Annotated in this window: 44 protein-coding genes, 1 tRNA gene and 10 pseudogenes (1 of these 55 running past the window's edge); 7 read left to right on the forward strand and 48 right to left on the reverse strand. The window is 40.6% G+C overall.

Annotated elements, in window-relative coordinates; all coding sequences use genetic code 11:
* Positions 1–194: 194 nt before the first annotated feature.
* From lysS to JCM19043_RS16415, 14 genes and pseudogenes are all read right to left on the reverse strand, one after another.
* Positions 195–1,679, reverse strand: a complete 1,485-nt coding sequence (gene lysS, locus JCM19043_RS08210) for a lysine--tRNA ligase (protein ID WP_062321602.1) — start codon at positions 1,677–1,679, stop codon at positions 195–197.
* A gap of 312 nt (positions 1,680–1,991) precedes the next feature.
* A pseudogene (locus JCM19043_RS18385) lies at positions 1,992–2,123 on the reverse strand (tRNA-dihydrouridine synthase); the annotation flags it as partial.
* 71 nt (positions 2,124–2,194) lie between these two features.
* Entirely contained in the window at positions 2,195–2,704 is a 510-nt protein-coding gene (gene folK / locus JCM19043_RS08220; protein WP_062321702.1) for a 2-amino-4-hydroxy-6-hydroxymethyldihydropteridine diphosphokinase, read from the reverse strand.
* Positions 2,697–3,065, reverse strand: a complete 369-nt coding sequence (gene folB / locus JCM19043_RS08225) for a dihydroneopterin aldolase (protein WP_062321607.1) — start codon at positions 3,063–3,065, stop codon at positions 2,697–2,699. Before folB ends, folK begins: the two co-directional genes overlap by 8 nt.
* Position 3,066: 1 nt before the next feature.
* Entirely contained in the window at positions 3,067–3,894 is an 828-nt protein-coding gene (gene folP, locus JCM19043_RS08230) for a dihydropteroate synthase (protein ID WP_062321609.1), read from the reverse strand.
* Positions 3,895–4,028: 134 nt separating this feature from the next.
* A pseudogene (gene cysK / locus JCM19043_RS08235) lies at positions 4,029–4,962 on the reverse strand (cysteine synthase A).
* A gap of 71 nt (positions 4,963–5,033) precedes the next feature.
* Positions 5,034–5,921 (reverse strand): peptidyl-prolyl cis-trans isomerase, encoded by an 888-nt coding sequence (locus JCM19043_RS08240; RefSeq protein ID WP_062321611.1) that lies wholly within the window; start codon positions 5,919–5,921, stop codon positions 5,034–5,036.
* Positions 5,922–5,944: 23 nt separating this feature from the next.
* Positions 5,945–6,829 (reverse strand): Hsp33 family molecular chaperone HslO, encoded by an 885-nt coding sequence (gene hslO, locus JCM19043_RS08245; protein WP_062321613.1) that lies wholly within the window; start codon positions 6,827–6,829, stop codon positions 5,945–5,947.
* A 34-nt stretch (positions 6,830–6,863) separates the two neighbouring features.
* Positions 6,864–7,637 (reverse strand): type III pantothenate kinase, encoded by a 774-nt coding sequence (locus tag JCM19043_RS08250; RefSeq protein WP_062321615.1) that lies wholly within the window; start codon positions 7,635–7,637, stop codon positions 6,864–6,866.
* A 156-nt stretch (positions 7,638–7,793) separates the two neighbouring features.
* Complete coding sequence (ftsH, locus tag JCM19043_RS08255; RefSeq protein ID WP_062321617.1) at positions 7,794–9,776, reverse strand: ATP-dependent zinc metalloprotease FtsH; 1,983 nt, start codon at positions 9,774–9,776, stop codon at positions 7,794–7,796.
* A 128-nt stretch (positions 9,777–9,904) separates the two neighbouring features.
* Positions 9,905–10,456: a hypoxanthine phosphoribosyltransferase gene (gene hpt / locus JCM19043_RS08260; RefSeq protein WP_062321619.1), complete on the reverse strand. Its 552-nt coding sequence runs from the start codon at positions 10,454–10,456 to the stop codon at positions 9,905–9,907.
* Positions 10,457–10,475: 19 nt separating this feature from the next.
* Positions 10,476–11,768, reverse strand: coding sequence for a tRNA lysidine(34) synthetase TilS (gene tilS, locus JCM19043_RS08265; protein WP_062321622.1), 1,293 nt, complete (start codon positions 11,766–11,768; stop codon positions 10,476–10,478).
* A gap of 358 nt (positions 11,769–12,126) precedes the next feature.
* Complete coding sequence (locus JCM19043_RS08270) at positions 12,127–14,337, reverse strand: SpoIIE family protein phosphatase (protein WP_197274788.1); 2,211 nt, start codon at positions 14,335–14,337, stop codon at positions 12,127–12,129.
* An 11-nt stretch (positions 14,338–14,348) separates the two neighbouring features.
* Positions 14,349–14,486, reverse strand: coding sequence for a hypothetical protein (locus JCM19043_RS16415; protein WP_156321372.1), 138 nt, complete (start codon positions 14,484–14,486; stop codon positions 14,349–14,351).
* A gap of 197 nt (positions 14,487–14,683) precedes the next feature.
* Here JCM19043_RS16415 and JCM19043_RS08275 point away from each other — a divergent pair.
* Positions 14,684–14,760 (forward strand) — tRNA-Met (locus tag JCM19043_RS08275).
* A 106-nt stretch (positions 14,761–14,866) separates the two neighbouring features.
* On the opposite strand, the pseudogene abc-f reads toward JCM19043_RS08275, so the two are convergent.
* The 9 genes and pseudogenes from abc-f to JCM19043_RS08320 form a co-directional block, all read right to left on the reverse strand.
* Positions 14,867–16,511: pseudogene (gene abc-f, locus JCM19043_RS08280) on the reverse strand (ribosomal protection-like ABC-F family protein).
* A gap of 281 nt (positions 16,512–16,792) precedes the next feature.
* Entirely contained in the window at positions 16,793–18,094 is a 1,302-nt protein-coding gene (locus JCM19043_RS08285; RefSeq protein ID WP_062321626.1) for an alkaline phosphatase family protein, read from the reverse strand.
* Positions 18,095–18,115: 21 nt separating this feature from the next.
* Positions 18,116–19,345, reverse strand: coding sequence for an MFS transporter (locus JCM19043_RS08290; RefSeq protein WP_062321628.1), 1,230 nt, complete (start codon positions 19,343–19,345; stop codon positions 18,116–18,118).
* 238 nt (positions 19,346–19,583) lie between these two features.
* Complete coding sequence (locus JCM19043_RS08295; protein WP_062321629.1) at positions 19,584–20,549, reverse strand: tRNA-dihydrouridine synthase; 966 nt, start codon at positions 20,547–20,549, stop codon at positions 19,584–19,586.
* A 180-nt stretch (positions 20,550–20,729) separates the two neighbouring features.
* Positions 20,730–21,530 (reverse strand): energy-coupling factor transporter transmembrane protein EcfT, encoded by an 801-nt coding sequence (locus JCM19043_RS08300; RefSeq protein ID WP_062321631.1) that lies wholly within the window; start codon positions 21,528–21,530, stop codon positions 20,730–20,732.
* Entirely contained in the window at positions 21,527–22,384 is an 858-nt protein-coding gene (locus JCM19043_RS08305) for an energy-coupling factor transporter ATPase (RefSeq protein WP_062321632.1), read from the reverse strand. Before JCM19043_RS08305 ends, JCM19043_RS08300 begins: the two co-directional genes overlap by 4 nt.
* Positions 22,375–23,187: an energy-coupling factor transporter ATPase gene (locus JCM19043_RS08310; RefSeq protein WP_062321634.1), complete on the reverse strand. Its 813-nt coding sequence runs from the start codon at positions 23,185–23,187 to the stop codon at positions 22,375–22,377. The genes JCM19043_RS08305 and JCM19043_RS08310 overlap by 10 nt, the downstream gene beginning before the upstream one ends.
* 91 nt (positions 23,188–23,278) lie before the next feature.
* A complete protein-coding gene (menA, locus tag JCM19043_RS08315) occupies positions 23,279–24,217 on the reverse strand; it encodes a 1,4-dihydroxy-2-naphthoate polyprenyltransferase (protein WP_062321636.1) in 939 nt (312 codons plus the stop codon).
* A 20-nt stretch (positions 24,218–24,237) separates the two neighbouring features.
* Complete coding sequence (locus JCM19043_RS08320; protein ID WP_062321704.1) at positions 24,238–25,275, reverse strand: FAD:protein FMN transferase; 1,038 nt, start codon at positions 25,273–25,275, stop codon at positions 24,238–24,240.
* Between the two features lie 556 nt (positions 25,276–25,831).
* Here JCM19043_RS08320 and JCM19043_RS08325 point away from each other — a divergent pair.
* The 4 genes from JCM19043_RS08325 to JCM19043_RS08340 all read left to right on the forward strand — a co-directional run bounded on the left by JCM19043_RS08325 (position 25,832) and on the right by JCM19043_RS08340 (position 29,826).
* The gene (locus tag JCM19043_RS08325) at positions 25,832–27,706 is read left to right on the forward strand and encodes an NAD(P)/FAD-dependent oxidoreductase (RefSeq protein WP_062321638.1); all 1,875 of its coding nucleotides are present in this window, start codon (positions 25,832–25,834) and stop codon (positions 27,704–27,706) included.
* A gap of 158 nt (positions 27,707–27,864) precedes the next feature.
* Positions 27,865–28,305: a NusG domain II-containing protein gene (locus JCM19043_RS08330; RefSeq protein ID WP_062321641.1), complete on the forward strand. Its 441-nt coding sequence runs from the start codon at positions 27,865–27,867 to the stop codon at positions 28,303–28,305.
* On the forward strand, positions 28,298–28,849 hold the full coding sequence (locus tag JCM19043_RS08335; RefSeq protein ID WP_062321643.1) for a Gx transporter family protein: 552 nt from the start codon (positions 28,298–28,300) through the stop codon (positions 28,847–28,849). Before JCM19043_RS08330 ends, JCM19043_RS08335 begins: the two co-directional genes overlap by 8 nt.
* Positions 28,846–29,826, forward strand: coding sequence for a polyprenyl synthetase family protein (locus JCM19043_RS08340; protein WP_062321645.1), 981 nt, complete (start codon positions 28,846–28,848; stop codon positions 29,824–29,826). The genes JCM19043_RS08335 and JCM19043_RS08340 overlap by 4 nt, the downstream gene beginning before the upstream one ends.
* 163 nt (positions 29,827–29,989) lie before the next feature.
* Here JCM19043_RS08340 and JCM19043_RS08345 read toward each other — a convergent pair whose 3' ends face one another.
* The 25 genes and pseudogenes from JCM19043_RS08345 to metG all read right to left on the reverse strand — a co-directional run bounded on the left by JCM19043_RS08345 (position 29,990) and on the right by metG (position 56,784).
* Entirely contained in the window at positions 29,990–30,523 is a 534-nt protein-coding gene (locus tag JCM19043_RS08345) for a polymer-forming cytoskeletal protein (protein ID WP_062321647.1), read from the reverse strand.
* Positions 30,524–30,744: 221 nt separating this feature from the next.
* Positions 30,745–31,155 carry a S1 domain-containing RNA-binding protein gene (locus tag JCM19043_RS08350; RefSeq protein WP_062321649.1) on the reverse strand — a complete coding sequence of 137 codons (411 nt, stop codon included), beginning with the start codon at positions 31,153–31,155 and terminating at the stop codon, positions 30,745–30,747.
* 77 nt (positions 31,156–31,232) lie between these two features.
* Positions 31,233–31,610, reverse strand: coding sequence for a septum formation initiator family protein (locus tag JCM19043_RS08355; protein WP_062321651.1), 378 nt, complete (start codon positions 31,608–31,610; stop codon positions 31,233–31,235).
* 136 nt (positions 31,611–31,746) lie between these two features.
* A complete protein-coding gene (gene yabQ / locus JCM19043_RS08360) occupies positions 31,747–32,214 on the reverse strand; it encodes a spore cortex biosynthesis protein YabQ (RefSeq protein ID WP_143103170.1) in 468 nt (155 codons plus the stop codon).
* Positions 32,214–32,501 carry a YabP/YqfC family sporulation protein gene (locus JCM19043_RS08365; protein ID WP_062321654.1) on the reverse strand — a complete coding sequence of 96 codons (288 nt, stop codon included), beginning with the start codon at positions 32,499–32,501 and terminating at the stop codon, positions 32,214–32,216. The genes yabQ and JCM19043_RS08365 overlap by 1 nt, the downstream gene beginning before the upstream one ends.
* Before the next feature lie 56 nt (positions 32,502–32,557).
* Entirely contained in the window at positions 32,558–32,830 is a 273-nt protein-coding gene (locus JCM19043_RS08370; RefSeq protein ID WP_062321656.1) for an RNA-binding S4 domain-containing protein, read from the reverse strand.
* 60 nt (positions 32,831–32,890) lie between these two features.
* Positions 32,891–34,207, reverse strand: a complete 1,317-nt coding sequence (locus tag JCM19043_RS08375; protein WP_082394494.1) for a MazG family protein — start codon at positions 34,205–34,207, stop codon at positions 32,891–32,893.
* Between the two features lie 40 nt (positions 34,208–34,247).
* The gene (locus JCM19043_RS08380) at positions 34,248–35,780 is read right to left on the reverse strand and encodes a polysaccharide biosynthesis protein (RefSeq protein ID WP_062321659.1); all 1,533 of its coding nucleotides are present in this window, start codon (positions 35,778–35,780) and stop codon (positions 34,248–34,250) included.
* A 140-nt stretch (positions 35,781–35,920) separates the two neighbouring features.
* Positions 35,921–37,929 (reverse strand): annotated as a pseudogene (gene ptsG, locus JCM19043_RS08385) (glucose-specific PTS transporter subunit IIBC).
* Positions 37,930–38,111: 182 nt separating this feature from the next.
* A complete protein-coding gene (glcT, locus tag JCM19043_RS08390) occupies positions 38,112–38,954 on the reverse strand; it encodes a glucose PTS transporter transcription antiterminator GlcT (protein ID WP_062321660.1) in 843 nt (280 codons plus the stop codon).
* Between the two features lie 284 nt (positions 38,955–39,238).
* A complete protein-coding gene (locus JCM19043_RS08395; RefSeq protein ID WP_062321662.1) occupies positions 39,239–39,772 on the reverse strand; it encodes a stage V sporulation T C-terminal domain-containing protein in 534 nt (177 codons plus the stop codon).
* A 67-nt stretch (positions 39,773–39,839) separates the two neighbouring features.
* Positions 39,840–43,361: pseudogene (mfd, locus tag JCM19043_RS08400) on the reverse strand (transcription-repair coupling factor).
* Positions 43,362–43,571: 210 nt separating this feature from the next.
* Positions 43,572–44,129, reverse strand: coding sequence for an aminoacyl-tRNA hydrolase (gene pth / locus JCM19043_RS08405; protein ID WP_062321663.1), 558 nt, complete (start codon positions 44,127–44,129; stop codon positions 43,572–43,574).
* 565 nt (positions 44,130–44,694) lie between these two features.
* Positions 44,695–45,333 (reverse strand): 50S ribosomal protein L25/general stress protein Ctc, encoded by a 639-nt coding sequence (locus JCM19043_RS08410; RefSeq protein ID WP_062321665.1) that lies wholly within the window; start codon positions 45,331–45,333, stop codon positions 44,695–44,697.
* Between the two features lie 146 nt (positions 45,334–45,479).
* Positions 45,480–46,433: a ribose-phosphate diphosphokinase gene (locus tag JCM19043_RS08415; RefSeq protein WP_062321667.1), complete on the reverse strand. Its 954-nt coding sequence runs from the start codon at positions 46,431–46,433 to the stop codon at positions 45,480–45,482.
* Positions 46,434–46,482: 49 nt separating this feature from the next.
* Positions 46,483–47,858, reverse strand: a pseudogene (glmU, locus tag JCM19043_RS08420) (bifunctional UDP-N-acetylglucosamine diphosphorylase/glucosamine-1-phosphate N-acetyltransferase GlmU).
* A 275-nt stretch (positions 47,859–48,133) separates the two neighbouring features.
* The gene (gene spoVG / locus JCM19043_RS08425; RefSeq protein ID WP_062321669.1) at positions 48,134–48,421 is read right to left on the reverse strand and encodes a septation regulator SpoVG; all 288 of its coding nucleotides are present in this window, start codon (positions 48,419–48,421) and stop codon (positions 48,134–48,136) included.
* 134 nt (positions 48,422–48,555) lie between these two features.
* Positions 48,556–49,376: pseudogene (gene purR, locus JCM19043_RS08430) on the reverse strand (pur operon repressor).
* Between the two features lie 124 nt (positions 49,377–49,500).
* Positions 49,501–49,763, reverse strand: a pseudogene (gene veg, locus JCM19043_RS08435) (biofilm formation stimulator Veg).
* Between the two features lie 211 nt (positions 49,764–49,974).
* Positions 49,975–50,829 (reverse strand): sporulation peptidase YabG, encoded by an 855-nt coding sequence (yabG, locus tag JCM19043_RS08440; RefSeq protein ID WP_062321671.1) that lies wholly within the window; start codon positions 50,827–50,829, stop codon positions 49,975–49,977.
* Between the two features lie 100 nt (positions 50,830–50,929).
* Positions 50,930–51,816: pseudogene (gene rsmA / locus JCM19043_RS08445) on the reverse strand (16S rRNA (adenine(1518)-N(6)/adenine(1519)-N(6))-dimethyltransferase RsmA).
* Positions 51,809–52,369: a ribonuclease M5 gene (gene rnmV / locus JCM19043_RS08450; protein WP_062321673.1), complete on the reverse strand. Its 561-nt coding sequence runs from the start codon at positions 52,367–52,369 to the stop codon at positions 51,809–51,811. The pseudogene rsmA and the gene rnmV overlap by 8 nt, the downstream one beginning before the upstream one ends.
* Before the next feature lie 174 nt (positions 52,370–52,543).
* On the reverse strand, positions 52,544–53,740 hold the full coding sequence (locus JCM19043_RS17575) for a ubiquitin-like domain-containing protein (RefSeq protein WP_062321675.1): 1,197 nt from the start codon (positions 53,738–53,740) through the stop codon (positions 52,544–52,546).
* Between the two features lie 215 nt (positions 53,741–53,955).
* The gene (locus JCM19043_RS08460) at positions 53,956–54,720 is read right to left on the reverse strand and encodes a TatD family hydrolase (protein ID WP_062321677.1); all 765 of its coding nucleotides are present in this window, start codon (positions 54,718–54,720) and stop codon (positions 53,956–53,958) included.
* Positions 54,721–54,835: 115 nt separating this feature from the next.
* A pseudogene (gene metG, locus JCM19043_RS08465) lies at positions 54,836–56,784 on the reverse strand (methionine--tRNA ligase).
* A gap of 448 nt (positions 56,785–57,232) precedes the next feature.
* On the opposite strand from metG, the gene JCM19043_RS08470 reads away from it, so the two are divergent.
* Both JCM19043_RS08470 and JCM19043_RS08475 read left to right on the forward strand, forming a co-directional pair.
* Positions 57,233–57,511: an AbrB/MazE/SpoVT family DNA-binding domain-containing protein gene (locus JCM19043_RS08470; RefSeq protein ID WP_062321679.1), complete on the forward strand. Its 279-nt coding sequence runs from the start codon at positions 57,233–57,235 to the stop codon at positions 57,509–57,511.
* A gap of 154 nt (positions 57,512–57,665) precedes the next feature.
* Positions 57,666–57,671 carry the 5' portion of an NINE protein gene (locus tag JCM19043_RS08475; RefSeq protein WP_062321681.1) on the forward strand. Its footprint extends 327 nt past the window's final position, so only the first 6 of its 333 coding nucleotides appear in the window; its start codon is at positions 57,666–57,668; its stop codon lies off the right edge, out of view.

Here is a 57,671-nt window from a genome sequence, read left to right on the forward strand (position 1 = left end):
ATCAATGTCAACAACTTTTTTAAAATTATTTTGTCGCGTTTGCGTTACTAATTTGGCGACTTGATTAATATAACATCTCAAGGCAAGATGGTCAAGGCTTTTCAATAAAAAAATCTCTTTAAGTGAAATAACCTCACTTCACTTAAACGAGCGATCTATTTATTATTAGCTTTCCTTAACTTTATACCTTACATTTAGTCACGATGACGCATTTGCGGGAAGAGTAAGACGTCACGAATAGACGGGGCATTTGTTAGTAGCATGACCAAACGGTCAATTCCAATACCGAGTCCGCCTGTTGGCGGCATACCGTATTCTAATGCTTCTAAGAAGTCTTCGTCCATTTCATGCGCTTCATCATTACCTGCTTCTTTTTCTTTCACTTGTGCTTCAAAGCGTTCACGCTGATCAATCGGATCATTCAACTCAGAGAAAGCATTCGCATGTTCACGACGCACGATAAAGAGTTCAAAGCGATCGGTAAAACGCCCGTCTTCTTTATTCTTTTTCGCTAGTGGCGAAATTTCTACTGGATGACCGTATACGAAAGTCGGTTGTACTAAATACTCTTCAACCTTTTGTTCAAAGAATTCATTTAAAACATGCCCAAATGTCATACTATCTTTAATCTCTACACCATGTTCTTTCGCAAGCTCACGCGCTTTGTCATCTGTCATTTGTTCAAAGAAGTCCACACCAGTATACTCTTTAACGATTTGAGCCATGTGGACGCGTTTCCAGCCAGGCGCTAAATCAATCGCGTCTTCACCATATTGAACGGTCGTTGAACCGGTCACTTCTTTGGCAATATGCGCGACCATATTTTCAACGAGATTCATGATGTCATGATAATCCGCATATGCTTCATATAATTCAAGCATCGTAAATTCAGGATTGTGTCGGGTAGATACCCCTTCATTTCTAAAGACGCGACCGATTTCATATACTTTTTCTAATCCACCAACAATCAGGCGTTTTAAATGTAATTCAATCGCAATTCGCATATAGAGCGTCATATCAAGTGCATTGTGATGCGTAATAAATGGACGTGCAGCTGCCCCACCGGCAATGCTGTGCATCATTGGTGTTTCTACTTCTAAAAAACCCGTTTGGTTTAAGTAACCACGCATTGATTGAATAATTTTACTCCGCATAATAAACGTTTCTTTACTATCTGGATTAGTAATTAAGTCTAAGTAACGTTGACGGTAGCGTTGTTCAACGTCTTTTAACCCGTGGAATTTTTCTGGTAGCGGACGTAGTGACTTAGTTAATAGAAGAAACTCATCTACTTTAACTGAAAGTTCACCTACATTTGTTTTGAATACCGTCCCACTAACACCGACTATATCTCCAAGGTCACTCGTATTAAATAAGTGATAGTTCTCTTCGCCAATCGCATCTTTACGCACATAGAGTTGAATTTGGTCTGTTTGGTCCTGAATATGAGAAAAACCAGCCTTACCCTTTCCGCGCTTGGTCATAATACGACCCGCAATCGTCACGCGAATACCTTTTTCCTCTAAGGCTTCTTTTGTTTCTTCGCTATAAGCAGCTTTAATGTCACTTGCTGTATGCGTTCGTTCAAATTTATCACCAAAAGGATCAATGCCTTGGTCCATGAGTTGGTTAAGTTTATCTAAACGCACCCGCATATGTTCATTTAATTCTTCTGACATGTTGATCACTCCCATTATATATATTTTCTGATGTTTCACCTTGCCTACTATAGCACATTTTCTCACAATTATCTTAAAAAATCTTGGTTAAATATATTTTTGCCTATATTGAGCCTGCTGCTTTAGTTCTTTCGCAAAACCAAACAACAATGCTGCTAACTCCGCTCTTGTTTCTATTGCATTAATGGCTATTCTTATTCTACCACTAACCGGTAAATCTTTTAAGTATCTAGCGGTATGCTTTCACATCTCCATCATCGCCACACGTTCAGTCTTTAGTTCTGCTAATCTATCAGCATGCAACAGGCAGATTGTCACCATCTCAGCACAGACAAGGCCCTCACCAAACTCTTTCACTTTTAAACGAAAGGCCCAGTTACTGACACCTGCCATCGGCGCTAACACCACACGATTAGGAATCGTCACATCACCAATTTGAAACATATGTCCTCCACTTTCCTTATCAGACCAATCACTTACTAGCACACGCCTTCTTATTTAAATACGCAAATTTCTTAAACTTGTTTATCGTTCAACTGATACAAGCGCACGTCGTTTAGCTCAGCTCTACTTAGCTTCGCCATTGCCTGTTGTACCGTTAGATTTGTCCCAGGAATCTTTATTTCTGTTGCTATATCACTTAACGGCACAAGGACAAACGCTCGCTCAGCCATACGTGGGTGTGGTATGACTAAGTCTTCCGATACAATGTGATCATTGTGATAGAGTAGAATATCAAGATCAATCGTACGCGGCCCCCATCTGATCTCGCGCTTTCGACCAAGTTGTTGTTCAATAGCTTGAATCGCCTGTAGTAAGGCGTGTGCCGACAAAGTCGTTTCAACGGCCACCACCTGATTTAAAAAGGCATCTTGGTCGGTATAACCGACAGGTTCTGTCAGATATAGCCTTGAAGTGTCAACGACATCAATCTCGTCACTATCGTTCAACAACTGCCGTGCTTTCGTTAAGTAATCTACTGTCGGTTCTATATTAGACCCTAACGCAATATAAGCTTTAATCAGACTCACGCCCTCTCGTCATTTCTACTGCCACCGAGTCGTAATGACCTGGAATAGGTGGGTTCGGCTTAATCACTTTGACCGTTAATTGATGAATGAGAGGAAACGCCTGTAACACTTTTTTACTCACCCGTTCAGCAACTGATTCAATCAACTTTAACGGTTCACCTTCAACAACCGCCTTCACTGTTTCATAAACATGACCATAGTGCACCGTTGCCTCTAAGTCATCATTTGTCCCAGCTTCTTTTAAGTCTACCTCTAAGATGAGGTCCACTATAAACGTCTGACCTAATATGTTTTCTTCTTTCATTGCACCGTGATAACCGTAAAAATTTAAACCATTCAAATATACTTTATCCATCTCATCCCTCACCTTTTCCAACAAGTACATCCATCATCTCAATCACACGTTTATTCATCTCAACATTGTGGACCCGAACAATATTAGCCCCATGCATCACACCAAAACATGTGGTCGCGGCTGTTGCTTCATCACGTTCGTCAACCGGACGATGCGTCGCATAATAGATCACTGACTTTCGTGATGTCCCGAGTAATACCGGATAATTTAATGTTTGTAAAAATGCCATCTCTTTTAATACGGCTAAGTTTTCTGGCTTTGTTTTTTGAAAGCCAATGCCTGGATCTAAAATAATCAGCTCATCATCCAAACCACGGCTCTTTGCGATCTCAATACTTTCGATTAAATCACGTTTCACATCCGCAATCAACTCTTTATACTCCGCTTGTTTACGATTATGCATAATAACGACAGGGACGTCGTGTTTTTTACAGACGTCAGCGATACGCGGGTCATGCTTCAACCCCCAAATATCATTCACCATATCAGCTCCAGCTAAAATCGCTGCTTCTGCCGTTTCACTTTTAAACGTATCAATAGAAATATACGTATCTACTACTTGTCTAATCGCTTTAATGACGGGTACCACGCGAGCTATCTCTTCTTCAACCGAGACAGGCGTGCAGCCTGGTCTGGTTGATTCACCGCCAACGTCTATGATGTCGACGCCCTGATCTACCATTTTCTTTGCTTGTTCTACTGCCCGTTCCAGCGAATTGTACTTTCCACCATCAGAGAAAGAATCTGGTGTGACATTAAGAATACCCATGACCCACGTTTTCTTTGATAGATTGATACGCTCTTTACGCAAACGAATATACCGACTCATTATGCTCCCCCTTATATGAAGACACTTAATATCTCTTGATAAATATGTCTTTCATTTTATCATGAATCCAGCTATTTTACAGAGTCTATGCGTGAAAAGCACAAAAAAACACTTACCCCCAAAGAGGGTAAGTGTTAGTTTATTCTATTCTTCGTCGATTGATAGAGCGGTGTTGAAAGATAACGTTCACCATTACTTGGAATAATCGCCAACACTTTCTTTCCTTTCCCTAACTTCTTCGCAATTTCTTTTGCGGCATAAAGAGCGGCACCAGATGATACACCACCGAGTAACCCTTCTAAGCGAGCGGCTTCACGCGCTGTTTCATACGCTTGATCATTCGTTACCGTAAAGATTTTATTGTACACTTCGGTATTGAGGGTGCCTGGGATAAAACCAGCACCAATTCCTTGAATTTTATGTGGGCCTGGTTCGCGTCCGGATAGGACCGCAGAACCTTCGGGTTCTACCGCATAAATATCAATATCAGGGTAGTGTTCTTTCAATACACTACCGGCACCCGAAATTGTACCACCCGTACCGATTCCACTCACAAATGCATCTAATTGGTCACCCATGGCTTCCACAATTTCCGGACCTGTTGTTAACTTGTGAACTGTTGGGTTGGCCATATTTTCAAATTGTTGTGGCATAAAATAACCATGCGCTGCTTTTAATTCCTCAGCTTTTTGAATAGCTCCCTTCATCTTTTGAGCCAGGGGTTAATACAAGCTGAGCGCCATACGCACGCAAAAGGTTGCGTCGCTCAAGACTCATCGTATCCGGCATCACTAAGACCGCCTTATAACCTTTAGCTGCAGCGACCATCGCAATACCAATACCTGTGTTACCACTAGTCGGTTCAACGATCGTATCACCTGGTTTAAGGGCACCATCTTTTTCAGCTTGTTCGATCATCGCATTGGCAATGCGATCTTTCACAGAGCTACCAGGGTTCATGTATTCTAACTTTGCATAAACCTCCGCATCTTCCGGTCCCGTTAAACGATTAAGCTTAACAATAGGGGTACGGCCAATTAAATCAGTCATCGATTGAGCAATTGTCATATGAAACGCCTCCTAATTCCGAGTATTCTTATTTGAATTAAATACATTATACACAATAACGTGATACGTTGTCAATAAATCCACTCAACATTTCGCTCTTCCCAAAGCGTTTGCTCATCAGGTAAGTAAGCGAGTTGTTCAATCGCAAGTTCTGTTCTAATATAGTCACGAACATCCGCTAGCGGTAAGGTGATTGCCGGTAGGTCACGTCCTAAATAAACGATTGAATATCCTGAACCATTTTGAAACGGCTCACTGTAGCTATATGCATCTAATGCATCGACACGCGATTTATAATCTTCGGTTAAAAAGGTTGAGTCATATGAGTAAAAACCTAAGTAACCGCCTGTTTCAAGCATCTCCTCTGTCGTCGCATACTCACGCGCTAACGCATGAAAGTCTGCTCCGTCTTCGAGCGCTTGATAAATCGCGTCCGCCGTCGCTTGACTGTCTACTTCTATTTCCGATAACTCAATCCAGCGACTAAACTCAAAATCCCCTTGATGTTGTTGATAATACGCGTCAATATCAGCATCTGACACTGACACATCACGCGTTAGCAAGCGCTCCATCAATAACCGAGAATGGATATTGTCTCGCCACAAAGCTTCTCTTTGTTCGACTTGACTTTCTGGTAGCTGTCCATAAAGGGTATGCATCCGCATCACTTCTAAGTCAATAATTTTCTCATTAATAGAGATATTTTCTTCCGCACTTATTTTTCCAGTCACTTCATCGGTAATAAGTGCTTCTAACGCTTCTTTGCCGAAATGTGTTTCTAAATACGTCATCCATTCTTCAAACTCAATCGGCTCACCATCAATTTCAGCTACCGGTTCATTACGATCAACCGTTTCACTTTCAGGGTACGCCGATTCAATTGCTGGTTCACGTGTTAACAAATATGTAGCGCCATTTGTCACAAGAACAATGGCTAAGAAGATGAGTAGTTTTTTCATCAGTTTGTTGTTTCGCTCCTTTATTATTCGAGTGAATCCGCTTGTTTGAGTTCAGCTAGTTCCGCTTTTGTCAGATGGTAGTGTTCATTACAGAAGTGACAAGTCGCTTCTGCGCCACCATCTTCTTCAATCATTTGATCGATTTCTTCATCGCCAAGACCACGGATCGCATCTTTAATACGTTCAAGTGAGCATGAACAATGGAAGCGTACCGATGAGGTTTCTAGCACCTGAACATGACCTTCACCAAAAATCTTTACAAGCATATCTTCAGGTGATAGACCTTGTTCAATCATCGCACTAATAGCCGGCATTTGACTTAAATTCTGTTCAATTTGATCAATCATCTCATCAGTGGCACCCGGCATAACTTGAATAATAAACCCGCCCGCCGCTAGGATGGTATGATCAGGGTTGACTAATACACCCGCACCAACAGCTGAAGGCACTTGTTCTGATGTCGCAAAGTAATAAGTGAAGTCCTCACTCACTTCACCTGAAACGATGGGAACTTGTCCTGTAAAGTGTTCTTTTAACCCTAAATCTTTCACAATACTTAACGAACCTTCTGTCCCAACAGCGCGTCTCACATCTAACTTTCCTTGATCATTAAGATCAAAATCGACGTGCGGGTTAGTAATGTAGCCTCTAACCTCACCCTTCGCATTTGCATCTGCAACTATCGGACCGACAGGGCCGTTGGCTTCCATTTTCGCGGTTAATTTATCTTCCCCTTTTAACATCGCACCCATCATCGCACTGATCGTCATCGTGCGGCCAAGGGCGGCTGAAGCTGTCGCCCATGTATCATGACGGCGACGCGCCTCCTCTACTAATTCTGTTGATTTAATCGCATAGGCACGCACGGCACCTTCATACGCTAACGCTTTGACTATATAATCTGACATCTTTTTTCTCCTTTACTGTTTAGAAAGACTATTTTTATTGTTGTTTCACCTTATCATAAATCGACTGAAGTCCTTTTAAGGTGAGCATAGGATCGACGACGTCAATCGTCCGTGATTCATCGGCAATAAGGTGGGATAAACCACCTGTCGCAATGACCTTCGCCTCGCTATGACCTTCTTCTTTAAATCGCGTGACCATCGCATCGACTTGACCGACGTAACCGAAGTAAAGACCTGATTGCATCGCTTCAACTGTCGACTGACCAATTGTATTTTTCGGATGATTGATTTCAACCTTTGGTAATTTGGCTGCTTTTTCATAAAGGGCTTCAAGCGATAACCTAATGCCAGGCAAAATGGCACCACCAACATAAGACGCCTCTTCATCAATATAACAAAAAGTTGTTGCTGTACCAAAATCAATGATAATGAGTGGCGCGCCGTAAGCCTCAATAGCACCTACCGCATTCACGATGCGGTCCGCTCCAATTTCTTTTGGGTTAGGATACCGCATATTCAAATACGATTCAATTGGATAGTCACCAACAACAATCGCTTCTTTTTTAAAGTATGTTGCCACCATTTTTTCTAATGCATACATAATCGGCGGCACAACAGATGAAATAATCACATCTTCGACAAGATGAAAGGTTAGACCATGATAACGGAATAAATGATCGATCATCATCCCAAATTCATCTTCCGTTTTATGGCGATCCGTTTTTATCCGCCACTGGTTTGTGATTTTTTCACCATCTAATAGACCAATTACCGTATTGGTATTGCCAACATCAATCACTAATAACATATGTGTCACCATCTCTTCTTTACAAGAATATCATCCGTCACTATTTTAATGGTTTTTAACGATGGAAACAATTAAAAACCTTTGTCGTGAACCGAATGAAGACAAAAGACCAGTCGGAAAGCACGAATCCGCTAACCACACTGGTCTATCAAACAATTATTTATCTGTTTCGTCTTCTCTTAATTCATCAATCGATGTTGGCTTATCCTCATCTGTTGTGTCAGATTCAGGTGCCGCATCTGTTTGTGTTACCTGAGCATCATCTGTTGTTTCTGCCACAACGTCTGCTTCTACATCAATTGGCTCATCATCAGATTCAGGTAATTCACCCGTCTCATAAAGCGCCTTAATTTGACGCGCATCTAGCGTTTCAACTTCTAATAAGGTTTGAGCGACAAGCTCTAACTTATCACGGTTCTCAGTCAGAATTTCTTTCGCTTTAGCGTAACAAGTGTTAATCACACTTTGCATTTCTTGGTCAATTAAATAAGCAATTTGGTCACTGTAGTTCGCTTCATTTTGCATGTCGCGACCTAAGAAGACTTGGCCACTGCCACCACTGAATTGAATAGGGCCAATTTTATCACTCATACCATATTCAGCCACCATCTTACGGGCAATACTTGTCGCACGTTGGAAGTCATTATGAGCGCCTGTTGACGCTTCACCAAAGATTACTTCTTCTGCGACACGTCCACCAAGAAGGCCTGTGATTTTATCCATTAATTCTGGTTTTGTCATAAAGTAGCGGTCTTCACGCGGTAACATCACCGCATAACCACCCGCTTGTCCACGTGGGACAATGGTCACTTTGTGTACCATGTCTGCCTCATCAAGAACCATACCAATAATCGTATGACCACTTTCGTGATACGCGACTATGTTACGTTCTTTCTCAGAAATAACCCGGCTCTTCTTCGCCGGCCCTGCGATGACACGGTCAATCGCTTCATCAACGTCGACCATTTCAATCTTCTTCTTATCTGTACGCGCGGCGACAAGCGCAGCTTCATTCAGTAAGTTTTCTAAATCAGCACCAGAGAAACCTGGGGTACGCATCGCAATCGTTTTTAAATCAACATTTTCATCTAAAGGCTTATTACGTGCGTGGACTTTAAGTACGGCTTCACGACCTTTTAAGTCTGGACGATCGACCGTGATTTGACGGTCAAAACGACCTGGACGAAGTAAGGCAGGGTCTAAAATATCCGGACGGTTTGTTGCCGCCATAATAATGATCCCTTCGTTGTCACCAAAACCATCCATCTCTACGAGTAACTGGTTTAATGTTTGTTCACGTTCATCATGACCGCCACCAACACCAGCACCACGTTGACGACCAACTGCATCGATCTCATCGATAAAGATGATACATGGGGCGTTTTTCTTAGCATTTTCAAATAAGTCACGAACACGCGATGCCCCGACACCAACGAACATTTCGACGAAGTCTGAACCACTGATAGAGAAGAACGGTACGCCCGCTTCCCCTGCAACCGCACGTGCAAGTAATGTCTTACCTGTACCTGGAGGTCCTACTAACAGGACACCTTTAGGAATTTTCGCCCCGATTGCCGTAAATTTACGCGGGTCTTTTAAGAAGTCAACGACTTCGATTAATTCTTGCTTTTCTTCATCCGCTCCAGCAACGTCTGTGAAGCGTACTTTTTTCTTTTCTTCTGAATACATCTTCGCTTTTGATTTACCGAAGTTCATCACACGGTTACCACCGCCTTGTGATTGGTTCATCAAGAAGAAGAAAATGACAATCACAATGATAAACGGTGCAAGGGCTGTTAAGAAGCTAAGAAGCGCACTTGGCTGTTCTTCTTCTTTCACCTCGAGAATCCCTTGGTTTGCTCCTTGAGCATAAACCGATGTCACAATCTCTGATTGTTCTGGAACATTTGTAATGAAGGCTTGTTCTTCTTCACCTTTTAATACCCCAGTAATACGCATGATTCCGTTAGACGGTCGCATATCCATTTCTTTTACTTCTTCATTATTGAGCACCTCGATAAACTCATCGGCGCGCATCTCTTTGGTTTCATTTGTATTTCCTGTAATCAATGACATCAGTGACATTAACACTAAGAAAATAACAGCATAAAACACTAAATTACGTGTTAATCGATTCATTTCTTTCCTCCTCCCAAACGAGAAAAACTATAGTACATCGTATCACACCAAATTCCACTCCTGCAACTGAAGTGAATCGCTTACTGTGATTTCCTCTACTGCGTTTTTCGTTTGTTTAATGTCTCGTATTATTCTGCTTGGTCTCCACCATAAATATGTGGTTTTAATACACCGATATATGGGAGGTTACGATATTTCTCTTGGTAATCAAGACCATACCCAACAACAAACTCATTAGGCACTTTAAAACCAACAACGTCAGCTGTAATGTTCGCGGTACGTCCTTCTGGTTTATCTAACAACGTCACAATTTTAATTGATTTTGCTTTACGATATTTGAAAAGGTCAACAAGGTAGCTCAGTGTAAGACCACTATCAATGATATCTTCAATAATTAAAATATCACGCCCTTCAACTTTCGTGTTTAAGTCTTTCTCAATCTTCACTTCACCTGATGACTTCATGCTCCCGCCATAACTTGAAACATCCATAAAGTCCATTTCTAAATAAGTATCCATGTGACGTAAAATATCTGACATAAACGGTAAGGCACCTTTTAATACGCCAACCGCTAATGGGAAACGATCGCGGTACTCCTCACTCAACGCCTTCCCTAATTCTTCGCACTTTTGGTCAATCTCTTCTTTCGTCACTAATATTTTCTCGATGTCGTTATGCATCATAATCCTCCTACATATTTTAAAATGATTTTTTTTGATACGTTAATTTCACATACTGTTTTGCTTCCACATGTGTTTGTATGAACGGTTTGGTCAATCCCAACACCCAGACCACGTGATCATGTTGATCAACTAACAAGGGCCAGTCCTCACGATGATCTTGAGGGATTTTGTGATCAATAAAGATACGACTCACCTTTTTGTGGCCGTCAAGCTCCGGCAAATAAATCTTGTCTCCAGCTTTACGGGTACGTATTTTATACATACCTTTATCGTATAATTCATACGGTAAGTAGAGACAATCTTTTGTCGCGTCTTTCTTCTCGCTAACGATTGCCTTCGTAAATGGCCCGTGTTGCTGATGAGAGATAGACGCTTTGTCATTGACCATTGTTTCACAAGCCTGCTGGTCTTTAAAGCGAAACATCAACCGGTGATAAACTTGTCTCATCACAAGTCCATCTGGTAAGTCAACCGAACGATGTCCGTCCGTATGTTGAAGTAAGCTAAAAAAAGCCGTTTCATGTTTATAGCTTAAACGAGATGGAAGTGTATCATACAGATAGTTTAATATTAGATGAAACAGGCGTCTTTGTAAAGCACGAGCCTCTTTTTTTACAACGGAAATATCAATTGAAATCTCCCGATTCACGCTCTGTTTTTCCGCATATTGGTCAAATCGCTTCTGTGCTTCTTTCGTTAAATAATCGTCATCCTCTTTTAGATGCGACATCAATACGCTCGTCGTCTTTAGTAGCTCAGGATTAAATTGTTTCAGTAGAGGAATAATGTGGTGCCTAATGGCATTACGCCGGTAGTGATCATCCGCATTAGACGGGTCTTCTCGATAAGGTACTTGTTGTTTGTCTAAGTATTGATAAATATCTTCTTTAGCTACGTGGAGGAATGGTCGGATTAATCGCTTATCACCGAAGGCTCTGACTTCTGGCATCCCTGTTAATTTACGCGGATCGGTTGATTTAATGAGTTGCATAACGAGGGATTCCACTTGATCATCTGCATGGTGAGCAAGTACGAGTGTTTCGCAGTCGTGTACCTTCATTACGTCTTGAAACACTTTGTAGCGCATTTCTCTGGCTGCCACTTGCGTCCCAACCTGATGTTGCTTTTTGTAACCTATCACATCGACTGTCTGACCAATCACGGGAATAGCTCTTGCCTCACAATACTGTTCAACAAACAACCGGTCAGCTTCAGATTCTTTTCCTCTAAGCCCGTGATCAACCGTCACGACCATAAACGAGAATGTAAACGTTGCTTTTAAACGACTAAACACGTCTAGCATCGCCATTGAATCAGCCCACCGCTGACAGCAAGTAGTAGTTTCTCGCGTTCTTTAATGAGCTGGTTAGTTACAATATGTTCTTTTACCTTTGTATACATACACATGACCTTCTTTATATACATAATCGTTTCATTCACTCATGAAACGTGCTCGATTAAATCGAGATCTTTATTGTTCTTTCCATTATACAAAAAACACCACCGCTGTGCGCTTTTTGACGTCACTTAAAAGTTAACCACACAGAAGAGGCGTATCTTCTATATGATAACGAATAATAGGCAACTTAAGCAACTACCAACCGAAAAGAGTGTCATCACTTTAAAAGAGAATACCCCGTACATAACAAAGCGTTATGTACGGGGTGTTAACCGTAAGAGTATTGTTCGATGGCTTGATAAGGAATCGTTTGCCACTTGCTTTCAAAACGATCGAGACGTGCGACGATGACCGTCATATCATCTGCAATCGTCTGATCATGGTCAATAATCGCTCCATCCAGCAAGAGGTCCGCTATTGCTTGCGGGTCAGTCGTTCTTAGATTTTGAATAAGCGCATGTACATGGTCTTCGCGTTTTTCAATAATGCCGTCGCTCATCATTATCAAGAGATCACCCTCATTTAAACTGACATCAATCTTATCCACTTCAACATCTTGGATAATCCCAATTGGTAAGTTTGATGAGGTCAACGTATCAACTGACTGTTTTCGCTTCACAAAGCTTGTCGCTGCCCCAACTTTTACGCACTGTAATTTACCTGATTGTAAATCAATCATCGCTAAATCGAGCGTCGCATACATATCAAAATCTTGTCTTAACGACAACAATTGATTGATCGATTGGATCGCAATGACTTCATCCATACCAGATTGAAGTATTTTGTTCAGTAACTCTAATGTTCGCATACTTTCTTTTTGTGCTTTACGACCATTTCCCATCCCATCACTAATGGCGAGAACATACTTACCTTGAGACACGTCCATCATTTGATAACTGTCTCCCGAAATAAAACCTCCTCCTTTTGCAGCATGGCTCACTCCGAGAGTGAGCGTATAGTTTCTAGCCGATTTAAAGTTAAAAAATTGTTGATGGTGCGGCAAGGTATTAATCGTTTCATCGTGTACAATGACGACTTCAGCTAAAATATCAGATAGTAGTGGGGCAATTAATTTAGCCGCTTCATCAAAATAACGCTTTTGAATAATCGTGAGTTCGATATCAATATTACCGGTCTCAAGTGAGTAAATAGATAAGTTTTCTACTTTAATCCCGAGTTGCTTAATGGCTTTTAGTATATCCTGTTCTTGCTTTTCATAGTGACACCCTTCTTTCATCACTTCCTCGGCGAAGTTACCCATCACTTGAGAGACCCCCTTTAATTGATCTTTCACTAACAGATGTGCTTGACGTTGGTGCATGGTGACATCATGTTTTAATCGTTGATAGAGCTGTGCTTCTTTCATTTCCGAGATTACTTTTCGTTTTTTAATACATAACGGTAATGATGCCTCAATATGAGTAAGACTCATCCCATCATCTAGCGCTTCGGTCACAGTCATCAGTTCATCAATCGTTTGTGCTTTACGGTCACCGAAGCACCAGTCATACTTTAAACAGCTCTGACACGTGCTGTGCATCACTTTAAGACACACATCATCAAGTGGCGGAGATGTGGTTGCTTCAATTGATTCTGATAGACTGTTAAAAATATCAGCAAACTGTGACATTTGTGCGGACGTGACTTTTCTTAAATCTTTTAAATAGCGCTGTTGAAAATGAATTGCTTCGTCTGTTGTCGGTAATAATAACGCAAGGCTTTTCAGCTGTTTCTTCGGTATTAAGAGTAACAACACCCCACTCATCACTGTATGTACGACAGAAGAAAGAAGCGCCACTTCCATAAAATACAAACTATAAAGTAACGTCGTAAGAGTGCCCAACCCTACAGAATAGATTCTCGGTTTTCCTTTTAGTACCCCACTGATGATTCCAAGGGTCGCAAGTAAAATAATTTCCGATGAGTAAACCGGTGATAAAAAACTAAATAGCACCCCGGTCACCACACCGAAAGTCGCCCCAACTAACATACCTCCGCTGTAACCTAATACAAAGACGATGAATCGCCCGGATAACACGGCCGGATGAAACATCGACCAACTATACGCATCGAGACCTGAAAAGAGACCAAACATTAACACGAGTAAACTAAATATTTGTTCATGGGTAAGCTTCGTCTTCACCGTGAGGGTCATATGTTGCCACTCTCGAAATAGACGCCAAAAAGCACCTGTTAAAATCGCATCCATACTTGCAAGGGCTATGGTTAAAATCGATAGTGGCTGGATAAAGACTTCAATCATCAGATGACTGATGAGTTGAATACCACCTAAAACAAACGGGATCACGGCTCGTCGTTCAAACAATCCAAATCTTTCACAAAGGATGAATAAAACGAGACGCACCATCATAAGATAAAACATGGAGTCGCCTGCTGTATAGCTACTTAACAGACTCACAATCAGCAACACCCGACCATGCCTCTGATCGCGCGCGTAAACATATAAATAATACGGCAAGAAAAAGGGGCTTAAAACGTCAAAGATGAGGCTCTGGACAGGATGATGACCAACAATAAATCAATGAGAGCCGTTTTTGTCAGTCGACTCGTCGACCGATGACGATGAATCTTTGTCTGTTTATGATTATAAGCTTCTAATAATGGCACATGATTCGCTCCTCTTATACTTAATCTCTTTCGATTAAACCATATAAAAGAAGCAGAACTTGTCAAAATGAGTAGGTGCGACGACTAAACTTTCCGAGTGATTCTTCGATACTTAAACAAAACAAGACAAACATTTTCACAAATAACCTTGACACTTATCTCAGTCTGTTGTATTATATCACTTGTGACTTTCTTATGGCGGTGTAGCTCAGCTGGCTAGAGCGTACGGTTCATACCCGTGAGGTCGTGGGTTCGACTCCCTCCGCCGCTACCATATGACCATTAACTTTTTTACATAATACACCCGCATGTCCTAGGACATGCGGGTGTTGTTTTATGTTGAATCATTTTTACCTTAGTCTGATCCGTTCATTTCGTCATCATGAATCTTTTAAGCGCTTGATGACTTCTGTTAAGTTGTTAAACGTCTCATCTAATACGTCATATTCGACTCCTTTTTCTTCTAACATACTGAGTTTAGCCAAAACTTCTTGTCGTCTCGTCTCAAGTGTCAGTAAGTCCGTATCGCGTTGTTCTGATTGTACATAACTTCGCTTTTTATCGATTTGTTGATCATGAAAGACCAGCTGTGTATCGGTCACTTTCCGAATGAAATACCGATCATGTGAGACGATGATGAGTGTACCCTGATAGTTCATTAACGTTTTTTCTAACTGTTCCCTTGAAGCAAGATCCAAGTGATTGGTCGGTTCATCAAGTATTAAGACATCTTTACCTTCTATTATAAACGCCATTAACTTTAACTTCACCCGTTCACCCATACTCATATCTTCTATTGCTCTCGCCACTGTTCACGTGAAAAACCTAATTGAGCAAGTGCCTGTTGGACCCTTGCCCGCGCATCAAAGGTTTGCGGTGCAAACATTTCTTCCGGTGTCGCGTCAAGCGGAAGATCAAAGACCGTCTGCGTTAAGTAACCAACCTTTGCGGACCGAGATACCCACACATCGCCCGTTGCCACTTTCTTACCCATTAATACCTCTATTAACGTTGTTTTACCGCATCCATTCGGTCCAATTAAAGCGATTCTTTCCCCATGTTGGATAGTAACATGTACATCTTGGAATAATAGGCGCCCTTTAATCCTCACACTTAAATCTTTCACTTCTATATACCGACGCCCAACGGACTGATGCGTCGAAAGCTGGAAAAATACAGCTGGTTCTTTCTCAACCGGGACAATGGGTGAGGCTTCTAATGACCGCTGTAACCGCTTTTGTTTTGACTTTACCATCTGATCCATCCGCTTTGCCTTTTTACGATAATGTTCTTTATAACCCTCTTGTTTTGTCGACTGTCGATGGGCCTTGTCAGACCATGAAGTCAAGGCTTTCATTTGTCTTCTTACATCCTCGACTTGTTTTTGTTGCTTCTTCATCTGACGCTCTTCTGTGACTTGCTTTTGTTTTCGTTGTTCCACAAAGTCTGAGTAATTGCCTGGATACGCGTGAATCGTTCCGCTTTCTAATGACCATATTTTCGTTGCCACTTGGTCGAGTACATAGCGGTCATGCGAGACAATCACGACAGCGCCGGTTGTTTGATGAATGCTGTCAATCAATTGATGCATACCTGTTTCGTCCAAGTGATTAGTTGGTTCATCCAACAGTAGTACGTCCACTAACTGACTAAAAGCATCCACTAGACGATACTTCAATTGTTCTCCACCACTCAAATGTTCGTATAGCGCCTTAGGAACTTTCCACTCACTCAAGAGGCGGTGTCTTTCTCCGCTCTCATTGTCTGGTTGATAGGCTTTCATCTCTTGTATGAAGTGATGTGTCGCGAGTGATTGTCTTTGTTTTACTTGACCTTCTTCCGGCTCGATTTTTCCGTGCAATAGCTGAAGTAAGGTTGACTTCCCGCACCATTTGGTCCGACAATACCAATCACATCGCCGTCATAAATGGTCACATTCACCTCTGACAATAGCGTTCTACCCGCTAAGTGATAGGTGACATTTGTTAATTGTATCAATGCTTCCATAATACTCATCCCTTTCATAGCTCGGGGGATGTTTCACTTATAAAAACGCAAAAAACCCTCCCAGTCGTCTGGAAGGATTAACCGTACCAAAAAGAAGCGTGGGACTCATTTATCGATTGATAAACGTCTCCTACACGTAAAAATGGGCAGACTAATCCTTCGTGTATCTTGCTTGAAATTTATGATTTCAGCTCAATAAACGTTAGATTAGTTCTTCATCGTCCACCCATCACTCCTTTTCCTTAATTGTCTCTAGTGTAGCATATGTCACCTCATAATATAAGGCTTATTATTTACGATCAATCACCCTTAAACACTTCATCTAGACTTCGACCATCAACGTCATTAAGTTCAACCCCTAAAATACGCGCAATCGTCGGCGCAACATCAACCATTTCAATCTCACCCAGTTGTGCATTTAGTTTTATGTTTTTACCAGCGATAATGAAGTTACAGCGATAGTTATCTTGTTCTGTTGAGTAACCATGTGTCGCATATGTTTCACCGCGAGCGGTTAAATCAACAACGTCTTCATCCGTTATGTCATCTTCAAAGCTATATCCTTTTTTTGCTTCAAGCATATAGCGAATCGACGGATCGACATGCAGTTCATCTAATTCCTCCCGTTTGTACAATTGTTTTACCCCATATTTAGGATTTGTCACAATGTCATTGACGATAGCTAACGCATGCGCTTCCGTTTCTTTGTCACCGTCTTTGATATGCAAGTAGGCGGACCCACCGGTACTTTGAAAGTAAGCATGCCACTCATAGCCGGATGCGGTTTCTTCGATTAAACCGTGCTCTTTTAATACATTATTAAGGTACACCTTAAATTTCACATCAAATTGACCGTGATCACCTAACACAATAAAAACTGTCTCATCCATTATACCGGCCTCTTCTACTGCCGTGATAATATCTCCGAGTCGCTTGTCCATCCGCTCAATGACCTCGTCCACTGCTTGACCTTTTGTGCCATAGGCATGCTTCGTGTCATCTAAATCGATTAAATGTAACAGCATCAAGTTCGGCTGTTTACGCTTAATCGTATCAACAGCACAAGCCGTTGAGAAATCATCCAAATACGGTTGATTGGTGCCTTCCCGTATCCGTCCGTACTTTAATTCTAGTCCTAAACAAAAGAGTGGACGACCATTTTTTAAGACTTTTATCGCTTGGTTCTCACCGTTAATGGCGACGACTTCAGGTAGGTTATACTTAATGCTTGAACGGGCGGTCACTGGCCAAAGAATGCCAGCGGTCGTTAAACCAGCGGCGTTTACGGCGTCATAAATCGTTGGAACTTTGACATTCTGACGATACCAATGCCACGCCTGATTATCCGTTTCAACAAAAGGTTGCAGCGGATTATTGTGAAACACCCCGTGTTTATCAGGGTAGACGCCGGTCACCATCGTTGAGTGGACGACATAAGTCATCGTTGGGTTCACACTTTTAAGTTTGGTTGTATGTACACCGCTTGTCACGAGTCTTTTAAGATTCGGTAACTGTTTTGCTTGTTCAAAATGATCTTCTGAAAAAGCATCATATGACACAACAACCACATGTTTAGCAAGTCTTCCGTTTAATGGTTCCACATATATTCCTCCTCTGGCATGTTAGGCTAAATTTTTCGGCAAGGTTATAAAGACGGTTAAACCAATGATAAATAAGGGAATAATCGCTAAAATACTATACTGAGCATTACCCGTTAATGATGTTGTTAGAGCCATCAAGGCAGGTCCCATAATCGCCGCGAACTTCCCAAAAATATTATAAAAGCCAAAGAATTCATTCGCATTAGCTTTCGGTATGATTTTCGCATAATAAGACCGGCTAAGCGCTTGAATCCCGCCTTGGGCTGAGCCAATTAAAGCGCCTAAAATAAAAATGTGCCAGACCGATGTAATGAAAAACGCCGCAAGACAAGAGACGATATACGTCAATATTCCGGTAATAATCATTGTTCTTGAAGAATATTTTTTAGCTAATGTACCGTATAAATACGCACACGGGAAAGCGATCAACTGAATCACCAACAAAATACCCAACAACGTGAACGTATCTAATGCTCCCGCATCTAACACTGACGTCGCATACGGGACTACCATCTTAATAATGGTATCGACACCATCAATGTAAAAGAAATAAGCAATTAAAAAAATAAAGACAACCTTGTATTGGCGAATGTTCTTAAACGTCTGGAACAGGCGTTTAAAACTATTTCTAACCGGCCTTGGCTCAGGTGCGACATAATGCTTCTGATGAACATCACGATACATCGGTATCGTAAGAAGTCCCCACCACAGCGCGGTCACGATAAATCCCGCTTGATAACCGATGACTTGGTCCATACCCATCCATAAAACGAGTAAGAGGCTGATCCCAAAAGGAATGACACTAGCAATATAGCCAAAAGCAAATCCCATCGTCGATACTTTGTCCATTCGCTCATCAGTCGTCACATCCACTAGAAAAGCATCATAGAAAATATTCGCGCCTGCGAAACCGATCGACGATAACACATAAAAGAGAATCAATAATTGCCACTGTCCACTTTCTGGTGGCACGGCAGCGAGAAATACGGTCGCGGCAATACCTAGTACCGCAAAGAAGATAAAAAAGCGTTTCTTCTTATCTTTATAGTCAGCAATCGTGCCGAGGATCGGACTTAACACCGCAATGATAATACTGGCGATCGAATTAAAGTATCCTAACGTCATACTGCTGTCGACATTATCAAACATACCGAAGACAATCGGCAACAGCGCCGTCGTAATAGCCATTGAATAAGCTGAATTACCACAGTCGTATAAAATCCATGAGCGCTCTTCTTTTGTTAACTTCATGACACGCCTCCTTTAAATCCTTCTTAAGAAGAGTGTAGCATATTTATGTAAATATAAGATGATTTCTTTGTAAACTATTATCAGTAAATAGACAGTGGTGACGAGAGATGATGGTTCTTGGTATGAAAGGTTCTTTAAGCCATATGATGTTATAACATGGTCAATCGAATAAGGCTATCGATAAAAATAAAAAGAACCCTCCGATCCATATAGGAGCGAAGGGTATTGTCATAGGCATTTAATTTTCTACTTGGTCATACTGTTTTAAGATGTCTCGTACTTCCTCTGTCGTATGCGTCGTCATCAACTGATTGCGTAAGTCACTTGCCCCTCTAAAACCACGGACATAAATCTTAAAAAAACGACGCAGTGGTTTGAAAGAGCGGTCTTCTATGCTTGAATAGTAATCAAATAAATCTAAATGACGATGTAATAAATGGAGGAACTCTTTGTAGTCGTGTTCTTTCTTTTCTACTTCAAACGCAAATGGATTTTTAAAAATACCTCGACCTATCATCACCCCATCAACGCCGTATTTCTCAACGAGTTCTAAGCCCATCTGTCGGTCAAGAATATCGCCATTAATGGTGATTAAGGTGTCCGGTGCTACTTCATCGCGCAGTTGCATAATGTCAGGAATCAGCTCCCAGTGCGCATCCACATCACTCATTTCCTTGCGCGTACGTAAGTGGATCGACAAATTAACAATGTCTTGTTTTAAAATATGGGTTAACCACCCGCGCAATTCTTCTACATCGGTATAACCGATGCGCGTCTTCACACTGACAGGTAAACCACCCGCTTTTGTTGCGTCAATAATGGCCGCTGCTTTCTCAGGATGATTGATGAGACCAGAGCCCTTTCCTTTTGTCGCAACATTTGCGACAGGGCAACCCATGTTAATATCAATCCCTTTAAAACCAGCTTCTGCTAGACCTAAGCTCATTTGTTTAAAATACTTCGGTTCATCGCCCCAAATGTGAGCCACCATCGGTTGTTCATCTTCCGTGAAGGTTAACCGACCTCTGACACTTTCTTTTCCTTCAGGATGACAATAACTCACAGTATTAGTGAATTCAGTGAAAAAGACATCTGGACGTGCCGCTTCACTGACGACATGTCGAAACACGACATCGGTGACGTCTTCCATTGGTGCTAATATAAAAAACGGTCGCGGTAAATCCCGCCAAAAGTTTTCTTTCATGTTAAAACCCTTTCTATTCAAGACACACGACATGTTATTTATCTGTCGAGCGTTCGTTTTTCTATCTAGTTATATCATGACTCCTGTGACATTATCAATTCAATCGCTTTAAAAATACCAAAAAAGAAAAAGCCAATGAATCTCTCATTCAGCTTTTCACTTCTTTCATCTTTTCATTGATCATCCGAAGACATTAATCGTCATTACGACGAATGTTAAAACTACTAACAAACCGACACCTAACGTATCTTTTACTTGCCACGTTAAGGCTCGGTAATGGGTACGTTTGGCCCCGCTTTTATAACCTTTCACCTCAAGCACATCTGCCATATCTTCTGCTCGTTTTAGTGAGTGGGCAAAGAGTGGCAAGACGAGCGGGGTGAGAGCTTTCATCTGTTCTAGTAGATTACCTTCACCAAACACCATGCCGCGTGCTTTTTGCGCATTCATGACCTTTTCTGTCTCGTCTAATAAATTCGGGATAAACCGAAGCGCAATCGACAGCATGAGGCTTAATTCTTCCACAGGGACATAAAGATACCGGAGCGGTTTTAACAAGAAGTAAATCGCATCCGTTAAATCGATCGGTTTGGTCGTTAATGTAAGAACGGTCGAAATAAAAATCATCTCAACAAAGCGTAAGAACGTATACGCTCCGCTCACAAGACCAAATTCCGATAGCGTGAGAAACCCCGCTTCATAATAGATGGCTCCTCCACGTGTTGTCACAATTCTTAGTATCGTCGCAAACAGAATCAGCCAGATGAGCGGTCTGACCCCGCGTACATACGTCTTAAGCGAAACGCCCGTTGACACCATAATCACGAGAGTGAGAATAAAAAAGATGGCTTGTAGAATCATACCGTCTAAAAAGAATAATAAGCCGATAAAATAGAGCACAAAGATGAGCTTAAACCGCGGATCAAGTTGATGAATCAGTGAATTTCCCGGGAAATAACGCCCAATAATAAGTCGATTCATACCCATCCCTCCTCAATTAAGTTATCAGCCAGCTCTGTTAATGTCAGTGACCGATTATTTAACCGCTCACCTTTCGCCTGTTCCAATTGTTGTTGAAGCGAGAGAGCCGTAGGGACGTCTAACTGATAGCGGTCCAGTAAATCTTGATCAGCAAACAATGACCGCACGTCTAAGTGGGCCTTAATTTGACCTTCCGCCATCACGATAACATCATCGGCATAATGAACAACGTCATCCATGTCATGAGTCACCATGAGTGTCGTTAACTTCTCTGTTCTGTGTAAGTTAGATAACATCTCTAGAATCTGTTTTTTTGCTGCTGGGTCTAGCCCAGCGGCTGGTTCATCTAACACAAGGATATCTGGCTTCGTCGCAAGAATCCCCGCAATCGCCACACGGCGTTGTTGTCCACCCGAAAGACTAAAAGGTGACCGCTCAAGGAGCGATTGATCAATCCCTGTTAACTGACACACATGCTTGACGGTTGCGTCAATCTCGCTGTCTGTCATATGAAAGTTACGTGGACCAAAAGCTAAGTCTTCATAAACCGTCTCGGCAAACAATTGATGTTCTGGGAATTGAAAAGCCATTCCAACGCGTTTTCGCACTTGTTTTAACGCTTGTTTTGACGCTTTAGAGGTAAACACAACCTCACCGACACTGACTTCGCCCACACTCGGTAACAACAAGCCATTAATGAGTTTGAGTAGACTGGACTTTCCGGCACCGGTTGGACCAATAACAGCCGTAAATGAACCCGGCTTAACTTCTGCCGATAAGTCTGTCAAAATATTTGCCCGTTTAATCGGACCTAGTTGATAATTGGCACTGACGCGATTAAAAGTTATGTGCATAAGTGCTTCACCATGTCCGCTTGTGACATAAATCCTTCTTTTAATGCATGATTTTTCTCAATCAACAACCGGTGTAGCGCCTCACTTGGCGGTGGCGCTAGACTGTGGTTACGTTGATAAATATCCGCCACTGTCCCGTCATCTTTCAGCTTGGCTTCTTCCATCACAATCACACGATCACTATGCTCAACTTCTTCTGGGTCATGGGTAATCGAGATAATCGTGAGTGGATACGTTTCTTTCAAATCACGTAGTAAGTGTAATAAGTCACGCCGACTATATGGGTCCAGCATGACAAACGCCTCATCAAAGATCATCACATCTGGTTGCATCGCTAATAGTCCTGCAATTTGTACCCGCTGTTTTTGACCACCGGAAAGACTGGTCGGGTCCTCGGTTTTTAAGTCCCACATGTCAACATCTCTTAGCGCCTTTTCTACCCGGCACTTCATTTCAGTCCTGGCAATCTGTTGGTTTTCTAAGCTAAACGCAACATCATCTTCGACCGACGTACCGATAAACTGATGATCTGGATTTTGAAACACGACACCCACTGTTTTTCTGAATAACGGTAACGTCTCTTCCGCGAGTAAGACACCGTTGAGAAATACCGTTCCTCGGTCTAAGTGATAAAGCCCTGATAACACTTTCGCAAGGGTGGATTTTCCCGAACCATTATCACCAATCAAACTGATCCATTCACCCTCAAAGAGTGATAAGTTGATATTTTCTAACTGATAGTCCTCATAACGTTTATCATAACGGTAATAACCGTTGGTCACTTTTAAAACTGTTTTTCTCAAGATGTCTCACCCCTTTCTTAGATTTATTTATAGCCGCTTGATAGACGTCAAGCCTGGAAAGTAATCTTTTCTTAAACAATATCGTAAAATATTATATGAATAACGCCAATAAAAAGCTCGCCACAAGTGCACCATTGACAATCACTAAGTTTTTCACCGATACGACAAACGTTTCTTGTTTAATCTGTTTTTTATTAAATAACTGGACATGTTTTAAGACAGGATAAAAACTAATCAGACTAATAAGCACAACAACCGGCACAATTTGTAACGCTACTGCTGCAATAATCGCCACAAAACTTAACAGATAAAGGACATTGAATAATTTCACCGCAGCGTCCTTACCGATATAGTAAGGGAGCGTGAAACGATAATTACTAATGTCTTCTTCTAAATCGCAAATGTTGTTAGCAAGCATCAGATTCGCGATTGTTAGTACGCTCGGTAAGCTAATCAACAGAATTTCTAATAAATAAATCAAGTTCGCTTCAAACTGTAACGTTGCGCCGTCAAAGCCTAAGTGAACAATACCTTGGTCATAAGCATTAATATAAACAGCTAAAAAGATAATCCCAAAGCCCATCGTAAAGCCTGAGAAAACTTCTCCGAGTGGCATACGTGACAAGGGGATGGGACCGAACGTATAAAAAATGCCAATCGCAAAACAAATAGCCCCAATGACTAAGACGAATAAATCCGTTCTCACCGTCAACCAAATACCTAATCCACTCGCTATCACGAGCATGGTAATAATCGTTTGAAAAACAAGCGTTGTCGGAATATTTTCTTGACCGATAACGTTGCGTTCTTTTCGGTATTCATCTGAGGTTGCTTTTAGATAATCCATAAAATTATTAATCGCCGTCGTTGTTAAATCAAACAGTAACATCGCGATAAAGAAAATCAAGGTATTCACCACATCAAAGCTATCAAAGCGTAGCCAGACGAATAAGATTCCAATTAAAAACGGAAACACACTCGCAATTTTCGTTTGGATTTCAACAAGTTTTAAAAATGTAGGTATCGTCATATTTCGCTCTCCTTTTTCTCTCACGACTCATTTGTTTCAAAATTTTCATTTAACACTTCAAATTGATTGGTTAATCCACTGGATAGCACAATTCGTTTATCTTTTGTGACAAACACCGCTTCAACATCTTCCAATGTTTCAATAAGTGCAAGTCCGTCATCTAAACCTAAACTAAAAACAGAAGTTGATAACGCATCACCTGCCACTGACGTTTCGCTCACGATTGTAACTCCCGCAATCTCATTATCATATGGGTAACCCGTCTTTGGATCAAGGATATGATGATACTGTTCGCCATCAACTTCTAGATAACGCTCATAGATACCTGACGTTACGACGGATAGATCACTTGCCCGAATACGACCAAGCAATTGTCCACGTCCTAAATAAGGATTTTGAACACCAACTGTCCACTCTTCACCTGATGGTCGGTTGCCTTTTACGTACACATTACCACCAAGGTCAATAATCGCTGTGGTCACATCTTCCGCGTCAAAATACTTCACAACTTCATCGGCAATAAAGCCTTTTGCGATACCTCCGAGGTCAAGTTCCATATTTTCTGATGGTAAATAGACCGTTTGATTGGTTTCATCCAGTTCAATCTTCGTATAGTCCACGATCGGTAACGTATCATCAATCTCTGCTTGAGACGGCTTTCTAGCATCGTCATAACCGATCCGCCACAAATTCGTTAATGGACCGGTTGTCACATCAAATCCACCGTTAGATAACTCACCATAGTGAATCGCCTCTTTCACTAAGTTAAAGACAGGCTCAGAGACTTTCACCGGCTCCTTACCAGCATTTTTGTTAATCGCACTGACTTCAGATGTCGCGACTTCATCGCTTAATACTGCTTCCCAGTCCGAAATCAAATCAAAGGCACCTGATACAGCCGCTTCTTTTCCTTCATCATACACCGATAGATTGACGACCGTCCCTAACACAAAACCTGTTTCTTTTATTGGGCTATCTAATAATCCATCATCATTACCGCAAGCCGATAACAATAAGACGGTTAACAGTAACAAACTCATTAACTTGTTGCGTCTCAATCGCATCATCTTCATCCCTCTTTCATGTAGCTGTTTTTCTGTGAATATTATCACAAGTCTATATCTTAACGAATGGACTGTATAAGTGCCAGTCATTTGCTTTACGTGAAACGTGCTAATAACCAAAATAATAGACAGTCCTACTCTATGTGATGGTTTTCCTTTACTATTCTAGCGGTTTTTCTTGTCAATGTGAATACTTTGACAACTATTTTGTATAATTAATTGCTTTAATCACCATCTCGCTATCTTCATAACCTTATCAGGGCGTATGAGTCGTTTAATTATGTTCTCTATATAAATTCAGTGAAAGAGCGCATCGTTGATATTATTTAAATAATGACATATTAATGAAGATTCTCACTTTTTAAGTCGACACAATTCAACATATGTATATAAGTATGTGAAAATCTATACTTTTTATATATTTTCTTATAAAATCTTTCAAAAGCCCTAGACATCCGACAAAAATGGCGTTAGAATAGGTAACGGTTGTTCAAGTATTCACAACAAATTTTTAATTTGAAACAAATATATATATTAGGAGAGTGAGCGTATGGCTAAAAAAGATATCGTCTTGATTGGCGCCGGGTATGCGGGTGTTCATGCGGCGAAGAAGTTAGCTAAGAAGTTTAAAAAAGACGACGATGTGACGATTACACTAATCGACCGTCACTCGTACCACACAATGATGACAGAATTACACGAGGTTGCTGCACACCGCGTGGAGCCTGATGCGATTCAATTCGACTTGCGTCGTTTATTTAACCGAACAAAAGTGAATCTTGTCACAGACAACGTCACACATGTTGATCATGACAAGAAAAAGGTGATCACTGAAACAGGCGAATTTAACTTTGACTACCTCATCTTAGGTATGGGCGGGGAACCAAATGACTTTGGTACACCTGGCGTGAAAGAACACGGCTTTACCCTTTGGTCATGGGAAGATGCTGTTAAAATGCGTGAACAGATTGAAACAATGGTGCACCGTGCAGCAAATGAACATGATGAAAAAACACGCCGCGCCATGTTAACATTCACTGTTTGTGGTTCTGGTTTTACTGGTATCGAACTTGCGGGTGAATTGCTTGAATGGAAAGGTCGTCTCGCAAAAGACCATAAACTTGATCCTGAAGAAATCACGATTTATGTCATTGAAGCAGCACCGACGATTCTTAACATGTTAGAGCGTCGTGATGCAGATAAAGCAGAACACTATTTGCAAAAACATGGCGTAAGAATCTTAAAAGACTCACCGATCGTTGAAGTACGCGAAACAGAAATCGTGCTTCAAAGCGGCGAAGTCATCCCAACATATACACTTGCGTGGACTGCTGGGGTTAAAGCTAATACAGATACAGAATCATTTGATTTAGAACAAGCGCGCGCAGGCCGCTTAAAAGTAAATAAATATATGCAATCAGAAGCTCATAAAAACGTCTATGTTGTTGGTGACTTAGCGTACTTCGAAGAAGAACCAGGTAAGCCAACACCACAAATCGTTGAAGCTGCAGAACAAACAGGGACAACCGCAGCGAAAAATATTATCGCTGAAATGACAGGTGGCGAAAAAGTAGGCTATGAAGGTAAATACCACGGTGTGATGGTATCAATTGGTGCACGTTACGGTGTGGCTGACTTAATGGGCTTACACTTAAGTGGTTGGTTTGCTAACTTTGTTAAACACTTAGTCAACCTTTACTACTTCTTCGGTATTGGTAGTGGTTACTATATGTTCAAGTATGTTGAACACGAATTCTTCCATACAAAAGATAAGCGTAATATTTTCCGTGACTTCTTAACACGCTATGGTAATGTTTTATGGAGCATACCACTCCGTATATTCGTCGGTGGTTTCTGGATTGTTGAAGCTGGTTCTAAACTTTGGGGTAAAACAAAGTGGGACGAAGCCACATCTAGCTTTTCTAAAGTCGGTGAATTATTCACTGGCCTTGGTGAAGATTCATGGTTAGTGTCTGATACACTTAACATCAACTTCGGTTGGTTACAAGATGCAACATCAGCGGCATCAGATGCTGGTGCGAGCGGTGAGTGGGCAGAGCCTATTCTTTCTGAAATGCCGTTCTGGTTTGAATGGATTATGAAGATTTTTGTACCGACACAAGAGTTAGCTCTTTTTGCTCAAAAAGCCATGGTCTTCGTTGAACTTGCAATTGGTTTAGCTTTAATTGCCGGTTTATTCGCCTGGTTAGCATCAGCTGCAAGTGCTGCTTTCCTTGTGATGTTTACTTTAACAGCTATGCTCGGTTGGGATAAAGTTTGGGCACTTCCAGCATCGATTGCCTTACTTAACGGCTCAGGTCGTACGTTTGGTTTAGACTACTGGGTGATTCCATTTATCCAAACAAAACTCAGCAAGTTCTGGTACGGGGAACCGAAAGCGATCTACTCCGATCATAAGAAGTAACACTCACTTAAATAGATAATGTAATTGCGATGCTTTCTTCATAGAGGGCCATCGCACTCTACTTTTATCGCCTTTATGGTATGAAGTAGAAATGATTGAAACATCTGTGGTTCGGCTATACAATTAATATAGAGAAAACAATGAAAGGAAGGATAGAAATGACACGTTTTTTTAAACTCGCAACAGTTAGCGATGTTCTTATTATTCTTGTGCTTATCGTTATTTCTTTTCTTCCTTTTGCTGTTTTTTATGCTCAACAATCATCCGGTGGTGAACGCTTTGTTGTCATCACCAAAGACCAAACGGTGTTACACGAAATCGCCCTGTCAGATATAGATGACACCGAACAGATCACGATTGATTCTGATGACGGGCACTATAATACTATCAACATATCAAATGGTGAGGTGCATATGCACGACGCTAATTGTAACGATCAAGTCTGCGTCCGTTCAGGCGCGATTGACTCACCAGGTGAGACGATTGTCTGTCTCCCACATAAAGTCATCGTTGAAATAACCGCAAAAGATTCTACAGATGACCAAGAGATTGATATTATTAGCTCATTTATTTTCACGAAGGGGTTACACTATGAGTAACAATCAACGACTTGTCTATATAGCCCTTCTCGCTAGCCAAGCTGTTATTATCGGCTTAGTTGAGCGAATGATTCCTTCACCCTTTTTCTTTGCGCCAGGCGCAAAGCTTGGTCTAGCAAATATTATTACCTGTATGGCGTTATATACCTTACCGGTAAAAGACACGATGAAAGTGGTCGTGATACGCTTATTGCTTCAAACCCTTTTAGCAGGAACAGTCTCAACCTTCCTCTATAGCGGGATGGGAGCACTCGCAAGCTTTCTAGGGATGCTGTTTGTTAAACACTTACCAAAAGTCAGCATTATTGGTGTGAGCGCGACTGGCGCTGTTTTTCATAACATCGGTCAGTTAGTCGTCGCTAGTCTTGTCGCCAATACCTTTAGTGTGATGCTTTATTTACCCGTGTTATCGCTAATCGGTATTTTAACAGGCATTGCGACCGGTATTGCCGCTCACTATTTATTACATCGCGTCGAACGTCTGCACTATTATATGGACTTAAAAACACTTGAAATAGATGATATGAAAGAGGTTAGATTATGACTACCTATCAGATTTGGCAAAATAACGAGGCGCTCATCGATGATCTTCGGGCAGTAGAAGAGACAATCAGTCAACATATACGAATAAAAAACAAACAAATTGAAGCACAAATTAAAAAGGTGACGAATAATCACGGCAAAATGCTACGTCCGGTCTTTGCCTTACTCACAAGTCAAATGGGGAATCAATACGACCGTGATAAATCAATTGCTTTTGCGGCAGCATTAGAAACCCTCCATATGGCCACACTTATCCATGATGATGTGATTGACCAAGCCGATACAAGACGACAAATCCCTACCTTACACACAGTAAAAGATAATCGCTATGCGATTTATGCCGGGGACTATCTCTTTTCTATTTGCTTTAACATGTTGTCACAGTATACCGAAGAATTAAACTTACTCAATTACAATGCCCGTAGTATGGAAAAAGTCTTAATCGGTGAACTTGATCAGTTAGAGTCTCGCTTCACTCCACCGAAGAGTGTAAAGAGCTATCTATCACGTATTTCGGGTAAAACAGCGCAACTCTTTGCGGTAAGCTGTTATACCGGCGCTACTGAAAGTGGGGCCTCATTACGCGATAGACAGCGTGCGTATAATATGGGGAAATATATCGGGATGGCGTTTCAAATCATTGATGATATTTTAGATGTTAAAGGTGATGCAAAAGACGTCGGTAAACCCGTCATGGCTGATATTCGACAAGGTATTTATACGTTACCACTGATTTATAGTTACCAACAACAACCAGAAAAGGTGGGAGCCTTACTAAACAAAGAGACACCCTTTAGCGATGAGACCATTCATGAGCTAAAAGCTCTTATTGATCAAACAGGCGGTGTGATCGCTGCACAAAAACTGGCAGCACGCTACACTAAAAAAGCTTTAAACACTTTAAGCAAGTTACCAGAAGGTGACTATAAAGCAACCCTTAAACACATTATCACCGATATGTTAGAGCGCACTTTATAAGTTATATTCGATAAATAATTAACTCACTCTAACCAAAACAAGCGTCCACAATCTCTTTTGATTGTGGATGCTTGTTTTAATAATGAAGTTTTACAAAGACGATAAAATAATAATTAAAAAGAGCTTAGGAAGCCCCAAGCTCTTCATTTAATACTTTTATTGATTATTCTTCTACTGATACTTCGCCTTCAACCGTACCATCTAAAGCAGCTGATGCTTCGTAGTCGGCATTCGCAAAGACAACGTTACCTGTTACAGTTGCTGTTTCGTGTAATTGGAAACCGTTAGCTTCAACATACACATCACCTTCAAGGATACCACCTTGGAAGTTTAAGTTTTCACTTTGAACAACTAAACGATCGGTTGTAATTGTCCATTGGTCAATAATGTTACGCTCATCATCTTGCGTGTAAGCTGCGATTTTACGGTAGATGTCGCCATCTTCTTCGCCGCCATCACGGAATTCACCCGCAACCACAAGTTCACCCTCCACTGTCATGTCTTGTGTTGGGATAATGATCCATGTACCGTTTTCTGATGCTGTTTCTTTCAGTGCTTCACCGTCATCGGCAAATGACGCTGCTGTTGTTGTGTCTGCACCTTCGTCTGTCGTGTCATCAGAGCTTGTATCGTCTGAACCACAGGCAGCTAGAAGTGCGACAGATAAAATCATCGCTAAAAATAATTTGAATTTCATGTGAAATTCCCCCTAAGTTTGATAGTTTATGTACGTTCACACGTACATGTTTATTATATCACATATCTATACTTTTTAAACACAAAAGTATAGACGAGCGATTTTTTACACATTTTTCGGGACTTTCTTCTTAGTTCACATAAAAACAGCCACGCCGCTGTTTCTACTAGAGAAACAATGACTTGGCTGATATATTTTAAGCTCAAAGCTTACCGTAAGAGTTAGCCTCTTTTCGCTCCGCGACCACCGCGTTTAGATTCCGTATGTTTCTTTAATGATGCAAGACGATCTTCTGAATCCTTTAAGAAGCGATTCATTTTCGACTCGAAATTCTCTGGACGTTCCCGCGTTGGTTTTTGTTGGCTATGATTTGGCTTACGGCGAGTTGGTGCCGGGTTATCCTTTGCCTTTTTAATCGATAAACCAATTTTACCATCAGATTCAACGTTAAGGACTTTAACGGTCACTTCGTCTCCTACTGATAAATGTTCGTTAATATCCTTCACATAATTATCGGCAACTTCACTAATGTGGACCAGACCTGTTTTACCTTCTGGCAATTCCACGAACGCACCAAAATTTGTGATTCCCGTTACCTTACCCTGCAGCTTTTTGCCTACTTCGATTGACATAAAAAAAATGCTCCTCCTTAAGAATTAAAAAAAGATATAATACCTAGCTATATTATAGCCAGGCAATGAAAACAATGTCAATAAGATGGCGTCTCTTCTGTTAATTTAAATATGATTTCGCCCTCTTTTGTGAGAAAATAGTTGGTTTTTGCGATACGTAAGACATAATCTTCATCTTGTAAGAGATTAATCTCCTCCTGCAAGGACGTTTCTTCTTCCTGAAGAGTGGCTAATTCTTCTTGCAAGTGTTCATATTCTTGTTGTTTTTTCGCATAAAGTGATTGCTTTTCTAGGTAAGCATGCGCAAAAGCGGCAATTGTTATAAAGAAGATGATTCCAAAGACCATGAGACGTCGACGCAAGAGGCGTTGTCTTCTTCTGAAACGTTCTTGTTTGGCATCGTACTTATTCATATAATTTGATCGAATGCGTTTGACATTATCTCTTTCGCCCATCGCTGTCTCCTCCTTTAATCATTACCTACCTATTTCAACTTACATATATTGTACTATAGTTTGATTAAAAATGTATCCACCTTTTTACGGATTAATTCAGACAAATCCCTTGTCATTTCATGGTTCTACAGTGTCTTTAACCGCCATTTGTCGCATCTTTTGTTAGTTCTTCCCTCTTCACCTTCGATTGTTTGAGCTTGTTTACCGCATACCGTATGAGAATAAAGAACGGAAAAGTAAGGCATCTGAGCGTTACCATCAGCGTTATTTTAATAACAGCATACGGTAAGTGGCAGAGAAAAAAGATGATGCGTACACACCCAACAACGACCACTAATACATAATGCCCCCACGTCGATAACCACCGTTCATATATCATCACACCTATGATAATAAATCCAATAAAATAAGCGTGATGCTCACCATCGTTAATAAGATAGAGCAACCACATATAAAAAAGAGCATGGGATAGATACAGGCTAACAGAAAAACAAAAGGTGAGGAATATTTTCCCGCTTTCTTTCATTCTTAAACGTTGATCCATATGAAAACTCATCGCTAAGTAACAACCAAACAAGGTGACAACAACGATTGCCACAATCATTATTTAAAATATTGACTAAACCAAGATTTCTTTTCTTGGTGATCCATATATGACACGTCAACAATGGTACCTTCCACTTCAATCAGGCGTGCTTTTAAATCCAACGTCTTTAACTGCAAATTCTCCCCCTTAATTAAACAATGGCCTTTCACTGTGTTCAATAAGAATGTACTCGGATCAAAACTTTCGACATCGGTTACTCCAATCATTTTTAATAATGATCGATTTAAAATGGTCACACTGTGCTCTTTTTGTTCGTGCATGTCTACTGGATAGTTTTCCAACATATAAAAACACCCTCCTTATGCTTATACGATATGCACAAGGGGGTGTAAATAGACAATTAAAATGGATCTTTTTTTGCTACCGGTTCATCTTTTATCACCGTATATAGTGACTGAGCTTCATCTTTTTTAACATTTTCTCTTAAATCATCAATCTTGATGGTTAGAATCTTTTGGCCAAACGTAATCACAAGTTCATCTTCCACTTTTACTGCGGTTGATGCCTTTGCTTGATTACCATTGACGGTAATTCGGCCTTGGTCGGCTACTTCTTTTGCGAGTGTTCGGCGTTTGATTAAGCGTGAGATTTTCAAAAATTTATCTAAGCGCATCGTACATCCTCCTTTAATTTGTGCTTCGTTTATCACTCCATGAGTGAAAACGTTACTCTTTTAATTCCCATATTTTTTTAAAATGGCTTGATTGTAACTTTCTAGTGCCACATCACTCTTCACTTTATCATAGCGCGCTTCATCTATTAGCGCAAATAAAAGCGCGCCGAGCTTGTGTTCTTTTGTCGCAGCGTCGCTATCACGATAAGCGACCAGCGCCTGATCAACGGTAATAGGAGAAACATCTATTTCAGCTAAGATTTTACTAATGGCCTCTGCTTTTACGATGGAACTAGCTGACTTTGGCACGCGGTCAAATACTAACTGACGGTCTGTTTTTTCTTTTGCTTTAATGGCTTGCCAGTTCTCTATCACATCCGCTTCACTGGATACCATGACATCGCCAAACACATGGGGATGGCGACGGATCATTTTTTCTGAGAGCGTACGGATGACATCATCCACCGAGAAATAACCGTTGTCTTCACCAATTTGACTATGAAGTAATACTTGTAGTAACACATCCCCAAGCTCTTCAATGATGCCGTCATCATCAGCCTCATTAATCGCATCAATCAGCTCATAGGCTTCTTCAATCAAGTGATGGCGCAGGGATTCATGAGTTTGCTTCTGATCCCACGGACATCCACCCGGTGCTCTCAGTCGGTAAATCACGTCTCTTATATAATCAAACCGATGTGATAAGAGTGTGTCTTCTGGTCTCTTAACGTAAACACTCGTTAAGTTAGATAACGTAACCGCGCGGTCTAAATCATAGAGTGGCACTGTCTCAATGCGTTCTGACGCTGCACCAGCGGCTTCTACAATGGTAACAGGATAATCATCCGGTAAATCTTCCATTAAGGTAAGCTTTAACTCTGAAGCAATCATTTGGTCATATACTTGGCAAAAGACTAAGTGTTGGTGATAGTTGATATCTCTCCGCGTTAAATCTGTCGCATCAAGAAAGGTAAAACCTTCAATTGGATCGAGTTTCACAGCTCTAAACAAGTCATCTAAATAACTTTGTCCCCCGATAATCTCAACGTCGACGGTATCGTCCGCTAATAGTAATTGAACGGTTTTTTCTGCGAGCATTGGGTGCCCCGGCACCGCATATAAAATATCCCTCTTAGTAGCTAAGGTAACTAAGGTATCTTTAATCGATCTATACACATCTTGAAAATTGTCATGTGCGGTATACACATGATCAAATGATTCAAACTGAACGCCATCATTTTTTAGCGTCTCAATAACCGGGTGATCATCTGTTCGAGTATAAACCGTGGCTTGATAATTTGTTAGTGTGCGATAAAGACCAACAGACAATTGATCTAAATCACCGCCACCTAAGCCACATATCTGTATCTTTCCCATTAATATTCTCCTCTTTGTAAATTGCGACAACGTCACAATGTTATTTTTTTTTCGAAAACAACTCAGCACGTTCTTCTGTTGTCATCGCTCCTGTTTTTATTAATGATAAGCCATAGGCAAAGACACCCACCGCAATCAACCCTAGTAAATAAATAAACTGGGCAAAACGTGATGACATAAATAAGTATGGACTCAACACATAGTCTAAACCTAAAACACTCACCATAAGCACCATAAGCGAACCCATAAAAGCCATTAACGGCAAACGAAGTGGCGCTTTTAAATGTTGTTTAAGTAAGTAATAGTTAACGATAAAAATCGTTAAGGATGAAAGAACGGTACTCACAGCTGCACCCGGCAAGAAAAAAATGGGCACAAGCCACTGATTGGCGAGATATTTTACAACCATGCCACCTACAAGTGCCGTAATAACCTGGCGTCCTTTGCCTATTGCTTGTAGGATACTTGAGATAATAATGGCAAGGGACGTAAACACAATCGCCACAACAAAGAGCTGTAAGCTCAGCGTTCCAGCTGTATCTTTAAATAAGACGAGGTTAACTTTAGGCATGAGGATAATCAATCCCACCGTCGCGGCACCTGATAAGTATAACCCATAGCGATAAGCCAGCTCAGCTAAATGGATAAATCGTTTCGTATTCTTCGCTTTCGTTGCTCGTGACAAGCCTGGAACAAGGGCTAATGTAATGGAGCTAGAAGCGACAATCCCTAATTGACTCAGTGGCTGCGCACGATCTAGAATACCTTTTAACTGCTTCGCCTCTAATAAATCAACCCCTTGTTGTTGAAGAAGTTCGACTAACGTAAAGGCATCGACCCACTGTAACAGTAGTAAAATCATATGATTCATGGCGATAATGACACTGTAGATGAAGAGCGGCTTCATAAGCTCACGATAGACGTGATCTCCCTCACTCTCCGTAACAGGTAAGACCACCTCGTGTTTTTTTTGGACATAAAAATAAATGAGCGCGACCAAACCTCCCGTGATTGCTCCTAAACTCGCCACAACACCGATATCATACAGTGACAGATTAAGGCGAACGACAAGGATGGCGCCGGTAATAATGATACTGACTCGAAACAATTGTTCTAGCACTTGCGAGATAGCTGTCCGTTTACTAAAACCATTCGCTTGGTCTAATCCACGCTGTAAGGAAAGCTCTGGTAAAACAAACAACAATAAGAAGGCAACTCGTAAGCTGCTTACAAGAGAGGCATCCCCCATCCACTCACTCATCATTGGCGCCATCATAAATAGCACGATAAACAAGCTAAAACAGACACTGTATAAAAAGATTCGCATCTGTCGTTTATATTGTCTCATCTTAGGTTTCTCAATAACTAACGCCGCAATACTTTGCGGTAAACCATACAACATCATCATCGTCATCATCGATAAACGGTAGATTTGTTGATAAATATAAAACCCGACATCTCCCGTAATATTTTGTAGCGGGATCCGGTAAAAAGCACTTAACACTTTGCTTAATAAACCTGCATACGTTAAGATGATGGCTCCTCGGACCATCTCTTTATCTGTTTGACTCATTCTGACATTCCTCTCAACTTCACTTCACGGTCCATTATATCATAAACATGTAAAAAAAAGCCCTGTCCATGGCAAGGACAGAGCGTTCAATAAGGTATACTGAAAAAATATATCTTAAAGCACAACGTGCTCTAAAGATCTTAACTTAATTGAGCGAAGCCTGATTGACCTTTGTCAATCTTACTTTCTGAAACGTGGACAGCTTGTCCTTCTTTAAGGTTAGTGAAAATGATTGGTGTCACCGTTGATGTCGCGTGTTCACGGATATAGTCAAGATCCATCTTCATGATCACATCACCTTTTTTCACTGTTTGACCTTCTTCAAGTATTTGCGTAAAGCCTTTACCTTCTAACTTCACTGTATCAATACCGATATGGATCAGGATTTCTAAACCATTATCCGCTTCAATACCAATCGCGTGTTTTGTCGGGAAGATATTTAAGATTTTACCATCGACAGGACTCGCTACTTCACCAACGGTTGGGTTGATCGCAAAACCGTCACCCATCATTTTTTGTGAAAAGACTTGGTCAGGTACTTCAGTAATTGGCAATAAGTCACCTGTCATTGGACTTTGGATGTCAAGTGTGTCCATGTCAACATCCGCACTTGTTACTTCTTCTGTTGCTTTAACTGGACGCGGTGTTTTACCATCGATAATATCTTGCATTTGACCACGAATGGTATCAGATACTGGTCCGTAAATAGCTTGGATATTATTACCGACTTCCATCACACCACTGGCACCTAATTCTTTTAGACGGTTTTTATCAACATTTTTGATATCTTTGACACTCACACGCAAACGTGTAATACATGCATCTAAGTTTGAAATGTTTTCCTCGCCACCCATGGCTTCTAAAATCGCAAAGGGACGCTCATCTTTACTGCTTGCTTGTGTTTCTTTTTGATCTTCATCTTCACGACCTGGCGTTTGTAAGTTAAACTTCGTAATCGCAAAACGGAAACCGAAGTAGTAGATGACACTGAAGACTAAACCAACAACAATCACCCAGAACCATTCGGTACGGTTAGGCATCACACCAAAGAGAATAAAGTCAATTAAACCACCCGAGAATGTCATACCGATTTTCACATCAAGTAAGTACATCGTCATAAATGATAGACCAGCAAATACTGCGTGAATACCGAATAAAGCTGGTGCCACGAATAAGAATGAGAATTCTAATGGTTCAGTAATACCTGTTAAGAATGACGTTAACGCCGCTGATAACATTAAACCACCGACAACTTTTTTCTTTTCAGGACGTGCGGTATGATAAATCGCGAGTGCTGCAGCTGGTAAACCAAACATCATGAATGGGAATTTACCTGTCATGAAGTTACCTGCAGTAAAGTTAACACCGTCAGCTAACTGGGCGAAGAAGATTGTTTGATCCCCGCGGACAACTTCACCAGCTTGTGATATATATTCACCAAATTCATACCAGAATGGTGAGTAGAAAATGTGGTGTAAACCAAAAGGAATCAGTGACCGCTCAATCACACCAAAGACAAATGTTGATACCGCACGGTTTGTATCAAGCATTAAGTGAGAAAGTGCGTTTAAACCATCTTGAGCGATTGGCCAAACAAACACCATCACTAAACCGAGAATCAGTGACGTAAACGCTGTGATAATCGGTACGAAACGTTTACCGGCAAAGAAACCTAAGAAAGGTGGTAATTCAATATTAAAGAACTTATTATACATATACGAAGCAAGGACACCGACGATAATACCACCAAACACACCTGTTTGAAGCGTATTAATACCAAGCATTTGTGTATAGGCTGGTAGTTCCGTCATATCCGGTGTCACACCTGCGAAAACACCCATGGTGACGTTCATAATTAAGTAACCAATAATAGCCGCAAGACCAGCAACACCGTCACCTTTAGAGAGTCCGATTGCCACACCGACCGCAAAGAGCAGTGGCAAGTTATCAAAAACGACCCCTCCGGCTTTGTTCATAACTTCTAAAATAAGTAAGACAGAGTCATTTCCAAACCAAGGGAAACGTTCAATCCAAGTGTCTTGTGAAAAGCTTGCACCAAAGGCAAGTAAAATACCAGCAGCAGGTAGTAACGCAACTGGCAACATAAGGCTTTACCAATCTTTTGTAAAGTACCAAATAAATTTGACATAAAAATTTCCTCCTTTTTATTTCGCATTTGCAATTAACATGTAGGCGCTTTATTTTGACTCAATCGTTTTTCGGCCTAGGATGAAAAACAAAAAGGCATGAGTAAAAAGGCACTAAAGGGTAGACGTCTTGCTACTCTTTAAAATGCTTTTTCACTCATGCCTGATCGAATCAGTAACACGTTTACATTTTATTTGTAAGCCGTTGCAGATGAATCGTTAAATAAAGCACTTCTGACTCATCAACGGGTTTATTTAATTGCTTCTGCATAACCTTAACTAACTTCCAGGCTAGATTATAGCATGTGGGATACGTCATTTTCAAGACATTTTTTAAATTTTGTTCTTTTCCAAGGATATTCGCTTGATGCACGCGGTCAATCGCTCGGTGTAAATGTTGCAGTAACCGGTTATAGTTCACATCACCTTTATTGATGGTGACACTTAAGTTATCTTCAATCAGTTCCACCATTAAGGCAATCAATTCATGGTGCTTATTTAAGTCCCGTATCTGGCGATCGGTAATAGCACTATGAATGTGCAGGGCAATAAAACCGATTTCACCTTCCGGAAACTTAATGCCTAACTTCTCATCAATTTTATCTACGATATCGTGAGCAACTTGAAACTCTTTCGCATAAAGCGATTCAATTTCAAATAAGAACGGGTTACTAAACTGAATGTTTCCCCCTGCACGTTTAATCGCAAAGCTTAAGTGATCCGTTAACGCCACGTGAATATGTTCATTCAGTGGCTGGTCCATCCGTGATTCTATATAAAAGATAATATCATTTAAAAATTCCATAAGTTCTGGGTCTTGATGTCTAATTAACGTTTGATACTGTTCAATCTCTTTTTTGTCAGATAGGACAAAGGTCTTTTCGGCATCATTCAGGCCGATTGGATCGCCCTTTTTACGATTGAAGCCAATGCCCTTCCCGATTAAAACGACCTCATCTAACACATGATCTTTAGCAATGACCACATTGTTATTAAGCGCTTTCTCTACTGTTAAAACTTTTTCCATACTATTTCCCCCACTTATGAGACATCATGCTATTACTATCCTAGCGGGTTTGATCTGACTTGACAAGTAAAACCTTTACATGAGGAATATACCGTAAACTTTCACTTACTTTTTCATCCTCATTCTTACACGTATGCCTTTTAAATATCTTTTATTCAAAATACTTTTACTTTTTTAGTTAATTTGAAAGAAACAGAGTAACAGCATCCCCAAAAAATATAGGACATAAATGACAAAAGAAAAACCAAAAATAAGAAACGCGTGAGTATAGTCACGCGTTCCCATTAAATCTCTAGCTGCATTTTTAAAAAATGCACAAAAATATTTAAGACATTGGCGGTTGCTTTTGGCCATTCTTCCCCTTCGGTAAATGCTAAAATGCCACCAATTTGATTACTCTCACTAATGATGGGCACGAAATAGTACCGCACGTCAGCCTCTGCACCTTCCCTTAACACCAACGTTTCTTTCGTCTCTTTTAACACTGGTTGGCGTTTATCAAGCAAGTCATCTAACTGTTTAGAAATCGGTTGGTGTAGATGTGGTTTCGTTTCTGAACCAATACCTAAAATAAACTGTTCCCGGTCCATTAACAATAACGGACAACCAAGCTCATGGTGAATGCTCCTTAAATACGGTAAGGCGATCTCTTCAAGTGCCTGAACAGGAGAATATTTTTTTAACACAATTTCATTTTGGTGTTGCACAAAAATTTCTAACGGTTCACTTTCTCTAATACGTAAATGACGTCTGATTTCTTTTGGTATCACGACACGACCTAAGTCATCAATACGTCTAATAATCCCTGTCGCTTTCATCTTCTTTCCCCTCTTCCTCGTCTTCTCTTAGACTAGTGTGGGTTGAAAAAATGAAATTTATACATCTTTATCCTTTAAAATCATGCAGCGCCTGTAATAAACCTTTTACATAACTGTAGCGATCATTTTGTGACCGCTTGTCAAACATAAAGGTGAAAATCACTTGATCATTTTCAAATTTAAATTTCAACATTCGTCCAAAATCATTGACGTAGTTGGTCAGCTTATCAAACAATAGCTGCTTTGTTGCGGTTTGCGATAACGTAAGTGAAATCGTGTTCTTTTGTTCTTTAATAAGTTCTACTTTTTCACGTCTAGCATACATGCGTAATTCTGTTACTTGAATGAGCGCTTCAACTTCTGCAGGATAATCGCCGTACCTATCGACGAGTTCATCCTTTAAGTCAACTAAATCTTCCGCATGTTCAACCACACGGAAACGTTTATACATGTTGATTTTTTGTTTGCCATCAGAGATATACATATCAGGAATGTAGGCATCTATTTTCAGTTGTAATTCAGGATTAACCTCTTCTACTGTCTCACCGGTCAAGCCGTGTTTACGACGTTCAACCGCTTCTTTTAACATCTCTGAATAGAGATCAAACCCAACTGAATCAATAAAGCCGTGTTGCTGGGCGCCGAGGATATTTCCTGCACCACGAATTGATAAGTCTCGCATCGCAATTTTAAAACCAGAACCGAGTTCAGTAAACTCTTTAATCGCTTGAAGACGTTTCGTTGCGACTTCTGTTAACACTTGATCGGGTAAATACGTAAAGTAGGCATACGCAATCCGGTTACTTCGTCCGACACGTCCGCGTAATTGATACAACTGACTTAAGCCCATACGGTCAGCCCTATCAACAATTAATGTATTGACATTAGGGATATCCACACCCGTTTCAATAATCGTCGTACTCACTAACACGTCGTATTCACGGTTTAAGAACGCATGCATCACATTTTCAAGTTCGGTCTCGTTCATTTGGCCGTGAGCCACACCGACGCGCACACCTTCAACTAAACTTTCAATCTCACGGGCTTTTTGTTCTATCGTCTCGACACGGTTATAAAGGAAGAAGACCTGTCCTCCCCGGCCTGTTTCACGCTCAATTGCTTCGCGTAATAATAGCGGATTATACTCCACTACATACGTTTGAATTGGGAACCGGTCGCTGGTGGTGTTTCAATGACGGATAAATCACGTACCCCAAGCATCGACATATGAAGAGTCCGCGGAATTGGGGTAGCTGTTAATGTTAAGACATCAACATTGGCTTTTAATGTTTTAATTTTTTCTTTATGTTTCACACCAAAGCGCTGTTCTTCATCGACAATTAAGAGACCTAAGTCTTTATATTGAACATCTTTTGACAATAAGCGGTGCGTACCGATAATTAAATCAACCGAGCCGTCTTTCAGACCTTTTAGTGCTTCTGTTTGTTGTTTGCGCGTTCTAAAACGGCTGAGTATCTGAATATCAACCGGGAAATCTTGAAAACGTTCGAGTGCCGTCTCAAAGTGTTGTTGGGCTAAGATTGTTGTTGGAACTAAGAACGCCACTTGTTTACCTTCGACAATCGCTTTAAATGCCGCCCGAAGCTACTTCAGTTTTCCCATAACCAACATCCCCGCACAACAACCGATCCATCGGTCGTGCTTTTTGCATGTCTTGTTTAATCTCTTCAATACTACGTAATTGATCATCTGTTTCCTGATACGGAAAAGCATCTTCAAACTCGCGCTGCATTAAGTGATCGTCACTGAATTGATACCCGACAGAGGCTTCTCTTTCTGCATACAATTTGATTAAATCATCGGCAATATCTTCTACTTTCGTTTGGACTTTACTTTTAACCTTCTTCCACTCAGAACCGCCAAGTTTATAAAGTTTTGGCTCTTTTCCTTCTGATCCGACATATTTTTGTACCATATCGATTTGATCAATTGGGACAAACAACTTATCGTCACCGGTATACTGAATTAGCATAAAGTCTTTATGCATCCCTTGGATTTCTAACGTTTCTACCCCGATAAAACGACCGATACCATGGTTCACATGAACGACATAGTCACCCACTTTTAATTCTTGGTAACTCTTAATCCGCTCAGCGTTATTCATTTTCTTCGGTCGTTTCTTTCGTGTTGTTGCCCGGGACTTAAATAGTTCACGGTCAGTAATGACCGCGAGTTTATGCAGCGGTAACTCAAAGCCATGATCGAGTTGACCAATCATGACAACCGGTTGTTTTGTCGGCAATGAGGTGGTCTCATCCGCCAGTCCTGCTTCTATTTGATAATCCTTTAAAATACTTTGGACTTTTTCTGCGCGTTCAGGTGTTCTCACCATAAATACAACGGAGTAATCACTCTTTTTATAACGCGTGACTTCCTTTTTTAATAGCGGCATCTGGCCATGAAACTCCTGCATATCACGCGCTTGGACGTTTACGATATTCCCAGGCTTTGTATGCGGGAATTGACGCATGAAAATGGACAGATAGATTTTTTGCTGGGTCGCTTGTGCGTCTATATCTTCCTTGCTGAATGATAGATTGACATGTGAGAAAAAGCGCCGGTGGGTGAGTAGTGACTCAATCCACTCCTGTTCTTCATGATCAAGTTGTTCGAGCGTTTCATTGATCCGTCCGATCTCATCCAGGAAGATTAAGCCATCAGACGGTAAATAGTTAAGTAAGCTACCAGGCTCTTGGTAAAACCATTGGTTATATTTATATAAATCATCAAAGCTTTGTTGATCATTAAGCGCATCAATTTCGCGTTCTATCATTGCTTCAAATTGTGTTTGACCTTCTGAGTCACTGATCCGGGTTAATTGATCCGCTGTTTTTGTTTGTAACGTGTCAACAAGTCTTGACCGGTCATCATCCGTTAGTAAGCGCTCGGTGTTTGGATAGATAAAAATATCCGTGACTTTATGCAGCGAACGCTGGGAATCGGCTTGGAAGTAACGAATCGAATCGACCTCTTCATCAAAGAATTCAATTCTAACCGGATTATCTTCTGTCAGCGGATACAAATCTAAAATGCCCCCACGCATACTAAATTCACCCGGTGTTTCTACCATATCCGTTCGTTCATACCCCATTAAGACAAGCTGCTGTATCGTAGATGCTAACGGCACATCTTCTCCAACCTTAAACGCGAGTGTAAACTGTTCCCAATAAGACTTTGGCGGCAGGACCCGCTTTAAAGCAGCCACAGGCGCAACGAGGACACCGTTATCCCGCTTCGTCCAATCAACAAGCGCTTTAATCCGCTGAGCTTTTAATTCAGGTGAAGCGACACTCATCTCGGTCCCAATTAATTCATTTACCGGATATAAAAAGACCTGATCCGTACCAATAAGATCGGATAAATCATCTACTAGTGCTTGCGCTTGTGATAAGTGATGTGTGACGACGACGGTTTGTTTTTCCACGGCTTGTTGAATACTTGCCATCCATAAACTTCTCGCCGATCCTGGAAGACCGGATACTTGCTGTTCACCTATACCTTTTTTGACTCCGTCAACCATTGAATTGACGTCATCGTAAGTTAATAAATATCGGTTCATTTCTCGCAAAGGAAATCCCCACCTTTCTGTATCTATACATAGTAAAAGGCTTTGGTTATTCGACCAAAGCTACACCTATTCTTCTTTTGCTGTCATTAAACGACCCGCTTTCACGAATCTTTACCGATTATGTCGAATAGACATCACCAATACAACTAGCCCTCATTAGTCAATGACTAAGAGGGTTCTTTCTAATATGGTATATAATTAGCGCGTCGCTTAATTAAACTTATTCATCACAGACTGAAAGTCTTCTGTTATAAACGCATCACAAGCCGTTGCGGCATGTTCCACACTTTCATCAATAAGCGCGCGTTCTGATTTACTAAAACGACCTAACACGTGATCGGTGACGGTTAAACCTTCTTTTGGACGATCAATCCCGATTCGTACCCGGTTAAAGTTTTTCGTCCCTAACTGGTCAATCATTGATCGAATCCCGTTATGACCACCATGGCTCCCATTTTGTCGTAAGCGTACTTTACCCGTTGGTAAATCTAAATCATCATACACGACAACGATATCTTCAGATTTAATCCCATAAAAGTCCGCGAGCGGCTTAACACTTTCGCCCGACAAATTCATATACGTTTGTGGTTCTAATAAAATCACTTTATCTGTGCCGACAACTTCATAAGCATAATGACCTTGGAACTTCTTTTTATTAAGGCCCCAACCTTTTCGCTTGGCGAGTTCATCGATGACCATAAAGCCAACATTATGCCGTGTATCTTTATACTTGCGACCAGGGTTTCCTAGTCCAACAATCAATTTCATTTGTCTAACATCCTCCAGTTGGTTATATCTGACTACCATTCTACTTGTTTTCAAATGAAAATGAAAGAGAAATCACTCTTTACCCATCGTTTTTTAAGTCACTGCTTTAAAAACGATGGGTAGGCTATTAGATCACGGTTATAAATGGCGATGAGAACTATAGGGACACAAACTGATACCGTTTTCTTTATAATAAGGATCGGTATATTTGAGTAATGGTTGTTTCTTCGGCACGTAATAAGGCTTGTTTTTCTTTAAACTCGTGTAATAATCAAGTTAATTAAACTCTTTAATTAAATTCGAGACAAAGAAACCCTGCATCGTCGTAACAAAACTAGATGTCATGTCATCTGTAGGCTGAGACCTCCTGAACTTTTTCTGGAGAGACGATACCGTATAGGTTCGTAAGAGCAATAATATAATCCTCTAGTAATGACATACAACATTCCCAGCTTTCATTTTTTAAGTGCTTCTTATTTTGAAAAAATCTGATGATTATACAATCAAAAAGCTTGGAAGACCGCAGTCATCCAAGCTTTTAATAAGCATGCTATCTGTAAGACGTTTATTCTTCGTCTCCTTCACCGCTACCTTTTTGGCCAACGAGTTCAGGCTCTAAGTCTTCCTCTTCTTCCGTCTCTTCTAAGTCTTCTACTTTATCTGGTGCTGTGACCGCAACAATGGTTGTGTTCTCATCATCTAAGATTTCATAGTTCTTGCCATCTTTTAAGTCAGAGACCATAATCGAATCCCCTACTTCTAAGTCAGAGATATCAAGTAAGATTTCTTCTGGAATATCCGCAGGTTTTGCACGTACTTCCAGTTCGTATTCAGGCTGTTGTAACACGCCGCCTTCTTTTTGACCTTTTGATTCGCCTTCTAAGTGAACCGGAACCATAACGTCCATTTCTTGCTTCATATCAACGATATAAAAGTCAGCGTGAACAAGCTGATCTTTAAGTGGTTCTACTTGGTATTCATGTAGCATGACATCAACTGATGTGCCGTCTACATCTAAACTAATAATCGCATTACGTCCTTCGTCACGCACGGTTTTTAATAACTCAATGCTGTCGACTTGAACGGTCATTGTTTCTTTTCCTTTACCATACACAACCGCAGGAATAAATCCTTTATCGCGAATAGCTTTCGTATTCGATTTCTTTAAATCATCTCTTCGTTCTGCTTTTAACTTGACTGCCATAAGTGTCAACCTCCAATAAATTTCGTTCTTTTTCTATCTAACAACTGTTAGAATCGATAAGCTTAAAGTTTATCTAAGCACGTTAAAGAAGCGATTCTACTAGAGTATATTCCCACAAGCAGCACACATTAAACATAAAATTTTAATTAATCAAATAAAACACTGACAGATAGCTCTTCGTGTACACGAATAATCGCTTCTGAAATAAGTGGTGCGACAGATAATGTCACAACTTTATCAATTTGCTTTTCTTTCGGTAAGACGATGGAGTTCGTCACGACAAGCTCTTTAATCGCTGAGTCATTAATCCGCTCAATCGCTGGCCCAGACAGAACAGGGTGTGTACAACAAGCATAGACTTCTTTTGCGCCATTTTCAATTAACGCATTAGCTGCTAGGCTAATGGTACCGGCCGTATCAATCATATCATCAATCAAGATCGCTGTTTTTCCGTCGACTTTACCAACAATGTTCATCACTTCTGACACGTTCGGGCGTGGGCGACGTTTATCAATAATCGCAATCGGTGCTTTTAAGCGCTCAGCAAGTTGTCTGGCGCGACTCACTCCACCGTGGTCAGGTGATACAATCACAACATCTTCTAGATTTTTCTCGCTCCAGTAATCACCTAAGATGGGAACCCCTACAAGTTGATCAACAGGAATGTTGAAGAAACCTTGAATTTGTGGTGCGTGTAAGTCAAGCGTAATCACGCGGTCAGCACCCGCTTCTTGAATAATATCCGCCACAAGTTTGGCAGTAATCGGCTCACGAGCACGTGCTTTACGGTCTTGACGTGCATAACCGTAATAAGGAATAACGACGTTAATCGTCGCAGCTGAAGCACGTTTTAGTGCATCGACCATAATTAAAAGCTCCATTAAGTGCTGGTTAACTGGGGCTGATGTCGATTGGATAATGTACACGTCACAACCACGAATACTTTCTTCAATATTAATTTGAATTTCACCATCACTAAATGATGTCACTGAACTTTTACCGAGCGGTACACCAATATGTTCCGCTACCTCTTTAGCTAATTCAGGGTTTGAACTCAGTGAAAACACCTTTAATTTACGATCTTGATAATCAACAGACATTCTGTCAGACCTCCATTTAATTTGATTGTTTTAGTTTTATGAACGGCTATTATTTTAATAGCTTGTTTAACTTTTTAGCGTAACCATCTTTATTGACTTGCTTTGCTCTGGCAATTGAAAGTGCGACTTCTGGTACATCTTTTGTGATCGTTGAACCAGCCGCAACAAGAGCCCCGCGTCCGACAGTCACCGGTGCGATTAAGTTCGTGTTACATCCAACAAACACATCATCTTCAATAATCGTTTTAAATTTATTTAATCCATCATAGTTCACTGTAATCGAACCACAACCGACATTCACATTCTTACCGATTTCAGCATCACCAATGTAACTTAAGTGAGATACTTTACTACCATCATCAATAACAGATTTCTTCACTTCCACAAAGTTGCCGACTTTCACATCATCACGAATATCTGAGGCTGGACGTACGTGCGCAAATGGACCGATATTAACGCGATTTCCTACCTTGCTGTCATGTACGACACTATGAAGGACTTTAGACTGTTCTCCGATATGACTGTCAATAACTTCACTATTAGGCCAATCACACAATCTGTCCCAATCATAGAATGACCTAAAATCTTTGTCCCTGGCTCAATGACGACGTCTGAAGCAATTTGAACCGTTGGGGCGATGTATGTCGTTAATGGATCCATGATCGTCACACCATTTTTCATATGCTCTCTGTTGATGCGCTGTTTCATCAAACGTTCTGCTTCACTAAGCGCTAGACGATCATTCACACCAAGCGTTTCATCAGCATCTTTTGTTTGATAAGCTGCGACGGTTTCTTGTTGTTTTTTCGCAATTTCAATCACATCTGGTAAATAATATTCCCCTTGCGCATTGTCATTAGACACATTTTTCAATGCGTCAAATAAAAAGGCATTGTCAAAACAATACGTACCAGCATTTACTTCTTGGATCGCTAGCTCTTCTTTTGAGGCATCTTTTTGTTCGACAATTTTCGAAACATCACCATCACTATTTCTCACAATTCTTCCGTAACCTGTTGGGTCAGGAATCGTTGTTGTTAACACGGTCACTTTTGCTTGTTTTTCTTGATGGTAATGAAACATTTGTTCCAAAGTGGCTTTAGTTAACAGTGGGGTGTCCCCACAAACAACGAGCGTCACACCTTCTTTGTCTCTAAGCAAGTCTTCCGATTGCATGACAGCATGTCCGGTCCCTAATTGTTCTCTTTGTAAGACAAACTGACTTACTTCACCTAGCTCTTCTTTTACTTTTTCAGCACCATGACCGACAATGGTAATAATCTCACTTAAATCAAGCGATTGTAGCTGGTCTAAGACATGTTGAACCATTGGTCGTCCCATCACGGGGTGTAAGACTTTATATAACTTGGATTTCATGCGTGTACCTTGCCCTGCTGCTAAAATAACAGCAAATCGTTTACTCATAGTGAAACCTCCGATTAATCTATTGATATGTTTTGAATTATGTACTTGATAAAATTATACCATGTTAAAATATATCTTAAAAGGTGCGTGAAATCAATCCAATTCCTTAGAATTTCATTGAAATAACAAAGGTTGAACCATTGAAAGCGTCATCACTGCGTTGCTTTTTTAAATGACGAGTAAAAAAAACAAAAAAACTTCAAGACGCACTATCATGATTGATCAAACAAACACGATAGCCGCATGAAGCTTTTATGCGGTAATAAGAATAACAATTAAGAGACCCCGACTTCTTCTTGCGCCACTTCTTTCAATGTTTCTTCATACTTTGCTAGAATGGCAATTTCAATTAGATTGCGCATTTTCGCATTGATTGGATGGGCAATATCTCTAAATTCCCCGTCCGGTGTCCGCTTTGACGGCATGGCTACAAATAAGCCGTTATTTCCATCAATAACACGAATGTCATGAACGACAAATGCCTCATCTAGCGTAATAGAAGCGATGGCTTTCATTCGACTATCACTTTCCACACAACGCAACCTTACATCAGTAACTTCCATTATGCTCACCACCTTATAAGTTTTAACACACAATAGATAGATTCAACATGTTAAGTATAAATTCCTGCTAAAATTCAACTTTTTTGCATTTTTTCTCATCTGTTTTGTTCTGATCAAGGAAAGCGCGCGTATCGTTACTGAATATGATCGAAATAATTACCGATAGTCGTCTCGATTTTTTGGTTTTTCACATCAACGTGAGAGATTTGAATAAGCGAGACATAATCTGTCACAACCCGTTCATCTTCTTCATCTTCAGCCTCTGCTAATACACCAATAGCTTTCACTTCTGCTTCAAACTCTTTCAACAAACTTCTCATGCCATCGATCGTGCCGCCTGCTTTCATAAAATCATCAATGATACAGACTTTCGCTCCTTGTTTTAAGCTACGCTTCGTTAGCACCATCGTTTGGATTTTCTTTGAAGAGCCTGAGACATAATTAATGCTGACGGTTGATCCTTCCGTAATTTTCGGATCGCGTCTCACGATGACAACTGGTACATTTAAAAAGCTCGCCACCGCATAGGCAAGCGGAATACCTTTTGTTGCGACTGTCACAACCGCATCGAGTTCAAGATCGGTAAAAGCACTCGCAAATAACCGACCAATCTCACGGACCGTTTGCGGCTCACCGAGTATATCACTCATAAATAAATAGCCCCCAGGTAAAATGCGGGCCGGGTCTTCTAGACGCTCAGCTAATACAGACAAAAACTGATGGCTCTTATCTGCTGCGACATTTGGAATATAGCGTACGCCACCTGCCGCGCCTGAAATTGATTCTAGATGGCCGATGCTTCATGTTGTAACATTTGATTCATAATCGTTAAATCTTCACTGATCGATGATTTAGCTGCTTGATATCGCTCAGAGAAGAAAGGTAACGAGATTAATTCCATCGGATGTTCAAGGACGTATTCTGTCATTCCGATTAACCGATCACTTCGTTTCATTCCTTCACCTCAAAACCGAATATTTTGAAGTAAATATAACATTTTATACGGTTTTAAGCAAGAGAAAACCAAAAAATCTTCATAATTCTTCGGGTTTTTATCCAACAAAAAAAGCAGTAACGAATTACTGCTCTAATGCTACCATATGGCCTTCATTGATGAAGTTTAACTCAACTGTTTCTGTTAAAATATCCGCATAACTGTATGAAACGCGTTCGAACGCATTTTCATCTTGGTCTAATGCTACTACAAAGACTGACGGATACGTTTCCTCAAGCGTTCCAAACCGTTCGACTGTCTTCTTTCTTCCGCCATTCGCAATCAGCTTCAAGCGTTTTCCAATCTGACTATCTAACTACGTTTAATCTCAACCAGCGTTTTCGCCACTACACTTCACCTCACTTTGTTCATTATAGCACGAACTAAAAACGAAGTCAATAAAATTATTTATTATAACAGTTATTAATTTTACTTGTCAATATATTTTTTTCTTTTCATGCGACCAAAGTCATTATTTAAACTTTCAGACAATTAAAAACCCCCTCGATAGTCGTGCTTCCCATCGCCTATTATACAATTATGGCTAAGTTGTGAACGTTCAGTCGTCATCCTCTTCAATCAGCGGCATCCCCGTCCGAAAGAACCCCCTTGTTTCAATCCCACCGATACCGTCTTGCTTTGTTAACGTATGACGAATAAGATCTTCTGGGGTTACTCGGTCCATAAACGATGTGTAACAGACTTTAGCCGCAATATAGACGGGATCTAGCGCATGAATGTTCACCCGTTCAGGCGATGATGCAAAATTTGCACCCGCTCGAATGAGTGATTGAAAGTGCGATTGACAGGCACCAGCAAAAATGACGAGCTGATCTAAGTGACGTTCGATTTTCCTAATCGCTCGCACCGTTTCCACAAAATCTTTCGTATGACGATAGGCCTTTAATTCATTTGGTTTTCCTTTTTTTTCCGAATAACTATCGTGTCCGGTAATGACGACAATATCCGGACTGATTTTTTCAATTAAGTCTCCAACCACACTGGCCATCTCTTCTTCTTTGACATACAAACCATGGACATGAATCCCTAACTTTTGATAAGCCTTTATACATTTTTTTAAATAAGTCTGATCGCCATCTAAGTGCAGTACTTTTGCCGGCAATAAAAAGGCGCGCTCTTCATTGATTCGCATCGATGTATGTTTTAACTTCATCAATTGATAGTCTTGTTTGAACAATCGAAAGGCGTAGGCTTTTTGTTCATCGGCTTGTTCTATTATCGTTTCTCTCAACGTCTCATCGATTTTCACAACATCGTGTAAAGGCGCATCAGCAATTAATCGCACGTCTTCTCCCGCCAACAAGACACCGCGCTCAGTGACATCAATCACCCGAAAGACCGTATCGTGCTCATAACTTTTACGCGTAATCAAATCCCCTACTGAAATATCCATTCGGTCACCTCCATCATCATGCTAGTGTATGCACCTAGCATAAAGAAGGTGAAAAACCCCTAACGATAAAAAACGTATCGTTAGGGCCCATCATTATCTTTTATGCGTTATTTTGAGCTTCATATAATACATTCGCAAGACTAGCGAACTCTTCCATTGTAAGTGATTCGGCTCGGCGGGTTAAATCAAGTCCAATCGATTGTGCTAACGTTTCAATTGTGCCTTTATCGAGCAATTCTTTAAAATGTCTTGATAAGTTGTTTCTAAGCGTCTTTCTACGCTGTTGGAACGACGCTTGAATCAACTCGAAGAAGTAGTCTTCATCTTTAACATCTACCGGTGGCGTCTCTCTAAACGCCAAATGCAGAATAGCGGAATCGACATTAGGTTGTGGCATGAAAACCGTTTTTGGCACAATAAATAACACAGACGCTTCCGTGTAATACTGGACAGCAAGCGACAAGGAACCGTAACTTTTAGTATTGGGTTTTGCGCTCATCCGGTCCGCAACCTCTTTTTGAATCATCACAGTCATACTCTCAAAAGGTAGACGATTCATTAAGACTTTCATAATAATTGGGGTCGTCACGTAGTAAGGTAAATTGGCGACTAATTTAAGCGGTTGGGTATCGTTAAAGTAGTCTGTTAACGTTGGGGCAATATCAGCCGACAGAATATCTTCAAAAACTACTTTCACATTGTCATAGTCAGCGAGTGTTTCTTGTAAGATCGGCTTCAGACGTTGATCAATTTCAAAGGCCAATACCTTATCTGCATCAATAGCCAGTTGTTCAGTTAAGGCGCCATCCCCGGTCCAATCTCAACAACACCTGTGTCCTTTGTGACACCTGCTTTTTTTGAAATGTTTTCTAACACATTAACATCAATGAGAAAGTTTTGTCCGAGACTTTTCTTAAAGTGAAAACCAAACTGATTTAAATAGTGTTTCGTCATAGATGGTGTTGCTATCCGCTTTTCTTTAGACATCGCCATTCTCCTTTTCAATTTCTTTCATCGCTGTTTTTAAATCACTTTTTGTGATATGAAACATTGTTAACCGCTTCATTAATTGTTTCCCGTTCGCATAACCAATATTCAAATGCGTTGTGAGCGCCTCACGCTTCTCTCTTGCATAAGTTCCTCCGATTAAACCGTATCGCATGAGATCTTCCTTTTCTATATCAGATCTATACGTGTCACCGACTTCATATACAGCTTCCAAGGCTTTTTGTATCGCTTCTTTTGAAGCATGTTCAATCCCAATCCCACGATCATGTTTATCGCGCGCATCATCTTTTGTTAAGAAGGCGTGCTTACAGCCTGGTACTTGTTCATTAATTATACTACGGATCCGTTGTCCTGGGTAATCAGGATCGGTAAAGACAATCACACCACGGACGTCTTTTGCGTGTTTGATTTGTGTTAATATTTTATGATTAATGGCAGAGCCATTTGTTTCAATGGTATCCGCATCAACGGCTTGTTTTATTTTTGCTGTATCATCTTTTCCCTCTACAACAATGACTTCTTTTATCCGCATCTTTATAGCTCCTTCAATTAATTCTTTCCCTAGTATAGCTTAATCCATCCACACTTGCATCCAAAAAGAAAAAACAAAAACCCTAGAGAAGTTTCTAGGGGAAATAAAAATACGAGAAGACATCAATCGCCTTCTCGTTAAAATTAGACAAATGCTTGTTCTAGCATTCATACTTTACTCAATAATAGTAACTTTAACAGTTCTGCGACCAAATTGTTGGGCCGCACTAACCGAACGCATATGCACATCAATACGGTTACCTTTAATGGCACCACCTGTATCGCGGGCCACGGCATAACCATAACCTTCCACATATACTTTTGTTCCAAGTGGAATCACGCTCGGATCAACAGCAATGACACCGTCAGGATTCGCTTTAACATTATATCCTGTCGCCGTTAATCCACGACCATCACATGTCGCACAATTCCAGTTATAAGCAGTGGCATGCATCGTGATTGTTTTACCAGCGACCGCAGAGCTTGTCCCACGTGAAGGTGCTTGTTGAATCGCTTTTGTACCAACGGCAACGACGCGTTGTGACGCTTCTTTTTTCACATCTTCACTGACTAATTCACGTGATACTTCTTCTCCATTTTCTAATACAACGGTGTAACGTTTCTCAACAAGGCCATTAGAACCTGACTCCACAACTTGTTCTTTGCCCTTTGTTAATGAACTATCATTTTTTCGGACGGTTGAAAAAGCGACTTCTTCTTCAATAACATCTGTCACTTCTTCCACACGAATCACATCCACAGCCATATCCGCTGTGACTGCTTCCTCGATGCCTGGTTCGACTCGATCCAGGTCAGATAGTTCAAGTTGTTGTTCTTTCAACAGATCTTCAACAGTATCCGCTGTTGTATAAACATCAGCTGTTTCATTTGTTCCATCCGTTACCGCCACTTTGACCGCACGGTCAATGTCTAACGTTAATGCGTCAGTAATAGCTTCATCTGAAGCTACACTCAAGTCATCGTGTGAAGCAACCTGAATATTTTCTGCTTCTAAAAATTCACCAACGGTACTTGCTGTTGTCATATATGTGGTTGTATTCGCCTGATCATTGACCACGACTTCAACCGCTTCTTTATATTCTACTTCCATATCTGACGAAATATTGGTTGTTAACTCATGTGAGAGATAATCATCTTCTGATGGATTGATCTCTAACTCTTCTAGTAAGGCTTCAACTGTTTCGGCGCGTGTCACAACTGTTTCTGTCTCTCCATTATGGGTAAACACAACATCTTTTTTCGTGACTTCTAGCCCAACAAAACCAACGACAACAAGTAATAATAGTACTGTGACGACTGGCATAAACACTTTATGTTTAAAAACAGCTGGTAGCTTAGACTTTAGATTCATTAAAAAATGCCTCCTTTTAATGTGCGTCTAGATTATAGCTGGATTAAAAGGAAGTGTCAAACGACCAAATCGCCATTTGTGACAAAAAAAACGTTGATATATCAACGTTTTCATTCATAAAAGCGGTATCATGACAAGTAAATTAAGAAAAGGTTACAAAATAGGCCTTTCGTTACACAATCGTAACATTCCCTCATTTTTGTCTTTTCACCCACTTAAATACCAAACAGTCTAAGCGCGTTCGCTGTCGTTTGTTGTTCAATTGCTTCAATCGATGTGTCGCGAAGATTGGCAATTTGTTCTGCGACTAAACGAACATAAGCTGGTTCATTTCGCTTTCCTCGATGAGGATGTGGGGCTAAAAACGGACAATCCGTTTCAACGAGTAACCGGTCAGCCGGAACAACTTTTGCGACTTCTTTAGGGGCTTTAGCATTTTTAAATGTGACCGGACCTCCGAGTGAAATATAGAAATTCATATCAAGACATGGCTTGACATGTTCGACTTCACCCGCAAAACAGTGCATAATCCCACCAACTTCTTCGGCATGTTCTTCTTGTAGTAATTGAATCACATCGTCCGTTGCCTCGCGGTTATGAATAATAATCGGTAACTTTACTTTCTTTGCGAGGGCGATTTGTTTTCTAAAGACATCTTTTTGTACGTCTTTCGGTGACTTATCCCAGTAATAGTCAAGACCCATCTCACCTAAAGCGACGACCTTTTCGTGATGCGCGAGTTCTTCTAACCATAAAAGGTCTTCATCGGTAAAATCAATCGCATCAACAGGATGCCAACCAACCGCCGCATAAATAAAGTCATGTTGTTCTGCTAAAGCCATCGCCTTATGAATCGTCTCATAATCAAATCCCACGACGACCATTTTTTCTACACCCGCTGCTTTCGCACGTTGAATGACCTCATCACGGTCTTCATCAAATTGTTCAATATTTAAATGGACATGTGTATCAAATAACATCGTTTACTCGCTCCTTTAATTCTTTGTATCGTTTACGTGTTGTCGTGATTGTCTCTTATTCATGATGAAAAAGAGCCAATCACCGGATAGTGATCTGACTCTTTTCTTCGTTAAATTATTTTACTACTGAACCGTTTGGTAAGTTTGGATCTTGTACACTCGCAAGCGATAAGTTTCCGTCAGAATCTTCACCTGTTAGAATCATACCTTGAGATAGTTCTCCGCGTAATTTTACCGGTTTTAAGTTAGCAACAACGAGGACCTTCTTGCCAACTAAATCTTCTGGCTGATAGAATTTCGCAATCCCTGAAATGATTTGACGCTTTTCGTTGCCTAAATCAACGTAAATTTTGAGTAATCTATCGGCTTTTTTCATTTTTTCTGCTTGAATCACTTCCGCCACCCGCACGTCGAGTTTTAAGAAGTCATCAAAGGCAATGTCTTCTTTGATTGGCTCGATTTCTGTTTGTTTCTCTTCCGCTGGTTTTGTCATCATCGCTTTAATAGCGGCCACTTCTTCTTCTGTATCCAGACGCGGGAAAATTGGGCCTTGTTTATCCACACGCGTGCCCGCTTTAACGACACCGAAATCTCTGATAGAGTCAAATGATTGAAGTGCCTCATCTGTTACACCAAGTTGGCTGAAGATTTTCCCTGGTGTTTCGGTTAAGAATGGACGCAATAACACGGCTGTCCGGCGTAAACTATCAACTAAGTGAGCCATCACATTGCCAAGACGTTCTTTTTTCGCTTCATCTTTCGCAAGCACCCATGGTTCATTTTCATCGATATATTTATTTGTCCGGCTAACGTATTGCCAGATGGTACTTAAGGCAACACTAAACTGCATATGATCCATCGCTTCCTCATAACCCGTAACTGTCTCCATCGCCATTGTCTCAAGTGATGTGTCAATATCCGTTTCACCTTTAGTGAAAGCTGGAATTTCTCCGCCGAAGTATTTATCAATCATCGCGACGGTACGGTTAAGTAAGTTACCTAAATCATTGGCTAAATCAAAATTCACACGATCAACAAAACCTTCTGGTGTAAATACCCCGTCCGCGCCAAAGGGCACTTCACGTAATAAGTAATAACGCAAGGCATCTAGTCCGTAGCGTCTGTCAGTGAGATCGGATCAACGACATTCCCTTTAGATTTTGACATCTTACCGTCTTTCATTAGAATCCAGCCATGCGCAAAGACTTGTTTTGGTAAAGGTAAATCTAATGCCATCAACATAATTGGCCAATAAATCGTATGGAAACGGACGATTTCTTTACTCATTAAGTGTACATCCGCTGGCCAATATTTATTAAATAAGCTGTCATCATCCGTATTGTAGCCAAGTGCTGTAATATAGTTTGATAACGCATCAATCCATACGTAAATCACGTGTTTCGCATCGCCAGGTACTTTAATACCCCAATCAAATGTCGTACGTGACACAGCTAAATCTTCCAGTCCCGGTTTAATGAAGTTATTGATCATTTCATTTTTACGACTTTCTGGTTGGATAAAGTCAGGGTTTTGTTCATAATATTCAAGCAAGCGATCGACATACTTACTCATTTTAAAGAAATATGATTCTTCTTTGACGACTTCTACTGGTCCACCGCAATCAGGACAATTGCCTGATTCAAGTTGACGTTCTGTAAAGAATGATTCACATGATGTACAGTACCATCCTTCATATTCGTCTAAATAAATATCGCCTTGGTCAAGTAGTTGCTTAAAGATTTTCTCAACCACTTCTTTATGACGTGGTTGTGTTGTCCGAATAAAGTCAGTATGGGAAATATCAAGCTTATCCCATAGCACTTGAATGCCACTGACAATCTCATCAACGTAGGCTTGCGGGGTTATCCTTTTTTCATCGGCTTTCTTTTGAATTTTTTGGCCATGTTCATCCGTTCCGGTTAAATACATGACATCAAAACCTTTTAAACGTTTGTAGCGGGCAATCGCATCACCAGCGACCGTTGTATATGCATGTCCAATGTGTAAGTTACCACTTGGATAATAAATCGGTGTCGTAATATAAAATGTTTTTTTCTCTGACATCGGTTGTTCCTCCCTTAAAGTTGTATAAATGTTCGTGAAAATAATGGACGTATATCTTTATATTGTAGCCTTTTTACGGTGAATTTTCCATCGTTATTACCTGTTTTTTTGCTGAGACAGTAAATTCATTCACTGATTCTAAAACGTCAGGCCTTATAGCCACACCTTTTAAACCTATTTATCGCTCCCTCATTCTTCAACTACTTCCAGTAAGAAGAGAGGTCCAACATTTGAAGTAATCTCTTCACATGAGACAATTTTTTCGGTTTATTAGACAGATAAGGGAAAATTGACGGTTTTTTATTCGATTATTTCAAAAAACGTCAGTTACTTTCCTTTTTTTCGAAAAAACGAGTTTTTTCAATTGACACATATAGAAATTAATGGTATCTTAAACTATAGGTATTGTCGAAATATACCAAACTATTAATAAAGGGGAGTTTTTCTTATGAAATCAACAGGTATTGTTCGTAAAGTAGACGAACTAGGACGTGTCGTAATTCCAATCGAATTACGTCGTACATTAGGTATTGCAGAAAAGGACGCATTAGAAATTTATGTAGATGATGAGCGCATCATTCTTCAAAAATACAAGCCAAGCATGACTTGCCAAGTAACAGGTGAGATTTCTGATGATAACTTGACACTTGCAGATGGTAAATTGATTCTTTCTCCAGAAGGTGCAAAAGCACTTGTAGAAGAAATCAACAAATCATTAACAAAGTAATCGAAACATCCTAACAAAAAGAACTGTTTCCAATTAGGGGGAAACAGTTCTTTTTTGTTTCCCTTTTGATTGATCATACAGTTTATAGAAAAAATGACAGTCTTATGTTAAAGTATGACTAACACTAGCACTATTTTAGAAAGCGAGGAAGCATATGAAA

Source organism: Halolactibacillus sp. JCM 19043, from assembly GCF_001310395.1.
Taxonomy (GTDB): domain Bacteria; phylum Bacillota; class Bacilli; order Bacillales; family Amphibacillaceae; genus Halolactibacillus; species Halolactibacillus miurensis.

Coding starts and splice junctions, on each gene's coding strand:
- JCM19043_RS08325 (WP_062321638.1), top strand. CDS start 25,832: ATGGCTAAAAAAGATATCGTCTTGATTGGCGCCGGGTATGCGGGTGTT.
- yabQ (WP_143103170.1), bottom strand. CDS start 32,214: ATGATTGTGGCAATCGTTGTTGTCACCTTGTTTGGTTGTTACTTAGCG.
- JCM19043_RS08345 (WP_062321647.1), bottom strand. CDS start 30,523: ATGAAATTCAAATTATTTTTAGCGATGATTTTATCTGTCGCACTTCTA.
- JCM19043_RS08370 (WP_062321656.1), bottom strand. CDS start 32,830: ATGCGCTTAGATAAATTTTTGAAAATCTCACGCTTAATCAAACGCCGA.
- folB (WP_062321607.1), bottom strand. CDS start 3,065: ATGGATAAAGTATATTTGAATGGTTTAAATTTTTACGGTTATCACGGT.
- pth (WP_062321663.1), bottom strand. CDS start 44,129: ATGAAATTGATTGTTGGACTAGGAAACCCTGGTCGCAAGTATAAAGAT.
- tilS (WP_062321622.1), bottom strand. CDS start 11,768: ATGGCGATGCTAGACGTGTTTAGTCGTTTAAAAGCAACGTTTACATTC.
- JCM19043_RS08365 (WP_062321654.1), bottom strand. CDS start 32,501: ATGTTGGAAAACTATCCAGTAGACATGCACGAACAAAAAGAGCACAGT.
- glcT (WP_062321660.1), bottom strand. CDS start 38,954: ATGGAAAAAGTTTTAACAGTAGAGAAAGCGCTTAATAACAATGTGGTC.
- JCM19043_RS08350 (WP_062321649.1), bottom strand. CDS start 31,155: ATGTCAATCGAAGTAGGCAAAAAGCTGCAGGGTAAGGTAACGGGAATC.
- folP (WP_062321609.1), bottom strand. CDS start 3,894: ATGAGTCGGTATATTCGTTTGCGTAAAGAGCGTATCAATCTATCAAAG.
- JCM19043_RS08415 (WP_062321667.1), bottom strand. CDS start 46,433: ATGTCTGTTGATTATCAAGATCGTAAATTAAAGGTGTTTTCACTGAGT.
- spoVG (WP_062321669.1), bottom strand. CDS start 48,421: ATGGAAGTTACTGATGTAAGGTTGCGTTGTGTGGAAAGTGATAGTCGA.
- JCM19043_RS08290 (WP_062321628.1), bottom strand. CDS start 19,345: ATGAAGTTAACAAAAGAAGAGCGCTCATGGATTTTATACGACTGTGGT.
- lysS (WP_062321602.1), bottom strand. CDS start 1,679: ATGTCAGAAGAATTAAATGAACATATGCGGGTGCGTTTAGATAAACTT.
- JCM19043_RS08295 (WP_062321629.1), bottom strand. CDS start 20,549: ATGAAAGAAAACTTTTGGCGGGATTTACCGCGACCGTTTTTTATATTA.
- rnmV (WP_062321673.1), bottom strand. CDS start 52,369: ATGCGGATAAAAGAAGTCATTGTTGTAGAGGGAAAAGATGATACAGCA.
- JCM19043_RS08330 (WP_062321641.1), top strand. CDS start 27,865: ATGACACGTTTTTTTAAACTCGCAACAGTTAGCGATGTTCTTATTATT.
- ftsH (WP_062321617.1), bottom strand. CDS start 9,776: ATGAATCGATTAACACGTAATTTAGTGTTTTATGCTGTTATTTTCTTA.
- JCM19043_RS08355 (WP_062321651.1), bottom strand. CDS start 31,610: ATGGGCGAAAGAGATAATGTCAAACGCATTCGATCAAATTATATGAAT.
- JCM19043_RS08470 (WP_062321679.1), top strand. CDS start 57,233: ATGAAATCAACAGGTATTGTTCGTAAAGTAGACGAACTAGGACGTGTC.
- JCM19043_RS08305 (WP_062321632.1), bottom strand. CDS start 22,384: ATGCACATAACTTTTAATCGCGTCAGTGCCAATTATCAACTAGGTCCG.
- yabG (WP_062321671.1), bottom strand. CDS start 50,829: ATGGATATTTCAGTAGGGGATTTGATTACGCGTAAAAGTTATGAGCAC.
- JCM19043_RS08460 (WP_062321677.1), bottom strand. CDS start 54,720: ATGTTATTTGATACACATGTCCATTTAAATATTGAACAATTTGATGAA.
- JCM19043_RS08410 (WP_062321665.1), bottom strand. CDS start 45,333: ATGGCAGTCAAGTTAAAAGCAGAACGAAGAGATGATTTAAAGAAATCG.
- JCM19043_RS08335 (WP_062321643.1), top strand. CDS start 28,298: ATGAGTAACAATCAACGACTTGTCTATATAGCCCTTCTCGCTAGCCAA.
- menA (WP_062321636.1), bottom strand. CDS start 24,217: ATGACGATACCTACATTTTTAAAACTTGTTGAAATCCAAACGAAAATT.
- JCM19043_RS17575 (WP_062321675.1), bottom strand. CDS start 53,740: ATGAATCTAAAGTCTAAGCTACCAGCTGTTTTTAAACATAAAGTGTTT.
- hslO (WP_062321613.1), bottom strand. CDS start 6,829: ATGTCAGATTATATAGTCAAAGCGTTAGCGTATGAAGGTGCCGTGCGT.
- JCM19043_RS08395 (WP_062321662.1), bottom strand. CDS start 39,772: ATGAAAGCGACAGGGATTATTAGACGTATTGATGACTTAGGTCGTGTC.
- hpt (WP_062321619.1), bottom strand. CDS start 10,456: ATGCATAACGACATCGAGAAAATATTAGTGACGAAAGAAGAGATTGAC.
- JCM19043_RS08340 (WP_062321645.1), top strand. CDS start 28,846: ATGACTACCTATCAGATTTGGCAAAATAACGAGGCGCTCATCGATGAT.
- JCM19043_RS08250 (WP_062321615.1), bottom strand. CDS start 7,637: ATGTTATTAGTGATTGATGTTGGCAATACCAATACGGTAATTGGTCTA.
- JCM19043_RS08240 (WP_062321611.1), bottom strand. CDS start 5,921: ATGAAAAAACTACTCATCTTCTTAGCCATTGTTCTTGTGACAAATGGC.
- JCM19043_RS08380 (WP_062321659.1), bottom strand. CDS start 35,780: ATGAGTCAAACAGATAAAGAGATGGTCCGAGGAGCCATCATCTTAACG.
- JCM19043_RS08300 (WP_062321631.1), bottom strand. CDS start 21,530: ATGAATCGACTTATTATTGGGCGTTATTTCCCGGGAAATTCACTGATT.
- JCM19043_RS08375 (WP_082394494.1), bottom strand. CDS start 34,207: ATGGGAAAGATACAGATATGTGGCTTAGGTGGCGGTGATTTAGATCAA.